Here is a 55,862-nt window from a genome sequence, read left to right on the forward strand (position 1 = left end):
GCGGCTTCAGCGGCTCATGGCTGGACGGCATGCTGAGCAGTGAGACCACGAAACCCGCCAGCAGTGACAGGGTGCCGAACGCCCGTACCGTGTCGGTCCGGCGTGCCTGTGTGTCCATGGCCGAACGGTAGCCAAGGTCGGGCGGCGATGTCGTCCCCGTCGCGGCGATCGACCCTCCACTCCGCAGGGGCAGCGATTTGTGGGTGGACGGGTTGCATCTTTTTCAAAACAGAGACATTGATCTGCCTGGCTGTGTCCAGTATCGTCGGTCCAAGCCGAGGGCATTGAGGCGGGGCACGGGGCTAGCGCCAAATGCCGCGGCATGGGAGGAAATATGCTGCTGCGTCGCGTCCTGACAATCTTTGCGCTGGCGGCCATCGCCGCTACCGCCACCGCTACACCTGTAATGGCTGCTCCGGCAGGTGGAGTGGAGACCATGGCCACCTCGACGTGCAACAGGTGGATCTCTTACAACGGGGCCGACGTGCCTGCGTACGGGAGTAACGTCAATTGCTCGCTGCGTCGGGGCAATGCGAACTCTGCCGTCTTTCAGCTGCAGGTCACAATGAACGTCTGCTACGAATGGGTTCTCCGTAGCCAGGGCGTCTATCCGCTCACCGCCGATAGCAGTTTCGGTCCAGCTACCGAAAAGGCACTACGAGCCGTTCAGTCTGCGGTAGCCACACCCTCCGACGGAGTGTATGGCCCGAATACCCGTAAGGCCATTTATCACCAGGGTTCAAATGGCACGTCCTGCAGGCAGGTGCCGTAAGCCGTAGTCGCTCGGGTCGGAGGGTGGCCGGCGGGCAAGCCGCAGGTCGCCCTCCGGCAGACCGTCGTGAGGTCCACAGCGAAACGAGAGCGAGAACCCGACCCTGGTGGTGTCCCCGGCTAGGGTGGCGATCATGCGGATTGGCATCGTGATCCTGCCGGACCAGCGGTGGGCGGAGTCGCAGCGTCGTTGGCGGCAGGTCGACGAGTGGGGTTTCGACCACGCCTGGACGTACGACCACCTGGGTTGGCGTGACCTGGTCGATGGCCCGTGGTTCGACTCGATGTCCACGTTGACGGCCGCCGCCACGGTGACCTCGCGGATTCGGCTGGGCACCCTCGTGGCGTCGCCGAACTTCCGGCACCCGGCCGCGTTCGCCCGGCAGATCACCACCGTGGACGACGTCTCGGGCGGTCGGCTGCTGCTCGGCCTGGGCGCGGGCGGCATCGGCTTCGACTCGGCGGTGCTGGGTGGTGAGACGTTGCCACCGCGGCAGCGGGTCGACCGGTTTGCCGAGTTCACCGAGCTGTTGGATCTGATCCTGCGGGAGGACGGCACCACCTGGCGTGGCGACTGGTTCGCCGCGGTGGACGCCCGCAACAATCCCGGCTGCGTGCAGCAGCCCCGGGTGCCGTTCGTGGTGGCCGCCAACGGGCCACGGTCGATGCGGTTGGTGGCCCGGTTCGGGCAGGGCTGGGTGACCACCGGCACCGGTGACGACAACGACCTGGCGGGTTGGTGGGCCAGCGTGTCGGCGCTGTCCGCGCGGATGGACCGGACCCTGGCCGAGGCCGGCCGCGATCCGGCCAGCCTGGACCGCTACCTCTCGCTGGACGCGGCGCCGGTCTTCTCGCTCAGCAGCGCCCAGTTCTTCGCCGATCAGGTCGGCCGGGCCGCCGAGCTGGGCTTCACCGACGTGGTGACGCACTGGCCGCGGGCCAGCAGCTGGTACGCCGGTGACGAGGCCGTCCTGGTGGACGTGGCGACCCGGCTGCTGCCACAACTACGCGGCTGAGCCCGCCGCGCCCGAACCCGCCGGGCTGAGTCCGCTGCACCCGAACCCGCCGGGCTGAGTCCGCCGCACCCGAACCCGCCGGGTCAGGTGCCGAGGTCGCCGCCGGTCACCCCACCCTCGCCGCCGGAGACCAGCCGGAAGCGGAGGCAGACGATCGGGGTGTCGTCGTCGACCGGCGTGCCGAGCCGCGCCCAGTAGGCCGAGTGCCCGCCCCGCCACTCCTCGATCGAGCGGTCACCCTCGCCCTCGGCGTGGGCGAAGTCCCAGGGCACGTCGGCGAAACGGACCACCTCGACTCCGGTGATCTCCACGACGCCGGCCAGGGCGTCGTCGTCGTCGACCAGCGCCAGGCGTTCGCCGACGTGCTCCAACTCCTCGCCCTCGTCCGCGTACTCGGCGAGCCGCCCGGCCGTGGCGGTCTTCACCCCGGCCAGCACCAGGGTGTTGAGGGTTGCCCGTAGCTCGCCGGGGGTGCCGAGAGCGAGGGCGCGCAGTTCACCGATCCGAGGCCACATCCTGCCGAGGCTAGGCCAGCACGGGCCGGGACGCTGCCGCAATACCCGTCGCCCCGCTCAGATCAACTGGCCGGCGTAGCCGGGTGCGATGAGGAGCCGGTCGTCGCCGCTGGCCGCGTACGCGTCGAGGATCGCGTCGGCCAGCTTGACCACGTGCTCGTCGCCGTGCCGGGCCGCGCGGGCGAAGACCTCCGCCGGCGTCGCCGGGGCCACCGTCGGTGGCGCGATGCTGTCGGCCGGGGCGTACACCGAGGTCATGGCCGCCGTCGCGGCCCAGGCCGCGGTGAGGCTCGGCGCCCACAGGGCCCGGTCCAGAGCCGGCAGGGTACGCAGCACAGCGGTCGGCGCGGTCACCGCGTGCACCAGCATGACCGGGTTGGTGTGCCCGAAGCGCAGGTAGTCCAGGCCGGCCCGGTGCACCAGCGTGGTGAGCCCGCGCTGCGCCTCGGCCGGGCTCCGCGCCGGTCGCAGCGCCGCGAGCGCCGGCTCCCACCGGGGTACGTCCGGCAGCCGGCCCAGCCGATCCCGGATGCCCCCGGTCTGGTCGTCGATCCGCGGCACCCCGGCCAGCGCGGCCGCCACGTCGACGTCGCTGGTGCCCGACTGCTCCGGATTGCCGGCGAGCAGTTGGTCGGTGCCGGGGATCGGCTGCCAGCGGGCCGCCCAGTAGCCGAGGGCCTGGCCCAACTCGGCGAGCCGCAGTGGGTTCTCGTCGGCCGAGTCGAGCGCGCGTACGGCGTGCCCGACCCGGATCACCCCGTGGGTGGCACCGGCGGCGATGCCCGGCAGCAGCCGGGGCCACCAGGTGCCGAGCACCGCGCGCCACGGGTGTTCGCGCAGTTGGCCGTCGAAGTAGGTCAACCAGTCGCCGGCGCGCTTCGGGTCGCCCAGCGCTGACCGCCAGTCGTCGATCGGGTGCAGCCCCCGGGGCAGTTCGTCGAGGCGGCCGAGGTAGTCGTCGAGCCAGCGGTGCACCCGTTGCTGGTGCCCGTGCCGGACCAACGCCTCGACGGCCATCGGCCCGTGGTTGGACAACCAGCCCTCGAACTCGGGGCCGGTGCGGTGCAGTCGCTCGTACGCCTCGTCGAGAACTCCGTCACTCATCAGTCGATCGTCAATGCTGAACCTCGCTTGAGGTCAAGCGGGCAGATCGGCGGCGGCGATCAGGCCGGTGATCCGGAGGTCGGCCGCGACGTCGGGCGGGCAGTCCACCGCCACCACGGCGGTGCCCAGCACCTCGGCGCCCCGAGCGGCGCAGATGTCGTAGAGGGCGCGTAGCTGCGCGCCGGTGCGCACCCAGTCGTCCACCACCAGCACCCGGTCGTCGGGGCCGAGGTGTCGGTCCCGTACGGCGAGGTCGACGCGTCGGCCCCGGTAGTCCGGTGGGCTCTGGGCCCAGGTGAGCGGTCCGGCCGGCAGCCGTCCGTCACCGGGTTTGTGCGCGGCCACGAAGCCGACCCCGAGGGCGGTGGCGGCCAACGGCCCGAGCAGCAGCCCGGTGACGGCCGGCGCGAGCACCACGGTGGGCCGGGCGGCCCGGTAGGGCGCGACCAGGGCCGGTCCCAGTTCGGCCAGCACCGTCGGGTCCCGCCACCAACCGGAGATGTCGCTGACCAGGTGACTGGTGCCCGGGCCGGAGTCGATCCACCGGAACAGGGCGGCCAGGCGTTCGGTCAGCTCGGAGGGCATCCGCTCATCCTGCGGTACGGACGGTGGGTCCCGCCGCACCCGGGCCGCCCGGCCCACCCCGGATCGGATGATCGGCTACACGTACCTGTGCAAATGCGGGCATAGCACCATGATCACGTTGACTTCGGAAGTGCTTCTCTCGTTACGGTCCGACCCGGTTTGTTCAGACGACGAAAGGACCGGGCCGGTGGCAGGCAGGCACTCCCGTACCCGCATCTTCTCCTCCCCGGCGGGCATCGTGGCCACCGCGGCGGTCGGCGTCGCCCTCGCGGTCGGGGGCACCGTCGGTGCCGTGCAGCTGGCCTCCGGCTCCGACCAGTCGGGGCAGGTTGCTCTCGACCTCACCCCGACCACCGCCGCGAGCAGCCTCACCCCCAGCTCCCCAAGCGTCTCCCCGAGCGCCAGCGCCTCGCCCAGTGCGACCGCAAGCCCGTCGGCGACCCGGTCGCAGCAGGCCGCCTCCCGGAGCAAGGAGCGCACCACGTCGCCGAAGCCGAAGCCGAAGCCGACCGCGAAGAAGACCACGGCCGCGGCGAAGGTGCTGGAGAGCGGTTCGTGCGGTGCCTCGTTCTATTCCGACGGGCAGCTCACCGCCAACGGCGAGTCGTTCAACCCTGACGCGCTGACCGCCGCGCACAAGACACTGCCGTTCAACACCAAGGTCCGGGTGACCAACCCGGCCAACGGCAAGTCGGTGACGGTGCGGATCAACGACCGCGGCCCGTTCATCGACGGCCGCTGCCTGGATCTCTCCCGGGCCGCCTTCGCCACCATCGCCTCGGTCGACGTGGGCGCGCTCACCGTCCGCTACGAGGTTCTCGGCTGAGCGGCGCGGACGACGCCGATTCGGTCAGCCGACTGGGCCGGCCGGACAGAACCTGCTCGGACGACGGGTCAGGTTCATTCACCGGTTCACGTGGATCAGGCAAACTGTCAGTCGTACCCACGCGACTCCTCCAGTCGGGCCGCCGCCCGCTGAGCCCCGGATCCCGCGCCGGCCTCGGCGCGGCCCTCGTTCTGCTCGCGATCGTGTCGGCGGTGGAGGTGGCGGACGGCCGGGAGGTGCACTACGTCGCGCTCCTGGCCGCCGCACCGGTGCTCGCCGCGGCCCTGGCGTCCTGGCTGGTGGTCCTGGGGGTGGGCGTCGCGGCGACTCTGGTCAGCGTCGGCTTCGCGCTGGTCGCGCCGAAGGTTTCGTTGGACACCTCGGTCAACGTTGTCGCGGTCGCGCTCGTCACCGCGTTGGCAGTGGCGGTGGCCTGGGTTCGCCAGCGGCAGGCCGAGCGGATCGTCGAGCTGACCAAACTCGCCTCGGTGGCCCAGCAGGCGGTGTTGCGCCCGCTCGGGCCGCAGGTCGGCACGCTCTCGGTAGCGGGGCGTTACATCTCCTCCACCGCGACGGCCGAGATCGGCGGCGACCTGTACGAGGCGATCGACACCCCCTACGGCGTACGCATGATCATCGGTGACGTGCGAGGCAAGGGCCTGGACGCGGTCCGGCTGGCCAGCATCGTCCTCGGTTCCTACCGGCACGTGGCGTACGAGCGGGCCGACCTGCGGGCCGTCGTCGCCGACCTGGACCGGGCGGTGGCCCGCAGCGTCGGGGACGAGGACTTCGTCACGGCGGCACTGGTCGAGGAGCGGGGCGGCACCCTGACGATCGTCAACTGCGGGCATCCGCCGCCGCTGCTGCTGCGTCGGGGCGCGGTGATCCCGCTGGAACCGCCGGCCCCGGCGCCTCCGCTCGGGTTCATGCCGGTGGTCCGCCCCCGGGTCGAACGCCTGGAGCCCGGGGACAGGCTGCTGTTGTTCACCGACGGTCTCGGCGAGGCGCGGCGGGACGGCGAGTTCTTCCCCACCGCCGACCGGGCCTGGCGGCTGCTCGGCCATGGCACTGTCGCCGACGGGCTGGCGTCGCTGGAGACCGCCCTGGTCGAGTGGGTCCACGGCCGGCTCGACGACGACATCGCGCTGGTCCTGATGGAGTACGTGGGTGCTCGTACCAGCGCGGCCGTGGCCGTCCCGAGCTGGGAGGTCGGCGCCGCCGAGAGCTGAGTCGGCCGGCGGCACCGCAGGTGTGTAATCGCCGTCACTTGGGTGATCCGCTTGTCGCTGCCTACCCGCGAGTAATACAGTCTGGGTTACTGATCGGTAACACCTGTCCGGAAGCGGGGCCAGCGAGCATGACCCACTACAAGAGCAACCTGCGGGATCTCGAGTTCAACCTGTTCGAGGTCTTCGGGGCGGACCGGGCGTTCGGCCAGGCACCGTACTCGGAACTCGACGCCGACACGGCCCGCACCTTCCTCGCCGAGCTGGACCGCCTCGCCCGCGAGGATCTGGCCGCCAGCTACACGGACAGTGACCGCAACCCGCCGGTCTTCGACCCGGCCACGCACACCGCGCCGCTGCCGGAGTCCTTCAAGAAGTCGTACCAGGCGTTCATGGACTCCGAGTTCTGGCGCCTGGACCTGCCGCCGCACCTGGGTGGCACCACTGCGCCGCGCGCCCTCTGGTGGGCCCTCGCCGAGCTGGTGCTCGGCTCGAACGCCCCCATCTGGATGTACGCCTCGGGTCCGTCCTTCGCGCACGTGCTGGAGGTCGAGGGCACCGAGCAGCAGAAGCGGTGGGCCAAGCTCTTCATCGACAAGCAGTGGGGCTCCACAATGGTGCTCACCGAGCCGGACGCCGGCTCGGACGTCGGCGCCGGCCGCGCCCGCGCCATCCAGCAGCCGGACGGCTCGTGGCACATCGAGGGCGTGAAGCGCTTCATCACCTCCGGTGAGCACGACCTCACCGACAACATCGTGCACTACGTGCTGGCCCGCCCGGTGGGCGTGGAGGGGGTCGGTGGCCCCGGCACCAAGGGCCTGTCGCTCTTCGTGGTGCCGAAGTTCCACTTCGACGAGACCACCGGCGAGCTGGGCGAGCGCAACGGCGTCTACGCCACCAACGTCGAGCACAAGATGGGCCTGAAGGTCTCCAACACCTGCGAGCTGACCTTCGGCGAGCACGGCGTACCGGCCAAGGGCTGGCTGCTGGGCGACAAGCACGACGGCATCCGGCAGATGTTCATGATCATCGAGTACGCCCGGATGCTGGTCGGCACCAAGGCCATCGCCACCCTCTCCACCGGCTACCTCAACGCCCTGGAGTACGCGAAGAACCGGGTGCAGGGCGCCGACCTGATCCAGCAGGCGGACAAGACCGCGCCCCGCGTCACCATCACCCACCACCCGGACGTGCGCCGCTCGCTGTTGATGCAGAAGTCGTACGCCGAGGGTCTGCGCGCCCTGGTCCTCTACACCGCCACCTGGCAGGACAAGGTCGCGATCGCCGAGGCGGCCGGCGACGAGAAGGCCACCAAGCTGGCGAAGCGGGTCAACGACCTGCTGCTGCCGCTGGTCAAGGGCGTTGGTTCGGAGCGGGCGTACGAGCTGCTCGGGCACGAGGCCCTGCAGACCTTCGGCGGCTCCGGCTTCCTGCAGGACTACCCGCTGGAGCAGTACGTCCGGGACGCCAAGATCGACACCTTGTACGAGGGCACCACCGCCATCCAGAGCCTGGACCTGATCTTCCGCAAGATCGTGCGGGACAACGGCAAGGCGCTGATGGCGGTGGCCGGCGAGATTCAGGAGTTCATCTCCTCCGAGGCGGGCAACGGTCAGCTCAAGGACGAGCGGCAGGCGCTCGGCAAGGCGCTCGCCGAGGTGCAGAACATCCTCGGTGTGATGACGGGCTGGCTGGGCGAGGCGCAGGGCGGCGACACCCGCGCCCTCTACAAGGTCGGGCTGAGCAGCCGGCGGTTCCTGCTGGCGATCGGCGACCTGGTGGTCGGTTGGCTGCTGCAGCGGCAGGCCGACGTGGCGCTGAAGGCGCTGGCCGGCGAGGTTTCCGCCAGTGACAAGGCGTTCTACACCGGCAAGGTGGCCGCTTCCCGCTTCTTCGCCCGTGAGGTGCTGCCCCGCATCGGTGCCGACCGGCGGATCATCGAGGGCACGGACCTCGACATCATGGACCTCCCGGAGGAGGCCTTCTGAGCGTGCCACGGCACGTCTGACGGTTTCGGGTCGCACCACCCGACGCCGCAACGGCCGGCGGGGCTGTCTGCCTCGCCGGCCGTCGCCGTCCCACCCCGCGTCGGGCACGTATTCGGCGAGCCCGGTCGGGTATGCCGGTGGCGTGGCGGGTAACCGTCGCGTGACCTCGAAAGGGAACGCCCAGAGCCACCGCACGGGGGAGTGCAGCGCACATGGGTGTAGGTAGCGGCATTTTTCTCATCGCGATCGGCGCGATCCTGACCTTCGCGCTGAGAGCCAACGTCTGGTGGATCGACGTACGCGCGGTCGGCTGGGTGTTCATCCTGGCTGGGCTGGCCGTCCTGCTGACCACGCTCTGGTTCTGGCAGGACCGGCGCAAGCGGGCCCGAACCCTCATCGTGGAGGAGAACCGGCTGTCTCATCCGACGGCGATGATGCCGCCACCGCCGGACCCGCCGCCACCGACCGCGCCGCCGTCCTGATCCCCACCCAGGCTGGACGCGTACCGCTGAGCCACCCGTCGACTGCCGGCGGGTGGCTCAGTCGCGTGCGGTGTGGCGGGCCGTGAGCGGCGCTCCCGCCCTGCTCCACTGCGACCAGCCGACCGGGCAGCGGTGTACCGCCAACTCGGCGGTGCGCAACCCCCCGTCGTCGACACCCTCGGGGTCGAAGAGCGCCGAGAGCAGCGAGATGCCTGGATTGTGGGCAATGAGCAGTGCCGTGCGGGCCGCCGGGTCCACCGTGCGGACCAGCGACAACAACTCCTCGGGGTGCGCGTCGTACGCGCCCGGCTCATAACGGACGGTCGGGCGGGGACCGGTCGGGCCACCCTCCGGCGGGGAACCGGTCATCCCCATCGCCACGCCGTGCCAGGTCTGCCGGGTGCGGCGGGCCGTCGAGCAGATCACCACGTCGGGCAGCAGCCCGTGGTGCGCCAACCAGGCCCCCGCCGCGGCCGCGTCGGCGGTCCCGCGGGCGCTCAGTGGCCGTTCGGCGTCGTCCGCCGCGTCGTTGCCCTGCTCGGCCTTCGCGTGCCGCAGCAACACCAGTGTCCGTGTGTCGGGGTCGGCGTCCGTCATGGTCCCAGCTTGCCCGATTGGCGATCTCCGTGCCGGGGTAAGTCGATGGATGCCGCACCCCTACCGACGGCCGCGGCGCGAGGTACGCCAGGTTCGAGCCGAGGAGCGAGACATGGGCATTGGTGGCAGCATCTTCTTGATCGCGATAGGCGCGATCTTCGCGTTCGCAGTGGAGGCCGACCTGGGTTGGCTTGACCTGTCAGTGGTCGGCTGGGTGCTGATGCTGGCCGGCGTCGCCGGTCTGCTCGTCACCCTCTACTTCTGGAGCAGCCGCCGCCGCACGGTGGTCGCCGCGCCGGTGCGCGAGGAGCGCGTGGTGGCCGACCGGGTCGTTCCGGTCCAGAACGACCAGGTCGTGCAGGAGTATCGCGAGGTGCGTAGGCCGGGCCGACCGGTCTGATCCTCGCTCACACACTCCGGGGTCCCGCAGCGTCGCGGGGCCCCGGCTCGCGTTCGGCCCCGGCCCCGGAGCCGCGCCCCGCGCGCCCCCGCGGATCGTGAGGTGGGATGCGGTGCCCGATCCCGGGGAGCCGCCGATCCCGGAGTTCGGGTCAGGCGAAAAGCGCGAAGTAGATGGCGATGTGGTGACAGAGCGCCGCCAGCAGCGTGCAGGCGTGAAAAAACTCGTGGTGGCCGAAGACGGTCGGCCACGGATTGGGCCGGCGCAACGCGTAGAAGACCGCGCCCACGCTGTAGATCGCGCCGCCGACGACCAGCAGCACCAGTGCCGCGACGCCGCCGCCGTGCAGGATCTCCGGCAGCATGGCCACCGCCACCCAGCCCAGCGCCAGGTAGAGCGGCGCGGACACCCAGCGCGGCGCGTGCGGCCAGACCACCTTGACCGCCACGCCGGCCAACGCGCCACCCCAGACCAGGGCCAGCATCACCGTGGCAGGCCGGGGCGCGAGCAGCATCACGCAGAGTGGTGTGTACGTGCCGGCGATGAACACGAAGATCATCGAGTGGTCCATCCGGCGCATCAGCTGGTAGCCGCGCTCCGACCACACCCGACGGTGGTACAACGCGCTCGTGCCGAAGAGCCCGCAGACCGTCAGGCTGTAGATGAGGCAGCTCACCAGTGGCGCCCATCCCGGCCTGGTGGCGGCGATCGAGCAGAGCACGATGCCGCAGACCACGGCGACGAAGAAGGCGTACGTGTGGAGCCAGCCGCGCATCCGAGGCTTACCGATGTCGACCGGCTTCAGGCGAAGCGGGGCGGAGGTGGTCACCCAGTCAGGTTACGACACCGTAGGTTACTTGTAAGTAGTGGCGTTGGTGACACCGGGCACCATCACCGTGAACACCGGATCGGCGGCACATCGGCGAGGATGAGCGGATGCGGATCCGACCCGTCGGGGCGCACGCCCTGCTCCTCGACTGCACCACGCCCACCGACATCCCCGAGGCCGCGCTTGTCGAAGCGTGGCGCAGCGAACTGTGGCGGCGTCGGGAACGGGGCGACCTGATCGCCGTCGAGATCGTGCCGGCGGCCCGGACCGTGCTGCTCGACGGCCTGCCCGACCCGACCGCCACCGCCCGGCAGCTGACCCGATGGGCGTCCGCCGTCGCCGCCGCGGCCACCGGCCCCGAGCACACCAGAGCCGCAGGCCACAACGCCGACGCCGACGCCGACGCCAGCGCCAGCGCCGCCGTCAACGCCGACGCCGACGCGGCGGACGTGGTCGTGCCCGTCTCCTTCGACGGGCCGGACCTGCCGGCGGTGGCCGACCACTGGGGCGTGGACGTGTCAGCGGTGCGGCAGCGGATCACCAGCACCAGGTTCCGGGTCGCGTTCTGCGGCTTCGCCCCCGGCTTTCCCTACCTGACCGGGCTGCCCGCCGAGTTGGCGCTGCCCCGGCTGGCCACGCCCCGTCCCCGGGTCCCGGCCGGCTCGGTCGCGCTGGCCGGCCCGTACGCCGGCATCTATCCGGGCGCGTCGCCCGGCGGCTGGCAGCTGGTCGGCCGGACCGACCTGGTGCTGTTCGACGTCGCCGCCGATCCGCCGGCCCGCCTCAACCCGGGCACCACCGTCCGGATGGTGGCGGCGTGACCCACCCGGGCGCCATCGAGGTGCTCCGCGCCGGCGCGCTCACCACAGTGCAGGACCTCGGCCGGCCCGGCTGGGCGCACCTGGGCGTACCCCGCTCCGGCGCCCTCGACCCGGCCGCCCTGCGGCTGGCCAACCGGCTGGTCGGCAATCCGGAGCACGCGGCCGGCCTGGAGATCACCCTGACTGGCTGCACAGTGCGGCTGACCCGGGCCACCACTGTCGCGGTCACCGGTGCCGAGGTCCCGGTCCAGGCGGGTGCTCGGCCCGGTGACACCGGACGCCCGCTCAGCGTGCCGGCCGGCACGGTGCTGCGGATCGGCCCCGCCCGACGGGGCGTACGGAGCTGGCTGGCGGTCGCGGGCGGCATCGACGTGCCACCGGTGCTCGGCAGCCGGGCCACCGACACCCTCTCCGGGCTCGGCCCATCTGCGCTGCGGGACGGCGACCGGCTGCCACTGGGTAGACCGGTCGCCGCACCCGCGCCGGTCGACTGGACCAGCTGCGCCCACCCCGAGCCGGAGCTGCACCTGACGCTCGGCCCCGGCCCCCGCGAGGACTGGTTCACGCCGACTGCGTTCGACCGGCTCTTCGGCAGCGCGTACACCATCAGCCCGGTGAGCAACCGGGTCGGCGCGCGCCTCGCCGGCGCGCCGCTGCCCCGCGCGGTCGCCGGCGAACTCCCCAGCGAGGGCATCGTGCTCGGCGCGGTACAGGTGCCGGCGGACGGACAACCCCTGATCTTCCTCGCGGACCATCCGACCACCGGCGGATACCCCGTCATCGGGGTGGTCACCGACGTGACAGCGCTCGCGCAGGCACGGCCAGGTACTACCGTCAGATTCCATGGACCTCAACGCTGACCTGGGCGAGGGATTCGGCATCTGGCGACTCGGCGACGACAACGCGCTGCTGGACCTGGTGACCTCCGCCAACGTCGCCTGCGGCTTCCACGGCGGCGACCCGTCCACCATGCGGCGGGTCTGCGAGGGCGCCGCGCACCGTGGGGTGGCGGTGGGCGCGCAGGTCGGCTACCGCGACCTGGCCGGCTTCGGCCGGCGGCACATCGCGTACGACTTCGCCGAGCTCCGCGACGAGGTGACCTACCAGCTCGGGGCGCTCGACGCGTTCTGCCGGCTGTTCCGCACCCGGGTCCGCTACCTCAAGCCGCACGGCGCGCTCTACCACGCGGCCAGCATCGACGAATCCCAGGCGGCGGCGGTGGTCGCGGCGGTCACCGGCTACGACCCCGAGCTGCCGGTGCTCTGCCTGCCCGGGTCGACCCTCGCCCAACTCGCCGTCGGTGCCGGTCTGCCGGTGGTGGCCGAGGCCTTCGCCGACCGCGCCTACCTGCCCAACGGGGCGCTGGTGCCGCGCGGCACCCCGGGCGCGGTGATCACCGACCCCGAGCAGGTCGCCGAACGGGCGGTGCGGATGGCCACGCACCGCAGCGTGGTGGCTGTCGACGGCACCGTCATCCCCTGCTCGGTCGACTCGATCTGCGTGCACGGCGACACCCCGGGCGCGGTCTCCGCAGCCGAACTCGTCCGCGCCACCCTGATCGACGCCGACATCACGCTCGCCCCGTTCGCCTGACCGGAGGGGCCCCGCGCGGGCCCCTCCGACCAGGTCAGGCGTCCAGACCGCGGAGCACCAGTGGCAGCCGCGTCACGGCACCGTCGACCACCCGGACCGGTACGCCCCAGTCCTGCCGGGTCAGGTGGCACGCCGCGTGCTCCACGTCCGCGTCACAGGTCGCCGCCTGAGCCGTCACCTGGAGCACGCCAGCGGTGACCTCGCCGTTGAGCACCAGCCGACGGGACAGCTCGGTGCCCGTCCCGGCACCCTCCACCAGCAGCTCCGGCGGGGACGCCGACACCACCAACCGCGTCGACGGCCCGTACGTCTCGTCCAACTTCTGCCCCGGCGCCGGGGTGAAGACGATGTCCAGGGTGACCTCGCCGGCCGCGAGATCAGTCGGCTTGCGCTCGGTGCGGTGCCGGGGGCCGTCCACCGTGCTGGCCCCCGCCGCCGACAGGGCACCCGGCGCGAGCCGGGTCAACCGGTGCGCGGCCGACTCCACCACCAGCACCTCACCGGACGGGGTGAGCACCAGGTCGCTCGGCTCCGCCAACCCGTCCGCCACGGTGGAGACCTGGTTGCTGGCCGGGTCGAAGCGGCGCACCGCGCCGTTGTACGTGTCAGCGATCAGCACCGAGCCGTCCGGCAGCGCGCACACGCCCAGCGGGTGTTGCAGCAGCGCCGACTCCGCCGGACCGTCCACGTGCCCGAAATCGAACAGGCCCTGCCCGACGGCGGTGCCCAGCACGCCGTTCTCCACGTACCGGATCGCACTGCTCTCGCTGTCAGCCACCCAGAGCCGGGTGCCGTCGACCGAGACGGAGAGCCCCGACGGCTGGGCCATCCACGCCTCGGCCAGCGGGCCGTCGCGCAGCGCCTCCACTGTGGTGCCGGCGTACATGCCGGCGGTCCGCTTGATCGGGTCGAACCACCACAGCTGGTGGATACCGGCCATCGCGATGATCAGCTTGTCGTCGTACCAGGCCAGATCCCACGGTGAGGAGAGGTCGACGGCGAGCGCGTCGTGGGCGTGGTCGTCGACCTCGGCGCGCCACTGCCGGCCGCTGCCGGCCACCGTGACCACCTCGCCGGACTCCAGCCGTACGCCGCGCAGCAGGTGGTTGACGGTGTCGGCCACCACCAGGTCGTAACCGGCCACCTCGGCGACATGCGTGGGCAGCAGGCACACGCCCTGCGGCTCGGAGAACGTCGCGGTGGCCGCCGGCCCGTCCGCCCGACCCCGCTCACCCGAGCCGATCCGCCGCACCGGCGTCTCACCGTCCGGCTCGACCTCGACCACCGAGTGCCGGGCCGAGTCCGAGACCAGCAGGTTGCCGTTCGGCAGCAGCGTCGCCTTACCCGGGAAGCGCAGCGCGGTCTCCGGTGCCGGCGGCGGGACGTACGGGCCGTCTCCCCGGTGCAGGGTGCCCTTGGCCTCGTGGGTGGCGACCAACTCGTCGATCAGCCGGGCGAGCCCTTCGGCGTGCCCCTCGCCGGCCATGGTGGCCACCACGTAACCCTCGGGGTCGATCACCGACAGGGTCGGCCAGGCCCGGGCCGCGTACTGCTGCCACATGTCCAGCTCAGGATCGTCGAGGACGGGGTGGTGCACCCCGTACCGCTCCACGGCGGCGGCGAGCGCGTCGGCGTCCTTCTCGTGCTCGAACTTCGGCGAGTGCACGCCGATCACGACGAGCACGTCGCCGTACTTCTCCTCCAGCGGGCGCAGCTCGTCGAGCACGTGCAGGCAGTTGATACAGCAGAACGTCCAAAAATCCGCGATGACGATCTTGCCGCGAAGGTCGGCGAGCTTGAGGTCGCGTCCACCGGTGTTCAGCCAGCCCCGACCGCGCAGTTCGGGAGCCCGTACTCGTGCGCTCATGCACCCATCGTGCCTGACCATCGGCCCGCACCCGGCCGGAGGGGGCGAGATTTGGTGGTCACCGACACCACCTGCGGGTACGACGACGGCGGGGCCACGGTTGCCCGTGACCCCGCCGTCGGTGCAGCTACTTTGCGGCCGGCTTCAGGCAGAGCACCCGGTTGCTGCCGTCACCCGGCAGCACCACGTGGGGCTGCGTCGTGTCGGTGCACTTCTCCTTGGCGTCCACCTTCGAGACGATCGTGAACGCACCCGCCTCGCCACAGTCCGCCGCCGAGGCGCCGCCCTCGCCGGACTGCTTCACGCAGGTGCCGACCGCCGGGTCGAAGGCCGGCGCGTCGTCCCCGCCGACCTTGCCGAGCAGCAGCAGCAGACCGAGCGGCACCGCCAGGATGAGCACCGCGGCGATCAGCACCGCGGCCAGCACCCGGCCGTTGCGCACCTTCGGCGCCGGTGCTTCCACCTTCGGCTCGTCGGCGTCCGGCTTGAACGCGTCGAACCGGCCCTGGTCCGTCGGGCTGGCCTCCTGGCCCCAGGCCGGCGCGGACTGCGACGGCGGCGGGAACGACGGCGGGAAGCCGCTGCCCGACACCGGTTCGGCCGCCGGCGCGCCGAAGCCGGGCCCGCCGGAACCGGGGCCACCGAAGGTCGGCGCACCGAAGGTCGACGTCCCGTTCACGGTGCCGGCGGACGGCGAGCCGGGGCCGCCGAACTGGTCCGCCGGCTGGTCGGCACCGGCGTGCGGCCGAACGCCGTTCACCGGCCTGTTGTTACCCGGGGCGTCGACGAAGGACGGCACACCGGGCGGGAACGCCGGCGGCGCCGACGGGGCCTCGTTGAACGGGTTCGGTGCGGGCTGCCGGTCGTCGAAGCGCGGCTCGGCCGGGGAGTCGCCACCCCAGCCGGACCCCGCCTGCCGTTGCGCGTCGTGCTGCCAGTCGGGCGCGATCTGCCGCTGGCCCTCGTTCTGCCAGTCGGGCGTGGCCTGCTGCGGCGCGTCGTTCTGCCACTCCGGGGCACCCTGACGGTCGCCGCCCGGGTTGCCCTGGAACGCCTCCGGCTCGGGCTCGGCCTCCGGCTCCGGTCGAGCCGGGCGACCGTACACCCGGGGTTGCGGTGCGGCGGTGCCGGTCGGTCGGATCGCCTGGTCGGTCGGGGGCATCACCCGGCTGGCCAGCGGCACCGAAGCGCTCGCCGTGGCCCGGGCCGCCGCGCCGGCTGCCGACTCGGCGTCCGACACCGGTACCGCCGCACGACCCGCTCCGGACTCCGGTGAGGTACGCGGGGCGGGCACCACCGCGGCGCTCGCGGCGGAGTCCTCGGGGCGGCCACCGTACTGCGCGGCGGCGTCCGGGGTCTCCCGCTCGGCGTAGGCGGGCTGCTCGGGGATCGGCGCGAACTGGGCCTGGGGCGCGTAGTCGGCCGGTGGGGCGGCAGCCAGGCTGGCGCCCGGCACGCGCTGCTCCTGCGGAGGCAGCGGCACCGCGTTCGCCGGTGAGATGCCCGGTGCGGGACCGGGCTGGTAGGCCGGTGCCTCGTCGGCCCGGTCCGCCTCCCAGCCGCCACGGGCCTGGGCGGAAGCCTCGGCCTCCGCGCGGCCCCACACCTCACCGGGCGCCCACGGTTCGACCTCCGCCACAGCGCCGGAGTTGCCCTGCGCGGCATTGTCCGGGCTGGCGGCCCAGTTGGGTGCGCCGCCGCTGGTGGGCACGCTGGCGCTGGCCCGGGCGGGCAGGTTGCTCGGCTCCGGCGGGGTCCACGCTGCCTGCTCCGGCCGCTCGGTCGGCTGCTCGGGCTGGGACAGCACCCAGTCGGGCTGTTGCGGGCGGCTCTCGGCACCGCCCCAGGCGGCTGGCTGCCCGGGGGTCGGCTGCGCGGGCTGGTCCTGCCGCGCGTCGTTGCCGTCGTTCCACGCTGCGGGCTGCGCCTGCTGCTGCGCGGCCCACCCGCCGGAGTTGGCCGGGTCGTCCTGGGCGGGCCAGGTCGTCGTCGGGGCCGGCACCTGGGCGGCGCCACGAGCCGCGTTCGGCTGGGCGGCCTGACCCCAGCCGGGGGCGGGCTGCTCGGTTGCTTCGGCGGGCTGGCCCCAGGCCGGTGGCGACTGCTCGGCCGGCGTCCACACCGGCTGGTCGTCCCGGGCGCCGCCAGCGGGCCAGCCGCCGTTGCCGGTGGCCTGTTCCTGCTGAGCGCCGCCGGGCCAGGCGGCGGACTGCGGTGCGTCGGACTGGGTGGACTCGCCCCCGCGCCAGTCGGCGGCGGGCGGGTTGGTCTGCTGCGCCGCGCCACCCCAGCCGGCGGCCGGGTCGTCCTGGGCGGGCCAGGCGGCGGTGGCCGGCGGAACCTGTGCGGCGCCCCGCGCGGCCGGCTGGACCTGCACCCAGTCCGGTTGCTCGGCGGGGGCGCTCGGGGTCCAGGTCGGCGCGGGCGAGCTCTGCTCGGCGGGCGTCCAACCCTGCTGCTGCGCCGCCCAGGGGTCGGGCTGCGCCGGAGCCGGGGCACCGTCGTTGCCGGGCCACGCACCGGGCTGCTGCTGCGGCGGTTCGCTCCCGCCACCGCCAGCGGCCCAGGCGGGCTGTGCCGGGTCGTTGGACTGTGGAGCAGCGGCGGCACCCCAGGCAGGGGCCGGTGGCTGCTCGGGCTGGGTCGCCCATGCCGGCGCCGACGGGTTGGGCCGTGTCGGGGGCGGGGGTGCCCAGCCCAGGTCGGGGCCGGCGGCGTTCTGGCCGTTGTCCGGCTGCGCCGGGCGGTCGCCGTACGGCGCCGGTCCGCCGGCGCCCGGTGACACCTCGTCCGGCTCTTGGCCGGAACGGTGCGGGCCCTCGGACGTCATGGGTGCGCCTCCTCCATCACATGTCGGCTCGCCGGTGCCGATCGGTCTCCTCGGCGTGGCTGCCGGCGTCACCGGCGTACCGCTGTGCCGGCTCCCCGCACGGTATCGGGTGGTGGCACGACACGTCCAAGGAGCACTGGCCGTCACTCACCGTGGCCGGTTGGTGTCGAGCAGCTTCTGTCGGCTCGGCCTCTGCCGGGTCGGCGGGCGGCGACCGAAGCCCACCGTACCGGGCGCTGCGGCAGGGCGGAATCCCGGTGGTGGGTGGCGGCTGAACGCCGATGGCCCACCCGGTGGGCCGGGTGGGCCATCGATCTGGAGGAGGTGAGGAATGTCGTGGAGCGTCAGCTCATGTGACGCTGGGCGATGACGAGGATCTCCTCGCGGACCGCCGGCGAGTTCGCCGAGCGCAGCGCGTGCTCGATGGCACGGGCGCGGCGGGTGGCGTCGCGGTGGTTGCGGATTCGCTCGATCATGCTCATTGGTGGGTCCCCCTAGCTATTCGGTTGTCAGCCCCTGATGCATCTATTCAACAGCAGAAGCCGGTGAAATTCCATCGATTATTAGGTGAGCTGAGACACCTGCCTAACAATCAAAGGTCAACGGGGCTTCTGGCCGACGGTTCCGTCGCCCAACGGACACGGCCGGTGTGCCGGGCGTTAACCCGTGGCACACCGGCCGTGGCTGGTGACGCGAGCGATCAGGTCCAGGCGAGCAGCGCCGCCTCCGGATCAGTGAGGAAGTCGCCGACGTCCCGCAGGAACTTCGAACCCAGCTCACCGTCGATGATCCGGTGATCGAAGCTCAACCCCAACGTGGTGACCTGGCGAACCTTGACCTTGCCCTTGTGCACCCAGGGCATCTCCCGCACCGCGCCGAACGCCAGGATCGCGGACTCACCCGGCGGCAGGATCGGTGTGCCGGTGTCCACCCCGAACACGCCGACGTTGGTGATGGTCAGGGTGCCGCCGGACATGGCCGCCGGCGAGGTACGGCCGGACTTCGCCGTCTGCACCAGATCGGTCAGCGCGTCCGCCAACTCCCGCAGCGAGAGTCGGCCGGCGTCCTTGACGTTCGGCACGATCAGACCGCGCTCGGTGGCTGCCGCGATGCCGAGGTTGACGTACTCCTTGACCACGATCTCGTCGCCCGCCCAGGTCGAGTTGACCATCGGGTGCCGTTGCACAGCGACCAGCACCGCCTTCGCCACCAGCAGCAGCGGCGAGACCCGTACGTCGCGCCACTCCCGCCGGCCGCGCAGCCGGTCCAGCGCCTTCATCGCCCGGGTCACGTCGACGGTCAGGAACTCCGTCACGTGCGGGGCGGTGAACGCCGAGCGGGACATGTTCTCGGCGGTCAGCTTGCGAACCCCCTTGACCGGGATGCGCTGCTCCCGGTCGGCGCCGAAGCTGGGCGCGGTCGTCGCCGCGATCGGCTCGGCCACGACGGCGGTCGCACCGCTCGCCGCCCGCTGCACGTCCTCCCGGGTGATCGAGCCGAGCGGCCCGGACCCGGTCAACGTGCCGAGGTCGACCCCGAGATCCTTGGCGAGCTTGCGCACCGGCGGCTTGGCGAGCACGCCACCACCGGTCAGCGCGGCCTGCCCGTTGCGGACCGGAGCCACCACCGGTGGTGCAGTCGGCGCAGCCGGTGCGGGAGCGGCCACGGCCTGCGCGGGAACCGCGCCCTTGCGGGGGCGGCGCTTCGCGGCGGTGGTACGCGGGCCGTAGCCGACCAGCACCGCCGTGCGACCACCAGGGGCCGCACCGCCGATCAGACCGGGCTCGACCATGCCCTCGGCCGGTGCCACCTCCACCGCCGCCAGCGAAGCCGCCGACGGCGTGGGCAGGTCACCGCTGGGCGTGGCAGTGGTCGACGGCGTCTCCAGCGGGCCGGCCCCCGGGTCGGTGTCGATCGCGATGATCGGCGTACCGACCTCGACAGTGCTGCCCTCCGGGTGGTGGATCGCCTGCACCTGCCCGGCCCACTTCGCCGGGATCTCCACCGCCGCCTTCGCGGTCTCCACCTCGACGATCGGCTGGTTCAGCTCGATGGTGTCGCCGACCTTGACCAACCAGGCCAGGATCTCGCCCTCGGTCAACCCCTCGCCCAGGTCGGGCAGGTTGAACGTCTTGATCCGGGACATGCCGCTCACCAGCCGAAGGTGCGGTCGACGGCGTCGAGCACCCGGTCGAGGTCGGGCAGGTACTCCTCCTCCACCCGGGCGGCCGGGTAGGGGGTGTCGAAGCCGGTCACCCGCAGCACCGGCGACTCCAGGGAGTAGAAGCACTCCTCGGTGATCCGCGCGGCCAACTCGGCGCCGAGGCCGATGTTGGACGGCGCCTCGTGCACCACTACCGCACGGCCGGTGCGCTTCACCGACTCGTACGCCGCCCGTAGGTCCAGCGGCGAGAGTGAGCGCAGGTCGATGACCTCCAGCTCACGGCCGTCCTCGGCGGCGGCGGTCGCCGCGTCCAGGCAGGTCCGCACCATCGGGCCGTAGGCCAGCACGGTGGCGTCGGTGCCGGGCCGCACCACCCGGGCGGAGTGCAGGGGGTACGCGTCGGACAGCGGCGCGTCCAGGTCGACCTGGCCCTTCTCCCAGTAGCGCCGCTTGGGCTCCAGGAAGACGATCGGGTCGTCCGAGGCGATTGCCTGCTGGATCATCACGTACGCGTCCTGCGGGTTGGCGCAGGTCACCACCTTCAGGCCGGCGGTGTGCGCGAAGTACGCCTCCGGCGACTCGGAGTGGTGCTCGACCGCGCCGATGCCGCCACCGAACGGGATCCGGATGACCATCGGGATGTTGAGCCTGCCGCCCGAGCGGTAGTGCATCTTCGCCACCTGCGACACGATCTGGTCGTACGCGGGGTAGACGAAGCCGTCGAACTGGATCTCGCAGACCGGCCGGTAGCCGCGGATGGCCAGACCGACGGCGGTGCCGATGATGCCGGACTCGGCCAACGGGGTGTCGATGACCCGCTGGTCACCGAAGTCCTTCTGGAGCCCGTCGGTGATCCGGAAGACGCCGCCGAGCTTGCCGACGTCCTCGCCCATGATGATGACCTTGCTGTCGTTCTCCAGGGCGCGGCGCAGACCCGTGTTGAGGGCCTTGCCGATGGTGAGCGTCTCCGTGGCCATCAGTGGGCGCTCCCCTCGAACGACTCCATGTAGCGGCTGAACTGCGCGCGCTGCTCGTCGAGCAGCGGAGACCCGTTGGGGTAGACGTGATCGAACATCGTCACCGGCTCCGGGTTCGGCATCTCGAGCACCCGCTCGCGCAGGTGCACCGACTCGCGGCGGGCCTGCTCGTCGACCTCGGCGAAGAAGCCGGCGTCGGCGATCTGCTGCTTCTCCAGGAAGGCCTTGACCCGGGCGATCGGGTCCTTGGCCTGCCACGCCTCGACCTCGCTGGCGATCCGGTAGCGGGTCGGGTCGTCGGAGGTGGTGTGCGCGCCCATCCGGTAGGTGTACGCCTCGATGAGGCTCGGCCCCTGCCCGAGCCGCGCGTTGTCCAGCGCGGTGCGGGTGACCGCGTACGAGGCCAGCACGTCGTTGCCGTCCACCCGTACGCCGGGGAAGCCGAAGCCGGCGGCCCGCTGGTAGAGCGGGACCCGGGTCTGCCGCTCCAGCGGCTCGGAGATCGCGTACTGGTTGTTCTGGCAGAAGAAGACCAGCGGCGCGTTGAACACGCTGGCCCAGACGAACGCCTCGTTCACGTCGCCCTGGCTGGTGGCGCCGTCGCCGAAGTAGGCGATCGCAGCCTCGCCGTCGTCGGTGCCGGTCTTGCCGTCGATGGTGATGCCCATCGCGTAGCCGGTGGCGTGCAGGGTCTGCGCGCCGATGACGATCGTGTACATGTTGAACTTGAACTCGTTCGGGTCCCAGCCGCCCTGGTCGACGCCGCGGAACAGGCCGAGCGGCATGATCGGGTCGATGCCCCGGCAGTAGAGGACGCCGTGCTCCCGGTAGGTCGGGAAGGCCATGTCCTGGGCACGCAGCGCCCGCCCGGACCCGACCTGGGCGGCCTCCTGGCCGAGCAGGCTGGCCCAGAGGCCCAGCTCGCCCTGGCGCTGGAGAGCGGTCGCCTCGGCGTCCAGCTTCCGGACCAGCACCAGGTCACGGTAGAGCCCGCGGTACTCCTCGTCGGTGAAGTCGACGCGGTACTCGGTGCCGTCCGGCCCGGTGGCGCTGTCGATCCGCTCGCCGTCGGGGGTGAGTAGCTGCACCAGCGCGGGGTCGCCGGCCGTGCCCTTCCTGGAGCGGGGTGCGGCCCGCCTGCTGCGGGTGGTGCCCCCGGGGTCGCCCTTTGCCATCGGTCTCTCCCTGTCGTGTCTGCGTCGGCACCGGGGGGTCACCCGGCCACGCAACTCGTGCGCCTGCCCGGCTGCTGCCGGACCGGTTCCTGGCGGCCGCGCCTAGCCCCGGTGGGGGTTGCCGCACGGCGTGAACCGGGTTCTGGCCGAACCCGGATCGGGGAGCGCCGGCGCCGGGCCGCGCCTGCCGCGAGGGTGCGCGGAGGTCACGGCTGCGTTGCCGTCGTGCTCCATATTCGCAGAGCAGGTGAGCGCGCCCACAGTACGCCTGCCCCCGCATTCCGACCGACCCTGCTTTGACGCCGTTTGTCGCCATCGTGACGGCCCGCGTATCCCAGGCGTTGCGGCATGAATCGTCACCGTTCGGCCAGCACCGCGTGTCGACACGCGGTGGAGGTTGGCTGACGGAGGGTGACTGCGCGAGGCTGATTCCCGCAGGATCGCGCCGATCGGGTGAATTGTCGGGTTTGACAAGGACCCGACGACCCGACGACCCGACGACCCGACGACAAGGAGTGTGCGGTGTACGAGCCAGGTGACGGTCCCGGCGCACCAGCACTTGGTCGGCACCGGTCGGCCGGCGGCTATCGCGGGGTGGTCGGCGTTCACCGTGCCCCCAGCGCCGGTGGCCCCACCCGCGGTTACCTGCTCACCGTCGCGCTGCTGGCCGGCACCGCGTCGATGCCCATCCTCGCCGCGATCAGCGCGGGCTCGGCCACCCCGGGCAGCACCGCCCTGCCGGACAGCAGCACCCCGTTCATCCCGACCCCTTCCGTCGGGCCGGTGGTGATCCCGCTGCCGATGGCCAGCCAACCGCCGCCTCCGCCGCTCGGCACGCCCAGCGTCGGCCCGACCAGCGGCTGGCTGACCGCCGCCCCACGACCTCCAGCGCACGGACCCGCCGCCGCCGATCCCGGGCCGGACCTGCGCACCAGCGCTCCGCCCGTCGCGCCGAAACCCACGCGAGGCACCTCGCCGCCCGTACCCCCGCCCGTCGCTCCGCCGCCCCACGACCCCGACCCGACCGACCCGCCGGACCCGGACCCGACCGACTCCACCGATCCGCCGGACCCGGACCCGGACCCGACCGAGCCCACCACCGACCCAACCGATCCCACCGATCCGCCCGACCCGGACCCCACCGACCCTGGCCCGACCGGCTCGGCCGACCCCGATCCGACCCCGACACTGACGGTGGACCCGACGCCGGACCCGACACCCACGCCGACCGACGACGCGACCGCGACCGCCGTGCCGACCAGCACCCGGTCCGTGCCGGCCCCCACCCCCACGCCACCCGCGGTACCGACCCGCCGGCCGGGCCCGGCGAACCCGTCGCCGTCGGCCCTCGCCCCGACCCCCCACGTCAGTCCGGCTCCGCTGCCCGGACCGACACACCCCCTGGCTTCGCCGACGGTACGGTGACGATCAGGCTCGGCCCGTCCGGCGTCGGTGCTGATCGGCAACAGGCGCGTACCGGAGGGGGTGGCGTGGGCGGCGGTGCGGAACTCCGCCCGGTCACCACCCGACCCGGGCCGGGGCTGTGGATCGCCCGGCTGGTCACCGAGGTGACCGCACCGGCGGTGCTCGTGTCGCTGCTGATGCTCACGGTGAGCTGGCACAGCGCGAACCGCCCCGGTCAGGGTCTCGTCTGGGGGCTGCTCGCCACGCTCTTCGTCACCGGCATTCCGTTCGCCTACATCGTCGGCGGGGTACGCCGTGGCCGGCTCACCGACCACCACGTCGGCCGCCGGGAGCAGCGCCGCGCGCCGCTGCTCGTCGGCCTCGGCTCGGTCGCCGCAGGGCTCGCCCTGCTCGCCGTGCTCGGCGCGCCCCGCCCGGTGCTGGCGCTGGCGGTGGCCGGGCTGGTCGGCCTCGTCGTCGCCGTGTCGGTCAGCCACTGGTGGAAGATGTCGATCCACTCGGCGGTGGCCGCCGGCACGCTGGTCATCCTGATGTTGACCTTCGGGACGCGGCTGGTCGCGGCCGCACCGCTGCTGGCGGTGGTCGGCTGGTCCCGGGTACGGCTGCGCGACCACACGGTGCCGCAGGTGCTGGCCGGTGGTGTGCTCGGCGCGCTGATCGCCGCTGTGGTCTTCGGCCCGTTGCGCTGACCCGCCACCCAGCGACCGAGGCGGGTCGCGGGCCGCTCAGGGACCGGAGCGGGGTCGCGGGCCGCCGCGAGGGCGGGCGGCGCGGAGCCACCCACCCCCGGGACACGGTCAGGCGCCGTCGTCGGCGAGCCGGTGCCGGTTCGCCTCGATCCAGGCGTCCAACGCGGCCGGATCGTCCGGGTCCACCCCGTCGGCCATCAGCTGCGCCACCGCCGCGGTGGCCGGGCTGCGCCGCTCACCTGTCGAGTAGAGCCGGGCGAACTCCGGCACCATCTCCTCGATCGCCTCGTCGGTGCGCGTCACCGCCGCCTCGGGCAGCCCGCGCTGGCGCGACGCGTACCGCGCCCAGGCCCGCAGCACCCGGGGCAGCATCGCCGCGTCGTCCATGTCCAGCACGGCCCGACGGTGCACCCAGTCGAGCAGGAAGAGCCCGGACACCGCCGGGCTCCAGCGCATCGGATCGGCGTCCGGGAAGCTCGCCGAGTGGTCCAGCAGCAGGCTCAGGCAGAAGTGCAGGGAGGCCAACTCGGGGCCGTCGACGGCGTCCAGCCCGAACCGGACGGCTTCCGGCGCGGCGAGGAACCGCCGGACCAGGTCCGTGCGCTCGGCGGCGGAGAGCGGCTCGACCTCCGCCGGGCCGGTCGGACCGGCCGCGGTGGGCAGCATCGCCAGCCGGGCACCGACCAACGCCCGGTCGGTGGCGAGCGAGCCCTCACCGGGCAACTCGCCCAGGTCGTCGGTGACCGCCAGATGGCGCGCCACCTCGCCCCGGAGCCGGGCCGGATCTTCGGTACGGAACCAGGTCAACTCGTCGTCGGCGCACATCTGCCGGACCTGGTCCAGGATCCGTTCGGCCGGCCCGCCCACGAAGATGTCCTTGGTGATGCCGATGTTGTGGTCCACCAGGGCCACCAGCGCGTGCTCCGAGCCGCCGGACTCGTCGTCGTAGGCGAAGGTCGCCAGGTAGGAGGTCTGATCGCCGTACACGTCGCCGTACGCCCAGCTGCCGGTGAGGTGCACCCGGCCCAGTTGCGCTGTCCAGTTGGGCGCCTGGCTGCCCGGACGGACCCGCTCGGTGCCCTCGGCGGTGGGGACGAGCGTGGCGAACACCTGCCGGATGGTGGTCGCCGCCGCGACCCGGCGGCGGCTGGTGGCGGCGAGGAAGCCGGTGACGAACTCCCGTACGGCGGCGTCGCGGTCGGTCTCCGCGATCGCGTAGACACTGCCGAGCAGGGCGCTGCCCAGCATCTCGGCGTCGAGGGCGGACTCCAGCTTGGTCACGTCGCGTGCGGCGTGCAGCACCGCGTCGTAGGGGGTCTGAGGCGTGGCCATGCTCCGACCCTACGCCGCTGTGGGCGTACGGAGAGCGGTAGCGGGCCGTGCGGAGCGTCAGCCGCGTGCGGCGTCCCGCAGCGCGTCGCGGGCCTGCGCGTACGAGCCGAGCACGATCCGTACCGGGGTCAGCACGTACTCGTCGCCCACCTGGGCCACCCGTGCCGTCAGCCGCTGTTCGGCGCGGGCCCGGGCGCGTCGGGCGGCCCACCGCACCACCGGTCGGGTCAGCACCGCCACCAGCAGCCCGGCCAGCAGGCCACCGAGCAGCAGCGCTGTGGGCAGCGGCACCGCGCCGACCATCGGGTTGTCCAGCGCGGGCAGGCCGAGAACCCGCAGCGCGTAGCCGAGCACCAACCAGCCCAACCCGACCACGGCGGCCAGGGTGACCAACCACTGCACACCGCCGACGGCACGCCACCACACCGGTCGACGGTCGAGGCCGAGGTCGGTGCCGGCGATCGTGCGGTCCAGGGCGTCCGGCAGGTCGCCGAGGCGGGACCGGGCGGCGGACGTCACCGCGCCGGGCCAGGCGGCGGGCAGGTCGGCGGCGGCCCGGTCAGCCACCGCGCGGATGGCGAGGCCGAGCGCCGAGCGTTGGGCGGCCGTTGGGTCCGGTACCGAGGTGGCCGCGACCAGGCTCTCCGCCGGGTCGCTCTGGTCGCCGGGCGGGCCCGGCAGGTGCAGCCGGCGCAGCGGGTCAGGTCGCAGCCGCCGCCAGCCCCGGACCACGGGCCAGCCGGTGGCCGCGCCGGCCCGGTGCCGGTACGCCCGCTCCACGGCCTCGGTCACCGCGGGCACCCCGGCCGCCCCGGCCAACGCCCGGTTCAGCCCGTTGACGGCGGTGTCGTCCGGCCCACCCGCCGGCCGGGCCGAACCGACAAGTTGGTCCAGGCCGGCGACGACCGTGTCCACATCACCGGCGAGGCGGCGCAACGCGGCCTGCCGTTCGGCCACCGTGCGCTCCATGGTGGCGCGCAGCCCGACCATCCCGGCCGGATCGACGGCGGTGGTGGCCAGCAGGGGAACCCCGGTCAGCCCGTCCGTGTCGAGCAGCCGGCGCAGGTCGTCCAGGACCCGCGGCACCTCGGCCGGGGACAGCCGGTCGGCCTGGTTCAGCACGACCACCGTGACGTCGCGGTGCCGGTGGAACTCGCGCAGGTAGCTGTCGTGGATGACCCGGTCGGCGTACTTCTGCGGGTCGACCACCCAGACCACCTGGTCGACGAGGCCGAGGAGCCGGTCCACCTCAAGTCGGTGCGATCGCTGCACCGAGTCGAAGTCGGGCAGGTCGAGCAGGATCAGCCCGTGCAGGGCCGTCTCGTCGTCGGCGTCCAGGGCGCTCTCCCGGACGAAGCGGTGCCGGGGCAGTACGCCGATCCAGTCGAGCAGATGGTTGGCGCCCTCCAACGGCCCCCACACGCAGGCGTGGGTGACGCCGGTGGTCGGCCGGCGGACCCCGACCGGCGAGAGTTCCAGCCGCGCCAACGCGTTGAAGAGGCTGGACTTGCCGCTGCCAGTGGCACCGGCGAGGGCGACAACGGTGTGGTCCCGGGACAGCGCGAGCCGGGTGCCGGCCCGCTCGACCAGTGTGTGCGCGGGCACCAGGTCGCCGTCCGGCAGCAGACCGTCCACGGCGGTCAGGAACCGGCGTACCGCGTCCAGTCGGGCGATCAGCGCGTCGGCGTCGACCCGCTGGTCCCCGCGGAACACCTCGCGTACCCGGCCGGCGATGTTGCTCACCGGGAACCCTCCTCGTCGCCGGCCGACAGGCCACTGCGGTGCCGGGCCAGCTCGACCCGGCCGGCGGCCCGGCGCAGCCCGTCGCCGGCGTCCGCGGCCGGGCGGGCCTCGGCGGTGCGGCTCAGGAAGCGGTCGGCCTCCGCGTCCAGCAGCGTCCGCACCCGGGCCAGCAGGTCGGTGCGGGCCTTGGCGGCGAGGGTACGCACCGCCTGGTCGCCGAAGATCGCCTGGAGGACGGCCTGCGCGGCGACAGTGGTGCCGGCCCCGGTGGCCAACTCCAGCCCGGTCGGGATGAACGCGGTGGAGGCGAAGACGGCGATCATCACGGCCAGCCCGGTGGCGTTCACCGCGTACGCGGCGGTGCGGGCCACGAACCGCTTGTCACCGCCCTCGACCCGGACCAGCTCCAGCACCCCGCGCTGCCAGTCCCGGACCATGCGCTCGGCGCGTTCGGGCAGGTCGTCGCTCGGGTGGGCGAGCGAAGGGTCGAGCAGCCCGGCGCCGGCCGGGTGGGCCTTCCACCCGGTGTGCGCGGACTCGGCGGCCTCGGAGGCCACTCCGCGCAGCAGCGTCACCAGCTGGGACTCGATGGCGTTGCGCAGCTCGGCGGCGGGTGCCGGGCGACCGGTGACGGCGGCCACGACGCGGTCCCGGAGGCGGCCGATCCGGGCCTCCAGCGTGCGGAACAGCTCGCCGGTGCCGACGAACTCCTGCCAGCGGGCGAGCACCTCGCCGCGCAGCAGCCGGCCGTCCTGGAGCCCCTGCTCGACGGTGCGCTCGGCACCCCGGTACGCGGCCCGGACCCGTTCGTCCAGCCCATCGGCGGCGGCGAGCTGCTCGTCGGCGGCGTCGGCCAGGTCCTCCACTGTGGGATGCAGCGCGGCCAGCGCCCCGTCGAGGGTCTGGCGGACCACCGCGGCCCGCGCGTCAGCGTCGGCGGCCAGCCGGGCGAACCAGTCGGCCAGCGGCGCTGTCACCCCTTCGGGCAGCAGCCCCTGACCGTCGACCCAGGTCTCCGGCAACACGAACAGCGGCGCCCGGTCGAGGTCCTGCTCGGCGAGCATCTCGGTCAGGTGTGCGGCGATCTCGTCGGTGGCCTCAGCGGGCACCCGGTCCAGCACCATGGCGATCACCGCGCCGCGCGCCCGGGCGCTGCGCAGCAGCTCCCACGGCACCGCGTCGGCGTACCGGGCGGCGGTGGTGACGAAGAGCCACAGGTCGGCGGCGGCCAGCAGTTGGGTGGCGAGCGCCCGGTTGGCGTCGACGACCGAGTCGATGTCGGGCGCGTCGAGGAAGGCCAGCCCGGCGGGCAGGGCCGGGGCGGTGACGAGGTGCAGGGCGCGCGGATCGTCGCTCGGCTCGGTGGTGCGGGTCAGCCCGGGCAGGAGGTCACCCTGCCGGAACCACGCCGCGTCGGACGGGTTGCAGACCAGCACCGGGGAGCGGGTGGTCGGCCGGAGCACGCCGGCCGCGCTGACCCGGGCCTTGACCAGGCTGTTGACCAGCGTCGACTTGCCCGCGCCGGTGGAGCCGCCGACCACCACGAGAAGGGGGGCGTCCAACCGGGCGAGCCGGGGCAGCAGGTAGTCGTCGAGCTGGTCGGTGAGGGCGGTCGCGGTGTGCCGGGCGGAGCTGGCAGAGGGCAGCGCGAGGGGATACCGGGTCGCGCCGATCGCCTCCCGGAGGCCCGACAGTGCGCCGGGGAGGCTGTCGTCCCCGGTGGTGGCGGGCGGCTCCTCCGCGGCGTCCGGCGGGTCGGTGCGGGCTGCGACGGCGGGCGCACCGGAACGGGTGGCGGGATCGCCGTGCGTCGTCACCGCTAAAGCGTGCCCGACCGATGCAAGGGAAGACAACCGGACGGTAATAACGGCTGGGTTGCGTCGGGTTGACTCAAGTCGACTTGACGATTGGCCGACGCGTGGCACTATTGAGTCAAGTTCACTCAACTTGTGGTGGGGCCCGCTGCGGGCGGTGCTCGCCAGCAGCCCACGGGCGACGCCCGTCACCTGCACAACCTTACGAAGCGAGGAAGCGAACATGGCACGTGCGGTCGGTATCGACCTCGGCACGACGAACTCCTGCGTCAGCGTTCTCGAGGGCGGTGAACCCACCGTCATCGCCAACGCTGAGGGGTCGCGGACGACTCCGTCGATCGTCGCGTTCGCCCGCAACGGCGAGGTGCTCGTCGGTGAGGTCGCCAAGCGCCAGGCGGTGACCAACCCGGACCGGACGATCCGGTCGGTCAAGCGCGAGGTCGGCACGAACTGGTCCGTCGACATCGACGGCAAGAAGTACACCCCGCAGGAGATCTCCGCCCGGACGCTGATGAAGCTCAAGCGGGACGCCGAGGCGTACCTGGGTGAGCAGATCACCGACGCGGTGATCACCGTTCCGGCCTACTTCAACGACAGCCAGCGGCAGGCCACCAAGGAGGCCGGTGAGATCGCCGGCTTCAACGTGCTGCGGATCGTCAACGAGCCGACCGCGGCCGCCCTGGCGTACGGGCTGGACAAGGGCTCCAAGGAGCAGACCGTCCTGGTCTTCGACCTCGGCGGCGGCACCTTCGACGTGTCGCTGCTGGAGCTGGCCGAGGGCGTCATCGAGGTCAAGTCGACCAGCGGTGACAACCACCTCGGCGGCGACGACTGGGACCAGCGGATCATCGACCACCTGGTCAAGACGTTCCGTGGTGAGCACGGCATCGACCTCGGCCAGGACAAGATGGCCCTCCAGCGGCTCCGTGAGGCCGCTGAGAAGGCCAAGATCGAGCTGTCCGCCGCCACCACCACCAACATCAACCTGCCGTACATCACCGCTGGCGCGGCCGGCCCGCTGCACCTGGACGTGACGCTCAGCCGCGCCGAGTTCCAGCGGATGACGCAGGACCTGCTGGACCGTTGCAAGGGCCCGTTCGAGCAGGCCGTGAAGGACGCCGGGATCAAGATCTCCGACGTCGAGCACGTCATCCTGGTCGGCGGTTCGACCCGGATGCCCGCCGTGACCGACCTGGTCAAGCAGCTCACCGGCCGCGACCCCAACAAGGGCGTCAACCCGGACGAGGTCGTCGCCGTCGGCGCCGCCCTCCAGGCCGGTGTGCTCAAGGGTGAGGTCAAGGACGTCCTGCTGCTCGACGTGACCCCGCTGAGCCTGGGCATCGAGACCAAGGGCGGCATCTTCACCAAGCTGATCGAGCGCAACACCACCATCCCGACCAAGCGCTCCGAGGTCTTCACCACGGCTGACGACAACCAGCCGTCGGTGCTGATCCAGGTGTTCCAGGGCGAGCGGGAGATCGCGGCCTACAACAAGAAGCTCGGCACCTTCGAGCTGACCGGCCTCCCGCCGGCGCCGCGCGGCGTGCCGCAGATCGAGGTCGCCTTCGACATCGACGCCAACGGCATCGTCAACGTGCACGCCAAGGACCTGGGCACCGGCAAGGAACAGAAGATGACGATCACCGGCGGCTCGTCGCTGCCGAAGGACGACATCGAGCGGATGCGCCGGGACGCCGAGGAGCACGCGGAGGAGGACAAGCGCCGCCGCGACGACGCCGAGACCCGCAACGTGGCCGAGGCACTGCAGTGGCAGACCGAGAAGTTCCTCGCCGAGAGCGGCGACAAGCTGCCCAGCGAGAACCGTGAGCAGCTCAACGAGGCGCTCGGCGAGCTGCGCGGCGCCCTCGGCGGGCAGGATGTCGAGAAGATCAAGTCCGCGCACGAGAAGCTGGCGCAGGTCTCCCAGCAGGCCGGCTCGCTGCTCTACTCGCAGCAGGCCGAGCAGGGTCAGCAGCCGGGTGGCGAGCCCGGCCCGGGTGCGACCGGCGCGACCGGCGCACAGGCCGGCGGCGCCGACGACGTGGTCGACGCGGAAATCGTGGACGAGGACGGCAAGAAGTGACCGTCGGCCTCCGACACGTGTCCACCGCGAAGGGGATGAGGTAGCCGCATGACGCAGAAGCCACGAGCCGCCGACCCGGGCGAGACCGGGTCGACGCCGGGTGGCTCCGCGCCCACGGAGCAGACCACCGGCGACGGGGAGCGGGTCGTCATCCGTAACAACCGCAAGCTCGTCGACACCGCCGAGCCGGAGGGCACCGCCGCCGACGCCGAGGCCGGCGTGCCGGCCGAGGGCCTGGTCGAGGACGCCGAGGTCGTGGTCGACGAGATCGAGGTCGAGGTCAACGCCACCGACGGGCCGGAACCGTCCGGCCCGCCGGTGGTGGACGCCCCGGCTCAGCCGGTGGACGGCGGCGGCACGGGCACCTCGCTCGGTGCCGAGCTGGAGGCGCTCCGGGCCGAGCTCGACGAGCGGACCAGGGACCTGCAGCGGGTGTCGGCGGAGTACGCCAACTACCGCAAGCGGGTCGACCGTGACCGCAGCCTCGTGCAGGAGCAGGCGACCGGCTCGGTGCTGGCCGCGCTGCTGCCGATCCTGGACGACCTGGACCGGGCCCGGGAACACGGCGACCTGGTCGGGCCGTTCGGCACGGTGGCGGAACAGCTCACCACCGCGCTGGGCAAGTTCGGCCTGAACGCCTTCGGCGAGCAGGGCGACCCGTTCGACCCGACCCGGCACGAGGCGGTCGCGCACCAGACCTCGGCCGACGTCAGCGAGCCGACCTGCGTGCAGGTCATGCGACGCGGCTACCAGCTCGGTGAGCGGCTGCTGCGCCCCGCGCTGGTAGCGGTCGCGGATCCGGAATAGTGCCAGCCAGTGACCAGGCCGTCCCGCCCACCGCGCAGCGGTGGGCGGGACGGCCGGGCCACCAGGGTCGGAAGGAGGTGGACCGGTGAGTTCGAAGGACTGGATCGAGAAGGACTTCTACGCCGTGCTCGGCGTGGACAAGGCCGCCTCCGCGGATGACATCAAGAAGGCGTACCGCAAGGTGGCCCGGGAGTCGCACCCGGACCACAACCCGGGCGACCCGAAGGCCGAGGAGCGGTTCAAGGCCGCGTCCGAGGCGTACAACGTGCTGTCGGACAGCGGCCGCCGCCGCGAGTACGACGAGATGCGCTCGCTCTTCGGCTCGGGCGCGTTCCGGCGCAACGCCCGGGGTGGTGGCCAGCCGGGTGGCATGCCATTCGACGTCTCCGACATGTTCGGTGGCGGCGGAGGCGGCGATCGCCGCTTCGGAGGCGCCGGCTTCCAGGACCTGTTCAGCTCGATCTTCAGCGGCGGTCAGGCCGGTGGGCAGGCCGCGCCCCGCGGTCCGGCCCGTGGCCGGGACGTGGAGACCGAGGTGGCGCTGGACTTCGGCGACGCGGTGCGCGGGGTGACGCTGCCCCTGACGCTGCGCGCGCCCGGGGTCTGCGACACCTGCCACGGCAACGGGGCCAAGCCCGGCACCCAGCCGCAGACCTGCCCGGTCTGCCACGGTGCCGGGGTGACCACCCGCAACCAGGGGTCGTTCAGCTTTTCCGAGCCGTGCCGCAACTGCCAGGGCGTCGGCACCGTGGTCGAGGAGAAGTGCCCGGAGTGCCACGGCAGCGGCGGTGTCACCAAGACCCGCACCATGAACGTGCGCTTCCCGGCCGGTGTGGCCGACGGTCAACGCATCCGTCTGGCCGGGCGCGGCGAGCCGGGCGAGCGCGGCGGTCCGGCCGGTGACCTCTTCGTGCACGTCAAGGTTCGGCCGGACGAGTTGTTCGGGCGTACCGGAGACGACCTGACGCTGACCGTTCCGGTGACCTTCGCGGAGGCCGTGCTCGGCACGGACCTGCGGGTGCCCACGCTCGACGGCGCGGTGACCCTGCGGGTTCCGCCGGGGACGCCGAGCGGGCGGGTGCTGCGGGCCCGGGGCAAGGGTGTGGTCCGCCGTGATGGGCAGGCTGGTGACCTGCTGGTGACGTTGGACGTGGTGGTGCCTGCCCGGTTGTCCGACGAGGCGCGCACGGCGCTGGAGTCGTTCGCCGAGCAGACTCCGCCGGCGGCCCGGGAACATCTCGACGCACGGGTGCGTCGAGTCAGTTAGTCCGGTGGAGGGGACGCGGAGGTGAGCGGGATGTCGGGCGAGTTCCTCGGTTCGGGCGACCCTGCCTACGAGGCCAAGGTGCTGATGATCTCGGTGGCGGCGCGGATGGCGGGGATGCACCCGCAGACGCTGCGCCAGTACGACCGACTCGGGCTGGTGCAGCCCGGTCGAGCGGCCGGTGGCGGGCGTCGTTACAGCGTCCGCGACGTGGTGCTGCTGCGCGAGGTGCAGCGGCTCAGCCAGGACGACGGGATCAACCTGGCCGGCGTCAAGCGGATCATCGGGCTGGAGCGGCTGCTGGAGCAGGCGCAGCAGCGGGTGGCCCGGCTGGAGGCGGAGCTGGACGCCGCGTATCGCCGGGTGGCCGAACTGGAGTCGCTGGCCCGCTTCCCGGGCCGGGATCTGGTGCCGACCAACCGCACCTCCACCGCCCTGGTGGTGTGGCGCCCTCGCCGCACGCCCGATCGCTGACCTGCCGCTCACCCGGAGCTGTCTGCCCGGCCCGGACCGCGCTGGATTTCCCGGCGCGGTCCGGGCCGCTTCGGTTAGCCTGTCGATAAGGGTTCAATCGGCTTAAATCGGACCCACCGGCATGGCGAGGGGGAGCGATGGCGGAGCCGGCGAAGAAGATGGCCCAGCAGACGGAGGACCGGTTGGAGAAACTGGCCGAGACCGTCCGCGAGAAGTTCGACAAGGTCACCGAGGGGACCTACCGGGACCGGATCATCGCGGGCCGGTTCGCCGAAGACGGCGAGCGCGGCGGCGAACCGGGCCGAGCCGAGACGGAACGCAAGCAGGACTGACCGGTGACCGACGTGCGGGCCGGGACCCACGGGGGGTCCCGGCCCGTTCGCCGTCGCCGGGTGCGGGCCGGGACGCGGGGCTTCCGCGCGGGGGTCGCGGCCCGTTCGCCGTGGTTGGGTGCGGGCCGGGACGCGGGGGCGCGGCGGCGGGGGTCCTATACCGAGCCTTTGGAGCTGAATCGTTTACGACATCACGCTGTGGTCCGCACCTGTCACGTCAGGGACCCCAACCGGTGAATCGTTTGCGACATCAGCTCCACAGCGGCGCAGGAACCAACACCCCGCTGCGCAGACCGCTGGCGATCAGCCCGCTCTCAACCGAGGCGGCGGTTTTCGCGGACCAGGCCGCCCTCGCACCAGTCCCGGTAGACGAAGAGATCCGGTCGGGCCAACAGCACCCGGCCGTTGTGCGCCCAGATCTTCATCAGCTCGTCGCCGTCCCGCTCGGCCTGTTCGACGAGCTTGCGGAAGCGGCGCTTCGGGTGGGCGCGGAAATTCGTCCGGATGCCGTCGGCCGCGTAGATGTACAGGCAGTGCAGCGCGAAACGCCGGGCCGGGCAGGTCGGATCCATCGCTAACTCGAAGAGCGTCAACACCAGTCGGTCGCCGGAGACCAGCAGGTCCCAGTCGGGTGGCATCGAGGCCAACGGCACCGAATCGGGCTTGTACGCCCAAGCTCGCAACTCCGCCGGAGTCGGATCGACGGGGTTGGCGAAGCCGTGGAACGTCGATTCCTGCACGCTCACCGGCCAACCTTCCGCTCTCGCCCGCGTTTTGGCAACGCTGCCTGCGGACCCTGGCTGCTGCGGCGAAACGGTAACCCGCCCACGCTTTGCTGCGGTAGCCCCCATGAGGAGCAATTCCGCAACCGTTGGCGGGAGGGGCATTACGCCCCTCCCGGTGGCCGTCCCGCGGGTTCAGGTGGTGCTCAATGCAGTGGGTCGGGGACCGGTGTCGACTCCCGCCGCTGGGCCGCCGCCCGAGTGCGCAACCACCGCTTGAACCACGGGAAGTCAGGCAGTCGGGCCAGAATCGGTCCGGTCACCACGGTGATCAGGACGTACGTCGCGGCCAGCGCCGCCAACCGTGGCTCGACGCTCCCGGCAGCCACCGCGAGCCCGGCGATGACGATGGAGAACTCGCCTCGGGGTACGAGTGCCAGGCCGGTCCGCCATCGACCGGGTTCCGCGATGCCGACACGGCGGGCGGCGAGGTAACCGGTGAGCGTCTTCGTCCCCATGGTGACCACGGCCAGGGCGAGTGCCGGCAGCAGGACCGGCGGGATGTCCTGCGGGTCGGTGGTCAGGCCGAAGAAGACGAAGAACACCGCGGCGAACAGGTCCCGCAGGGGTGAGAGCAGCTCGGTGGCGTGGTGCGCCACCGGGCCGGAGAGGGCGATGCCGACCAGGAACGCACCGACCGCCGCCGACACCTGGAGCGACGCGGCGATGCCGGCGATCAGCAGGGTCAGACCGAGTACGCCCAGAAGCAGCGCCTCCGGGTCCTTCGCCGACAGGGCGGCGGAGATGAGGTGGCCGTAGCGGATGGCGAGGACCAGCACGAGCAGTACGGTGCCCACCGCGACGGTGAGCGCGATCCCGCCGCCGAGCAGGCCGGTGCCGGCCAGGACGGCGGTGACGAGCGGCAGGTAGAGAGCCATCGCCAGGTCCTCGATGACGAGGACCGAGAGGATCACCGGGGTTTCCCGGTTACCGAGCCGGCCCAGGTCGGCGAGGACCTTCGCGATCACGCCGGAGGAGGAGACCCAGGTGATGCCGCCGAGTACCAGGGCGGCGACCCAGTCCCAGCCGAGCAGCAGGGCGAACCCCGCGCCGGGCAGCGCGTTGAGGACGCCGTCGATCAGCCCTGCCGGCGCTGCCGAGCGCAGGTTGCCGACGAGTTCGTTGGCCGAGTATTCCAGGCCGAGCATCACCAGCAGCAGGATGACGCCGATCTCGGCGCCGACGGCGAAGAACTCCTCGCTGGCGTCCAGCGGCAGCAGCCCGCCGTGCCCGAACGCCAGCCCGGCGAGCAGGTAGAGGGGGATGGGAGAGAGGCCGAAGCGCCGGCTGAGCCGGCTGAGGAGCCCAAGCAGCAGCAGCAGCGCACCGACTTCGATGAGCAGCGTGGTGAAATCGTGCATCCGCCTCAGCCGTCCGGGTCACTGTCGGCGAGGATGGCGGACACGCCGTCGAGACCCCTGCGGGTCCCGACAACGACCACCACGTCGCCGGCCGCGAAGCGGAAGGAGGGGAGTGGCGAAACGATCACTTCGCCTTCGCGCAGCACTGCCACGATGGAGGCGCTGGTGCGGGTACGCGCCTTGGTGTCGCCGAGCTTCCGGTTGACGTACGGCGACCCGGCCGTGATGGCGATCTGCTCGGTGAGCAGACCGGCGGCCTGCTCGCGGAGCCCGGAGAGCTGACCGAGCATCAGCGACGCACCGAGAATGTCGGCCAGTGCCTCGGCCTCGTCGTCGGTCAGCGGAATGTCCGACTGACAGGCGTCGGGGTCGTCGGGGTCGTAGAGGACGAGATCACGGCGGCCATTGCGGTGGGAGACAACGCCCAGGCGGCGTCCGGACTCCGTCACCAGATCGTGACGTACCCCGATCCCGGGTAAGGCGGTCTGCTCGACACGTACTCGCACTCACCCAGGCTACCGCTTCGTGAACAGAAGACAGATCTTGGAGGGAGCAGGCCCAACCGTGGGTGATCGACTCGGCCTTCACGATGTCGGGGTGTCCGGACAGCCCGGACACCCCGACCCTCAGCGAACCGAGTCGATCAATTCGGTCGGCGGAGGCTGGCGAAGAACTCGCTGATGTCGGTGACCAGCACCTCGGTGGCCTGGTGGGCTGCGTAGTGGCCGCCGACGTCGCCCCGACCGGCGACGTCGGTCGCGTACGCCGTCCACCGGACGATGTTCGCGTGGTCCCGTTCGGCGAAGCGGCGGATGGACTGGAAGTCGCCGGGGAACATGGCCAGCGCGGTCGGAGCGGTGGTCGGCCCGGCCGGCGGCTCGCCGGCGTGCGCGTCCTCCCAGTAGAGCCGGATCGCCGAGGCGGCGGTCCCGGTGAACCAGTAGAGCGCGACGTTGGCCAGGATGAAGTCGGCGTCCAGGCTCTCGTCGAAGAGTTGGGCGTTCCAGGCGAGCAGCCCCACCGGTGAGTCGGCCAGCCCGAACGCCAGGGTCTGCGGCTGCTGACTGTGCACCTGGTTGAAGGAGAACTTGTTCTCGTAGAACCACTGGAGGTGCCCGAGCGCCGCCTGGTCCGCCTCGGAGAGCCCGGCGAACTCGGCCGGGTCGCCGGAGGGGAACGAGAAGAGCTGGGTGACGTGGACGCCGAGCACCCGCTCCGGATCGATCCGGCCCAGCTCCGGCGCGATCATCGAGCCGGCGTCGTTGCCGACCGCGCCGTAGCTGTCGTACCCCAGGCGGTTCATCAGCTCGGCCCAGGCGCGGGCGATGCGGAACCGGTTCCAGCCGGCGTTGCGGGTCGGGCCGGAGAAGCCGAAGCCGGGCAGCGACGGGATGACCACGTGGAAGGCCGGCGCGTCCGGGTCGGTGGGCTCGGTGAGCGGGGCGATCACGTCGAGGTATTCCAGCACCGATCCGGGCCAGCCGTGGGTGAGCACCAGCGCGGTGGCGTCCGGCCGGGACGAGCGGACGTGCAGGAAGTGGATCTGCTCGCCGTCGATCTCGGTGACGAACTGGGGGTGGGCGTTCAGGCGGGCCTCGACGGCGCGCCAGTCGAACTCACCCCGCCACCTGTCGACGAGGGCGCGGACCCGCTCGGTGCCCATCCCGTAGGAGTCGCCCGCGCCGGGCAGGTCGGCGGGCCAGGTGGTGCGGCCCAGCCGGGCGGCCAGGTCGTCGAGGGCGGTCTGCGGGATCTCGACGCGGAACGGGCGGATCGCGGTGTCGCTCATGCCGGAACTCCTTCGGAACGGAATGTTTCGTTCTGCAATCACAGTAGCAGAGCGGAACGATCCGTTCCACTGTTAGGCTGACGACATGTCATCGACTTCCGGCAAGACGCTGGGCGGTCGCCGCGCCCAGGCCGCCCGCAATGACGAGGTCATCCTCGAAGCCGCCCGCGCCGTCTTCCTCGACGACCCGAAGGCCCCGATCGCCGCCGTCGCCGACCGCGCGGGCGTCGGCATCAGCGCGCTCTACCGGCGGTACGCGGGCAAGGAGGACCTGCTGCGTCAGCTCTGCCACGACGGGCTGCGCCGGTACGTCGCAGAGGCCGAGACCGCCCTCGCCGAGCCGGACGACTGGGCCGCGTTCACCGGCTTCCTGGGCCGGATCGTCGACGCTGACGTGCACTCGCTCACCGTCCACCTGGCCGGCACCTTCACCCCGACCGAGGAGATGGGGCGGGACGCGGTGCGCGCCGGTGAGCTGGCCAGCGCCCTGGTCGACCGGGCACGCGCCAGTGGACGGCTGCGCCCCGACGCCGTCGTCCAGGATCTGGGGTTGCTGTTGGAGGCGTGCGCCGCGGTGCGCGTACCCGATCCGGAGCGGACCCGCCAACTGCGCCGCCGGCAGCTCGCGGTCCTGCTGGCCGGCCTGTCGACGGTGCCGGACGCGGACCCGCTGCCCGGCCCGCCGCCGGCGGCCGGCGAGTTCGACTGGCGGTGGCGGCGCCGGGAGTGATGGGCGTCACGCGCTAAGGTTGAGCGGAATACGCTCAACTCTGGTTGTGTCCAATCCAGTGGACAACGCCGATCCGGGGGAGCCCATGAACACCGAAAGACTCACCACCAAGAGCCGGGAAACCATCACGGGCGCCGTCGCGTTGGCCAACCAGCGTGGTCACGCAACAGTGGAGCCCTGGCACCTGCTCCTGTCACTCCTGGACACCGACGGTTCGACAGCCACCGGTCTGCTGCGCGCCGTCGGGGCCGACCCGACCGAGCTGCGCCAGGCCGCCCAGCGTGCTGTCGACAACCTGCCTGCCGCCCGCGGCTCCAGCATCGCCGAGCCGACGTTGGCTCGGGAGTTCGTCAACGCCATCGGCGCCGCCGAGCAGATCGCCCGGCCGCTGGGCGACGAGTACACCTCCACCGAGCACCTGCTCGCCGGCCTGGCCCGGGTGGGCGGGGCGGTGTCCGGCGCGCTGAAGACCGTCGGCGCCACCGAGGAGGCTCTGGTCGCCGCCTTCCCGACCGTTCGCGGTGGGGACCGTCGGGTCACCACAGCCGACCCCGAGCAGACCTACCAGGCCCTGACCAAGTACGGCGTCGACCTCACCGCCAGCGCCCGGGACGGCAAGATCGACCCGGTCATCGGGCGGGACTCCGAGATCCGTCGGGTCATCCAGGTGCTCTCCCGGCGTACCAAGAACAACCCGGTGCTGATCGGCGAGCCCGGCGTCGGCAAGACCGCGATCGTCGAGGGTCTGGCCCAGCGGATCGTCACCGGCGACGTGCCCGAGTCGCTGCGCGACAAGAAGCTGATCTCGCTGGATCTCGGCGCGATGGTCGCCGGCGCGCAGTACCGCGGGCAGTTCGAGGAGCGGCTGAAGTCCGTCCTGGAGGAGATCAAGAACTCCAACGGGCAGGTCATCACGTTCCTCGACGAGCTGCACACAGTCGTCGGCGCCGGCAAGGGCGAGGGCTCGATGGACGCCGGCAACATGCTCAAGCCGATGCTGGCCCGTGGTGAGCTGCGGATGGTCGGCGCCACCACGCTTGACGAGTACCGCGAGCACATCGAGAAGGACCCGGCGCTGGAGCGCCGCTTCCAGCCGGTGCTCGTCGGTGAGCCGACCATCGAGGACACCATCGGCATCCTGCGCGGGCTCAAGGAGCGCTACGAGGTGCACCACGGCGTACGGATCACCGACGCCGCGCTGGTCGCCGCCGCGACCCTGTCCGACCGCTACATCACCGACCGGTTCCTGCCCGACAAGGCGATCGACCTGGTCGACGAGTCCGCGTCTCGGCTCCGGATGGAGATCGACTCCCGGCCGGTCGAGGTGGACGAGATCGAGCGGGCGGTCCGCCGGTTGGAGATCGAGGAGATGGCCCTGGCCAAGGAGCCGGACGCCGCCTCCGCCGAGCGACTGGAGCGACTGCGCAAGGAGCTGGCCGACAAGCGCGAGCAGCTCACCGTGCTCTCCGAGCGCTGGCAGACGGAGAAGAGCCACATCACCAAGCTCTCCACCGCCAAGGAGGAGTTGGAGCGCCTCGGTGGTGAGGCCGAGCGGGCCGAGCGGGACGGCGAGTTGGAACGTGCGGCCGAGCTGCGCTACGGCCGGATCCCCGCCCTGAAGGTCGAGCTGAAGCAGGCCGAGGAGGAGCTGGCCCAGCTCCAGGCCGACGGCGCGATGCTCAAGGAGGAGGTCGGCGCGGACGACATCGCCGCTGTGGTCGCCTCCTGGACCGGCATCCCCGCCGGCCGCCTGCTGGAGGGTGAGACGGCCAAGCTGCTGCGGATGGAGGAGTCGCTGGGCGGCCGGGTGGTCGGCCAGGGCGAAGCGGTCGGCGCGGTCTCCGACGCGGTACGCCGCGCCCGCGCCGGCATCGCCGACCCCGATCGGCCGACCGGCAGCTTCCTCTTCCTCGGCCCCACCGGCGTCGGCAAGACGGAGCTGGCCAAGGCCCTCGCCGAGTTCCTCTTCGACGACGAGCGGGCGATGGTCCGCATCGACATGAGCGAGTACGGCGAGAAGCACTCGGTCGCGCGCCTGGTGGGTGCGCCGCCCGGCTACGTCGGCTACAACGAGGGTGGTCAGCTCACCGAGGCGGTACGCCGACGGCCGTACTCGGTGGTGCTGCTGGACGAGGTGGAGAAGGCCCACCCGGACGTCTTCGACGTGCTGCTCCAGGTGCTCGACGACGGGCGGCTCACCGACGGCCAGGGCCGCACTGTCGACTTCCGCAACGCGATCCTGATCCTCACGTCCAACCTCGGGTCGTCGGTGATCAGCGATCTGACCCTCGCCGACGAGCAACGCCGGGAGGGTGTGCTGGCCGTGGTCCGGTCGCACTTCAAGCCGGAGTTCCTCAACCGGCTGGACGACATCGTGGTCTTCGCCTCGCTGCGCGGGGACGACCTGCGCTCCATCGTCGACATCCAGTTGGACCGGATGCGGCGGCGGTTGGCCGACCGCAGGTTGGGCCTGGAGGTCACCGATGCGGCCCGGGACTGGCTCGCCGAGCACGGCTACGACCCGATCTACGGCGCCCGTCCGCTGCGCCGCCTGGTGCAGACCGCGATCGGCGACCAGCTGGCGAAGGCGCTCCTGTCCGGCCAGATCCGCGACGGCGAAACGGTAAAGGTCGACCGCACCCCGGAAACCGGAACCCTCTCCATAACCCCCGCCTAATCCCCACCCCTCAACGCCGTGATCAAGAGGTTTGCGTCAGGTTCGCGTCTTCGCATGACGCAAACCTCTTGATCAACAGGGTGGGGCGGGGGTGGACGGGGAAAGGGGTGGGGCATGTTTGGGATTGGTAGGAAGTGGGAGCGGGACCTTGGTGCGGCCGCCGACGAGTTGGCGGCGGCTGACACGCTCGCCTTCGGGGGAGTTGGCCTCGCCGGCACGTTGTTGCCGGTGACGGAGGCGTACGAGCGGGTGTCGGCGGCCCTCGACGACCACCCCGAGGAGGTCCGCCGCCAACTCGACCGGGTGCTTGCCGACGGCACACCCGCTGGCCGGGCGTACGCGGCCACGCTGCTGGAGCGTGTCGACCCGGCGGCGGCCCGAGCGGCGTGGACGTCGCTGCGGGACGACCCGAGCGAGTTCACCACCTTCGTCGGCTGCGTCATGGACCGCGAAACCCTGGGCACCTACGCCAGCCGGCGGCTCGCCGCCGCCTGAGCCATGCGCAGCAGGCGGCGGCACCGGTGCCGTCGGTAGCTGAGCTGTCGGTCACGGTACGGGTCCCGCTGGTGCCGAAGGTTGTTACCGTCTGCGCCGACGAACCTGGGGAGGTAGTCGGGTGAACGCGCTGGTGACGTACCTGGCGGCGGCGCTTGCCGTGCTCGTGGTGACCGTGCTCCTGTTCGTCGCGCGGGCCCGCCGGACAACCCGGCCCGGCGGCCTGCCGCCGTCCGTCCGGTCAGCGGGCGGCCCGGCGCAGTCGCCGCGCGGTGGCCCGCTCCGCCTGACCCCCGGGGACCGCGTGCGGATCCGCGAGCGGGAGTACGCGGTGAGCGCCACCATCCGCCTGGTCGAGGGTGACTGGAGCTGGGTGCAGCACCTGCTCGACGACGGATCCGGCACCCGCCACCGGCTCTCCGTGGAGGACGGCCCCGAACTCGAGCTGGTGTTCTGGACCGCCGAACCGAGTGCCACCGTCACGCCGGGCGCCCCGACCATCGAACTCGGCGGGCGGCGCTTCACCTGGGCCGAGACCGGGCAGGCGCGATACACCGCCACGGGCGAGACCGAGCTGCCGTCGACCGGCACTATGCGCTACCACGACTACCAGTCCGGTGGCGCCGCGCGGCTCTCCTTCGAGGCGTACGGCGAAGAGGGCTGGCGGGTTTCCCGCGGTGACCTGCTCGGGCCCGCCGACCTGACGATCCACCCCACACCCGAGCTCCGCTGAGCTGGACCGGTGGGCGCGCCGGGCTCGTCGCGACATGCCGAACTGGCCGGTTGTCGATACGGTGTGGGCGCGATCTTAGGGAAGGAGAATCGTGGTCGATTCCCAGCGCACACCGGCCCGTCAGCGGCCATCCATTGTGTCGATTTCCAGTTACCTGCTCTTCCTGTTCCTGGCACTCCAGGTGATCAGCCTGATCATCACGCTCAGCACCTTCGGCAAGACGCGGGACGCGATTCGTGACGCGTATGCGGACAGCACCGCCGAGGGCGCCGACCAGGTGGCCGACGTCTTCGCCGTGATCGGCATCGGCGGCAGCGTCGTGCTGCTGCTGCTCGCGGTCGTGTTGGGCGTGCTGGCCCTCTTCAACAACCAGGGCCGCAACGGCGCCCGGATCACCACCTGGATCGTCGGCGGCATCATGGTCTGCTGCGTCGGCGGTGGCCTGCTCAGCAACGCGGCCGGCGGTCTCAACGCCGGTGGCGGGACCGGCGGCGACGGGCCCAGCCCCGAGGAGCTCCAGCGCCGCCTGGAGGAGGCCCTGCCCTCCTGGGCCACCCCGGTCAGCCTCCTGCTCAGCGTGCTCAGCCTGATCGCGCTGCTCACCGCGCTGATCCTGCTGGCGCTGCCGAAGGCGAACGAGTTCTTCCGCAAGCCCACCGCGGCCTGGGAGCCGCCGACCCCGGGTGCCAGCTACCCGGGCTACCCGCAGGCGCCGGGTCAGCCCGGCTACCCGCAGGCCTCCGGCGAGCCGGGCTATCCGTCGAGTGGGGAGCCGAGCTACCCGCCGCCGGCAGCGGACCGGCCGGACGCGACGCCGCCCACGGACCGGCCGGACGACACGCCGCCCACGGACCGGCCCGGGTCAACCCCGCCGTCGACGAGCTGACGGCTCGATAAGCACGACGCCGACGATCCCTCCGAGTAGGTTGCAACCCGACGCCTACCGGAGGGATTCGTCGTGTCGTACCCGGATTCGCCACCGGCCCGCCGGCCCGCCGCCGTCCTGTCGGCCGCGTCCGTGCTGTTGGTGATGGCGGTCGCCGCGCTCGCGTACGCCGTGGTCGATCTGGTGGTGCTGGGCGCGACGGTCGACGCGTTCCGTTCCGCCGCCGGCAACACGTCGGCGAGCCCGGAGCAGATCGACGACGTGGTGACCCTGCTCCGCGCCTCCATGGTGCTGTCGGCGGTGGTGGCGGTGCTCTCCGCGCCGCTGCTCGCCGGCCTGGCCCTCGGGCTGCTGGCCGGTCGCAACGGCGTGCGGGTGGCGACGTGGGTGGTCAGCGGGCTCGGCCTGCTCGCCGGCTGTTGCAGCGTGGCGGTGGTCGTCGGCGAACGGGCCGCGCCACTGCGGCTGGGCTCGGGCGAGCAGGCTCTCGCCGAGTTGCTGGGCCTGATCGGCGACGCGTACCCGTCCTGGTGGATTCCGCTCAACGCCGGGCTTTCCGTCGCACAGGGGCTCGGTTACCTTGTAGTAGCTACGCTGCTGGCGCTGCCCGCAACGAACAGCTGGTTCGGCCGCCACCGCTCGGCCACGCCAACCGCACCGCCCACGTTCACGCCCGCCCCGCACCAGCCCGCGCCCCCGTTCCCGCCCAGGTGAGGACCGCCACGTGACGCTCGACCCCACCACCGCCGAGCGGCGAGCCCTGATCACCGGGGCCACCGCCGGCATCGGCGCGGCGTTCACCCGGCGACTGGCCGCCGACGGCTGGCACCTGGTGCTGGTTGCCCGAGACGAGGCGCGGTTGAGTGAGCTGGCCACCGAGTTGGGTTCCGCGTACGGCCGCGAGGTGGAGACGATCCCGGCCGATCTGTCCACCGACGACGGATGTGCGACGGTGGAGCGGCGGCTCGCCGAGGGCAGCCCGGTGCACCTGCTGGTCAACAATGCGGGCATCAGCCTGAACAAACCGTTCCTGCGTTCCACGGCCGAGGACGAGGCACGACTGTTGCGCCTCAACGTGCACGCGGTCATGCGGTTGACCCTCGCGGCGGTTCGACCGATGACCGAACGGCGAAATGGGGCAGTGATAAATGTCTCTTCGGTCGCCGGTTTCGGTACGGCCATGCCCGGCTCGACCTACTCGGCCAGCAAGGCGTGGGTGACCAACTTCAGCGAGTCCGTCGGCCAGTCGACGCGGCCGTTCGGCGTTCAGGTGATGGCTCTCTGCCCCGGCTACACCCGCACGGAATTCCACCAGCGGGCCGGCATCAACATGTCCAAGACGCCGGAGTGGCTGTGGCTGCGAGCCGAGGATGTGGTCGACGAAGCCTTGCGTGACCTGCGCAAAGGCAAGATGGTCAGCATCCCGGCGTGGAAGTACAAGGTGGTCGTCGCCGGTATGCGACACGCGCCGCGCCGACTGCTCCAGGCGGTCGCCCGGGACACCCGCGGCCGGATCGGTCGCGACGAGCGCTGAGCTTCGACAGGCCCGTCGGCCCCGAGCCGGCGGCGGGACGGCGTTGGCGCGCCGCTGTCAGACCAGTCGCTGAGCGTAGTCGAACATCGCCAGTCATCGGTTCCCCCCGGGGCTGATCAGGGTGGACCCCGCACACGGCGTTCAGAGTTGCGCAGTAACCTCTATCGCCATGGGGGACCACGACGACCTGCGTAAATTCATTACCGACCTGGCTGTGGTCCATGGCCGGGTCGTGCTCTCGTCGGGGCGCGAGGCAGACTGGTACGTGGATCTGCGGCGCGTCACGCTCCATCACCGGGCCGCTCCTCTGGTCGGCCGGGTGTTGCTGGACCTCACCGCCGACTGGGAGTTCGACGCGGTCGGGGGCCTCACCCTTGGTGCGGACCCGGTCGCCCTCTCGATGCTGCACGCCGCCGCTCCGACCGGCCGGGCCCTGGACGCCTTTGTGGTGCGCAAGGCGGGCAAGGCCCACGGTCTTCAGCGGCGGATCGAGGGGCCCGAGGTGGCCGGCCGCCGCGTGTTGGCGGTGGAGGACACCTCCACGACGGGCGGAAGTGTTTTGACCGCTGTCGAGGCGCTTCGCGAGGCCGGGGCGGAAGTCGTGGGTGTGGTGGTTATTGTTGATCGAGGCGCCGGCGACGCGGTGCGAGCCGCCGGATTGCCGTACCGGGCGGCCTATACGTTGGCTGACCTCGGCCTTGTGGCGTAAAAGTCTGCCGATTCGGATCTGCTGATATGCAGGCGGATCGATGCTGCTGGTGGAAGGATGGAATACGTGGGAACTGCGTTGGCCGAAATGACTATGCCTCAGATCTCGCCGCTAAACGGCGAGCCGATCGAACGTGCCGATGCCGAGCGTCTGGCCGGGGTCCTCAAGGCCCTTGCTGACCCTGCTCGGTTGCGGCTGCTCAGCCTGATCCAGTCGGCCCCCGAGGGCGAGGCGTGCGTCTGTGACCTGACCGCACCGCTCGGCCTCTCTCAGCCGACGGTCAGTCATCACCTGCGTATCCTCACCGAGGCCGGCTTGTTGCAGCGGGAGAAGCGCGGTGTCTGGGCGTACTACAGCCTGGTCCCGAGTGCGATCGCGACGATCGCCGACCTGCTGACCCCGCCGCGTAAGCGAGCCACCAAGAAGGCTCGCTGACGTAGGCATCACACGCCGCCCCGAGCCGGGGCGGCGTCCGGTGGCGAGCCAGGGGTGGCGCCACCGGTGGTTGACACCTGCTCGTCCCCGGTCGCACCGCCGGAGGCCGGGTTCGACACGCTGACGGCCGACCCCCTCGCCAGGGGGCCGGCCGTCGTCGTACCCCTCAGCGGTCCTGACCGTGCTCCGGGCGCTGCTGGCCGTGCGGGTGCCGGTCGTGGTCGAACGCCTCGCGGGCCGCCTCCACCGCTCCGGCGGCACTGGCCGCCGCGACCATCGCGACCGCCTCGCCGCGCTTGCGAGCCCGCCGGTCGCGAAGGAACTCGAAGAAGATCGGCAGCACCGAGATCAGGATGATCAGGGCGACCACCGGCAGGATGTAGTGGTCGATCTTGTCGCCGATGGCCTGGTAGATCTGCTCGGCCAGCAGGTAGCCGATCAGCAGGATGCCGTCCACCCAGAGCACCGCGCCGACGATGTTCCACAGCAGGAACTTCTTGGCCGGCATGCCGAGCGCGCCCGCGACCGGGTTGAGGAACGTCCGGACGATCGGAATGAAGCGCGCCAGCACCACCGCCTTAGCCGGGCCGAACTTCTGGAAGTAGTACTCGGCCTTCTCCACGTACTCCTTCTTGAAGAGCCGCGAGTTCGGCCGTTCGAACATCGGCCGGCCGTACCGCGCGCCGAGCCAGTGCCCCAGCTGGGCGCCGACGATCGCGCAGATCGGGCCACCGATCAGCAGGCCGGCAAGGGAGAGGCGGGTGCCGTCGCCGAAGATCGCGTCCGCGACCGGTGACGAGGCGACCCCGGCGAGGAACAGCAGCGAGTCACCCGGGAAGAAGAAGCCCACCAGCAGGCCGGTCTCGGCGAAGAGGATCACCCACACGCCGATCAGTCCGAAGGTCTGCAACAGATCCTTGGGATCGAGCGGGTTCAGGGCGACGCTCTCCACGAGAGCGCGGGTCTTCTCAGCTGTGTCCACGGCCACAAAGGGTACCGAAGCCCGGGGCCCCGGCCGCGCCGGACCGGCCCCTCACCACCCGCCCGCGCCGTACGGCGCGGGCGGCAGCGTCCCGGCGTCGTGGGGTGCAACGACGGTGCCCCGCCGAACGTGGTGGTCGACGGGGCACCGGTGCCGCGGGGTGGATCAGGCGACGAAGCGGGTCCGGCGGCGCTTGGCCACCAGGTAGCCGCCGACGCCCGCGGCGAGCAGCAGCGCGCCGAGGCCGGCGATCAGGCCGGTGGACTGGCCGGTGATCGGCAGCGAACCACCGTCGCCGTCGCCGTCGCCGTCGCCGTCACCGTCGCCACCGCCCGTGCCGCCGGCCGCGTTCACCAGGATCTTGGCGACGTCGTTGGCCGGCTTCAGATCGTCGTAGAAGCCGCCCTCGCACTCGCACGGCACGTTGACCTTGACGGTGCCGGTGGCGTTGGCGATCACCTTGTCGATCCGGAACGTGAACTCACCGGTCAGCGTCTCGCCCGCAGGTGCGAACGGGCCCGGGTAGCAGCGGTACTCGCCGGCGCCGGGGCTGCCCGCCTCCGGCCACTCAACGTCGTTACCGGTCCGCGGCGCGCACTCCATCGGCACCGCGATGGCGGTGGTGCCGGTCGGCACCGTCACGTCGACGTACGTCACGTTGGCCTCGCTGCGGAGGTAGTCCAGCGTTGCCGGACCGTTGTTGCGGAAACCGAGGGCAGCGGTCAGCTCGGCGCCCTTCTTGCCGTTGAGCGTGGCACCGACGGCTTCCAGGTCGGCCCCGTTCTTGCCGGTGACGTCGACAGCCAGCCCGCTGAAGTTGTTGTTGGGTTCGGTGTCGGTCTGCACGGCACGGGCCGCGCGAGCGGCGGAGACCGCCTTCAGCGACAGCGTCTTGCCGTTGCCGCGGCGGGCCTTCTCCGCGCCGGCCTCGTCGCGGATCGCGAGGAGGTCCTCGAAGTCGGCCGGGGTCATGAACCAGGCGTAGCTGTTTTCGCGACCCGGCGCATAGGTGTCGGTGGCCAGCTCGTAGTTGAAGGTGGCCGTCGCGCCAGCGGAGGCCGGGATCTTCTCATCGAAGATGCAGGCGAAGAGGAAGTCCTCGGCGTAGAGGCAGTTGTCGAACCGCTCCTTGGTCCGGATGCCGTAGTCGGTGTCGAACATGGCCACGACACCATCGACCTCGGTCGTGCCGACATTGAACACCGTCACCGGGGCCTGGAACTTGCCGCCGGGTGCCGCCGTCACCGTGGTGTCCGGCCCGCCCTGCAGGTCGACGCCCTCGCCGACCCGGACCCGGGAGGTGTAGCTGGCGATGTCCTTACCGGCGGCCTTGAGGCTGATCTTCAGCTCGCCGGTGTCGCCGTTCGTCGCCTTGTCGGTCGGCGCGATGACGACCTCGCCGAAGAAGCCGCCGAACAGCTCGTCAATGGTCACCGGGACCTGTTCGCGGCAGAGAAGTACGCCATCGCCGTCGGCGGCGCAGTCGTTGCCGCTCTCGCCCGCCAGCGTGATCTTGCCGGCGAGGCTGCTGTAGTCGTAACGCACCGAGACCTCGTTGAGCACCGTGGACTCGCTGCTGTACAGGGACGGAGACCGGACGACGCCAGCAGAGTCGGCGGCGACGGTGACGTCCTGGAAGTACAGGTCGAACTCGGCCGCAGGGGCGGCGAAGGCGGGGGTGGCGGAGGCGGCGACGAACGCGCCTGCGACGCCCAGCCCGGCGAGCCAACGCCGGGTGGAGTGGGTGAGCATGAGGGGGTTCCTCCAGTTGGGGGATCAGGTGGAGCCTGCGGATCTTAAGGAATCGCTCAGGCTCACTGCACCCCGTGGAGCCGCCCATTGCCTAAGACGAGCCAAAAGGTTGATCAGAGTCACCGCAATGTTCGGTCGGTCCGCTCCCGTCATCTGTGACAGGAGCCCCCGGGAGGTGCAGTGACGTACGAGGAGTTCGCGGACACGCGGCTGGCCCCGCTGCTGCGGTATGCGGTGATGCTGACCGGTGACCCGCACCAGGCCCAGGACCTGGTTCAGGAAACCATGGTCCGGGTCCAGCTCAACTGGCGTCGGGTCGCCCGCGCGGACTCGCCGGAGCGGTACGTACGCCGGATGCTCACCAACCAGTACGTCGACTGGCGGCGCGGCTCGTGGGTTCGCCGGGTGCTGCTGCGCGGGGAACCCGACGCGTCGGTGCCGGCGCTCACCGACCATGCCCAGTCCGCCGTGGACCGGGATCAGATCTGGTCCTGGCTGTCTCGGCTGCCACGCCGGCAGCGGGCCGCTCTGGTGCTGCGTTACTACGAGGACCTGCCCGACATGGAGATCGCCGACATCCTCGGCTGTGCCGTCGGGACCGTTCGTTCGTCCATCTCCCGGGCCCTGGCGACGCTCCGGGCCGAGTACGTGGAGGCGTGACCATGATCGAGGATGACCTGCGTGCCGCGTTCGTTCGGCACGAACCGTTGACCCCGTCGACCGGCCCACTGCGGGCGTCGATCGACCGGCTCGCCGCTACCCGCCGTCGCCGCCGGCAGCGGTTCCAGGCCGCCGGTGTCACGCTCGCCCTGCTCGCCGCGCTCGGAGTCGGGGTGCCGCAACTGCGCCCCGACCGGCCGGTCGACGGCCCGTCGCTGTCCGGTCAACCGGCTGGCACGCCGTCCGAGGCGCTGAACGTCCTGCTGCTCGGGGTCGACGGCTTCGGTGAGCAACCGTCGTACCGGTTGGCGGACTCCGTCCTGCTGGTGCACATCCCGGCCGACCGGAGCCGGCCGTACCTCATCTCGTTGCCGCGCGACCTGGGGGTGTCGATCCCCGGCCGGGGGGTCGACAAGCTCAACAGCGCGTTCTTCACCGGTGCCGGCGAGCCCCGGCCCGACCTGGACGCCGGCTACGACCTGACCCGCCGGGTGGTCGCCGACCTGACCGGGGTACGCGTCGACGCCGGCGCGGTGCTGACCTTCGCGGGGCTGCGCCGGATCACCGACGCGGTCGACGGGGTGCAGGTCTGCCTGCCGAAGGAGGTCGAGTCCTGGCACACCCGTCGGACCTTCCCGGCCGGCTGTCAGCGGCTCGACGGCGCTGCCTCGGTCGACCTGCTGCGGCAACGGCGGGACCTTCCCGACGGCGCGTTCGACCGGGACCGTAACGCCCAGCGCTATGTCGCCGGTCTGATCCGAGCGGTGTCCGCTAAGGACGTGCTGAGCAACCCGGTGCGGCTCGCCGGGCTGCTGTCGGCCCCCGGTAAGGGTCTGGCGGTCGACGACGACGGCCTGCCGCTGACCAGGCTGGTGGCGGTGCTACCCGAGCTGGACAGCGTCGAACCGGTGGGGCTCAGTCTCCCGGTCGGCGAGCCGGTGGACGACCGTACGCTGCTGCCGCTGGACCCGAAGCTGGGCAAGGCGTTTCTCGCCGCGCTGGCCGAGGACCGGTTGGCGCAGTGGGTGGCCCAGCACCCGGAGCGGGTCAACCCCGTTCGGTGACGGGGGACGGGGCGTTCGCGACGGTGCCCCGCCGGCCGGGTACGGGACGGCGGGGCACCGGTCGTGCGGGGTGGGTCAGGCGACGAAGCGGCTGTTCCGGCGGCGGGCGATCAGGTAGCTGCCCGCACCGGTGACGAGCAGCAGGACGCCGAGGCCGGCGATCAGGTTGGTGGGGGCGCCGGTGATGGGCAGCGAACCGCCGCCGCCACCGCCGCCATCGCCATCGTCCTGACCGCCGCCGCTCTGGGCCGCGTTGACCACGATGGTGGCCTTGTCGTTGGCCGGTTTGATGTCGGCCTTGAAGCCGCCACCGGCGGGGCATTCGCACGGCGCGTTGACCCGTACCGTGCCCCGGGCGTTGGGGATGACCTTGTCGATGCGCAGCCGGAACGCCATGGTGTAGGTCTTCCCGGCCACCAGGAGCATCTCCGACGCGCACAGGTACGTGCGGGTGCTGTCCTGCCGCAACCAGCAGTTCTTGGGAACCTCGACGGCGGAGGTGCCCGGCGGCAGCTCGACGTCGGTGTGGGTGGCGGCCTCGTACTCCTCGCTGACATTGTCGAGCGTCGCCGGGCCGTTGTTCCGGAAGCCGACGGTGGCCGTGACGACGGTGCCGGCCGTGCCCTTGAGCGCGGCCCCGATCGCCGCGAGGTCGGTGCCGTTCGTGCCGGTGGCCTTGATGGTCCACCCGGTGTAGTCGTTGCCCGGGTTGACGTCGGTCTGGTCGGCCTGCCGGGTGGCGCCGGACGTCTTGGCCAGGGTCAGCTTCGGGCCGCTGCCGGGGGTGGCCGCCCGGGCGCCGACTGCTTTCCGCACCTTGGTCAGGTCCTCGAAGTCGGCCACCGTCATGAACTGGGCGTAGCCGGACTGGTTGGTGGGGGCATAGGTGTCCCTGGCGAGTTCGAGGTTCAGCGTGGCGGCCAGCCCGGTGCCCACCGGGATCTCGTCGTCGAACTGACAGGAGACCAGGTGGTCGTCGGCGTAGCGGCAGTTGCTGAACCGGTCAGTGGTCCGGATCGAGTAGGCGAGGTCGAAGACCGCGACGAACCCCTCGACCGTCCGGTCGCCGGCGTTGGCCACGACCAGCGGCACCGAGAACTTCCCACCCGGCTTGGCCGAGGCGGTGGTGAACGGCCCGCCGGCCAGGTCGACGCCCTCGCCGACCCGGACGCGCGAGGTGTAGCTGCCGCTGCGCCCGCCGGCCGCCTGGAAACTGACCACGACGTCCCCGGAGTCACCGGGCTGCGCATCCTCGGTGAGGCCGATGCGCACCCGCTTGAGCCCGTTGCGGTAGATCCCGCTGCCGAGCGGCGGCTCCTCGTAGAGGACGACGTCGAAGGGCTCCTCGCAGACGAGAACGCCCGGCTCCGGGGCGGTGCACCGCTGGCCGTCCTCCTCGGAGACGACGGTGATCTTGTTGGCCAGGGAGCGATAGTCGTACCGGACGGAGACCTTGGACAGGGTCGTCGGCTCGTTGGCGTACAGGAGCAGGGCGCGGGTGGCCGGCTCCGAACCGACGGCCAGTGTGGTGTCCTGGAAGTAGGGCGCGATCGGGGCCGCGGCGACGGCGGGCGTGGCGGAGGCAGCGACCAACGCGCCGGCGGCGCCGAGCCCGGTCAGCCAGCGGAGCCAGTGCTTGAGCATGGGGGTCCTCCCGTGGGGATGCCTATGGCGCTCGTCCAACCTAGGGAGCCGTCAGCTCCTCCGGTAACCCTTTGGGATCGATATTTGTCGAACGGCCCGAACGGTTGAGCACCCTCTGGCGCAACGGGCAGCCGTCCCGGTGGCGGGATCAGCGGTAGTCGTCCTCGTCCCCGGTGACCACCCGGGCCTGCTCCATCGCGTCCCAGTCGTCGACCTCCAGGCCGCGGTGCGGCTCACCGTCGGTGTCGGCGGGGCCGGCGACGGTGGCCTGCTCGACCGCGTCCGCCGGATCGGCCTCCGGGTCGCGTTCGTCGGCTGCGAGGTGGTCGCCGGGGGTGAAGTCCTCATCGGGCTGACCCATCGTCCCTCCCGGGGGTCTCGGGGCACGGTTCCCACCCACCGTACGGGCTGGGCGGGCGTACCGCCCGGAAGCGGAGTAGGCCGAATCAGCCCTCGGCGACGTGACCCGATGCCAGGATGGTGCCGTGGGCTTCCTCATCAGACTGGCGATCACCGCTGTCGCGTTGTGGATAACCACGCTGATCGTGCCCGGGGTGGACGTGCACGCCCGATCGGGTGGCAACACCGCCCTCACCCTGATCGTGGTGGCGCTGATCTTCGGTGTGATCAACGCAGTGCTCAAACCGGTGATCCGGGTTGTCGGCTGCGTGTTCTACCTACTGACCCTGGGCCTGTTCGCGCTGGTGGTCAACGCGTTGCTGTTCCTGCTCACCGACCGGATCGCCCGCGGGCTGGACCTGCCGTTCCAGGTGGACGGATTCTGGGCGGCGTTCTGGGGAGCCATCGTGATGACAGTGGTGACCTGGTTGATCAGCGTCATCGTGCCGGACAACCCGGGCCGCCGGTGAACGGCTAGCACCCGGGTCGGTTGTTCCGGCGCACCTCACCTACGGGATACTTCCGGCGGAGGACAGCGCGGTCCGGCGCACAAATGAAGAACAGCGGCCAGCACGGCCGAGAGTGGTAAGTAAGGAGCGCATCACATGCCCATCGCTTCCCCCGAGGCTTACGCGGAGATGCTGGACCGCGCCAAGGCTGGCCGGTACGCGTACCCCGCGATCAACGTGACCTCCTCCCAGACGCTGAACGCGGCGCTCAAGGGCTTCGCCGACGCGGAGAGCGACGGCATCATCCAGGTCTCCACCGGTGGCGCCGAGTACCTCTCCGGCCCCTCGATCAAGGACATGGTCACCGGTGCCGTCGCGTTCGCCGCGTACGCGCACGAGGTGGCCAAGAAGTACTCGGTCAACATCGCCCTGCACACCGACCACTGCCCGAAGGACAAGCTGGACGGGTTCGTCCGTCCGCTGATGGGCATCTCGCAGGAGCGGGTGAAGCGCGGCGAGCAGCCGCTCTACCAGTCGCACATGTGGGACGGCTCGGCCGTGCCGGTCGCGGAGAACCTGGAGATCGCCGCCCAGCTGCTCGACGAGGCTGCCAAGGCCAAGATCGTCCTTGAGATCGAGGTCGGCGTCGTCGGTGGCGAGGAGGACGGCGTCGAGAACGCCATCAACGACAAGCTCTACACCACCACCGAGGACGGCTTGGCCATGGTCGAGGCGCTCGGCCTCGGCGAGAAGGGCCGCTACATGGCGGCGCTGACCTTCGGCAACGTGCACGGCGTCTACAAGCCGGGCAACGTCAAGCTCCGTCCGGAGATCCTCAAGCAGATCCAGGACGCCGTCGGCGCCAAGTACGGCAAGGACAAGCCGCTCAGCCTGGTCTTCCACGGCGGCTCGGGCTCCCTGCTGAGCGAGATCCGCGAGGCGCTGGACTACGGCGTGGTGAAGATGAACATCGACACCGACACCCAGTACGCCTTCACCCGCCCCGTCGCGGACCACATGCTCCGCAACTACGACGGCGTGCTGAAGATCGACGGCGAGGTCGGCAACAAGAAGCAGTACGACCCGCGCGCCTGGGGCAAGGCCGCCGAGGCCGGCCTGGCCGCCCGGGTCGTCGAGGCGTGCGAGCACCTGCGTTCCACCGGCACCACGATGACCAAGTAACGACGTCCCACCCACGGCCGGCTCCCCGCACGGGGGCCGGCCGTCGTCGTCAGGTCGTCAGGTCGTCAGCAGGCGTACGGCCTCGCGAACGTCATCGGTCAGGTGGATCGTCGACGACAGGTCACCGAACGGGGACGCGGCCAGCAGCGGGCGCAGCAGCGCCTCCACCGGCAACTCCCGGGTCCAGTAGTCGCGGTCCAGGAAGATGTACGCCCCGCTGGCCCCGTCGGTGCCGTAGTAGGTCTTGGTGGCCGCCTGGAACACCTCCTGCACGGTGCCCGCCCGCCCCGGCGCGAAGACGATGCCACCCCGGGCGAGGCGCAGGATGGTGTCCTCCCGGATCGCGTTCGAGAAGTACTTGGCGATCCGCCCCGCGAACAGGTTCGCCGGCTCGTGCCCGTACAGCCAGGTCGGAATGGCCAGCCCGCCCGCCCGCGCCCAGCCCAGCTCGGCGCCACGCTGCCGGGGCACCCCCGCGTACCGTTGCCGGACCGTCAACGCCGTGGCCGTGTACCGGTGGTGGTCGGTGAAGTCCGGGGCGGTGGCCAACAGGTCGATCGCCGCCGTGACCTCGGCCGCCGGCTGGTCCGCCAGGTAGGCGCCGAGGTTCGCGGCCTCCATCACCCCGGGGCCGCCACCGGTCACCACCAGCCGGTCGGCCCGCGCCAGCTCCCAACCCAGCACGGCCGCCATCCGGTACGCGGGACTGCCGCGCCGCACCGCGTGGCCACCCATGATGCCCACCACCGACTGCGGCCCGTACGCGGCCAACCAGACCCGGGTGGCGTCGGCCAGCGCGTTGTCCACGCCGTGGTCGTGCAGCCGCTGACCCAGCGCCTCCCTGACGTCCGGCAGCGCGCCGCCGTGCGCCCGGTAGTGGTCGTACACCCGGGTGTCGTACATCCCGGTGAACCCGCCCTCGGCGAACCCGGCGGCCAGCTCCTCCGGGGTGTAGAGGTGGGTCGGCTGGGTCGGGTACGGCAACCCGGAGAACGGCGGCACCACGTTCGCGCCGCGCCGGACCAGGTCGGCGCCCACGTCCCGGGCCGCGAACCGGCAACCGACGAAGAGGGTGCCGGTGACGTCGACACCGGTCAGGTCGGGCACCGGCGCGAGGTCGAGCCGCAGACCCTGCACGGTCAGCCCGGTCAGCCGACCGGTGGTCAGCTGCTGGTCGAACTCGGCCCGGGTCTGGATCTCGCCGGCGTGCAGGTGTGGCTCGATGACGTCTGCGGGAGGTGGGGTCGGCACCGGGCCATCCTGCCCCTCCGCCGGGGCAGGTCAAACCTCGGGCCGGGGGCGGAACCGACAGGAGCCCGGCGGTCGTGGCCACCGGGCTCCTGCATAACCGGTTCCTGGGGAGGCTCCGGACCATTAGTTGTAATGGAAAACACCAGGCGGCGGCATAGGCCGCAGGCGTGACCAACTCCTCAGCCGTTCAGCGGAACACGTCGGCCGACCCGCTCGCGTGTCGCCCTGTCCAGCGGGTTGAATGGGGCGATGCAGAACCTTTTGCCAGAGCCACCGGCCACCCGCCTGCCCGTGAACGACGAGGCCGACGCCGCCCTGGCCGCCGCCAACGAGGCCGGCACCGATGAGGCGTACGCCGACGTGGCGGCCGGCTTCCCGACCTACAGCGCCGCCTGGGCGGAGCTGGCGGCGCGGGCCTTCACGCAGGGCCAGGTGGTGACGGCGTACGCGTACGCCCGCACCGGCTACCACCGGGGCCTCGACCAGCTGCGCCGCAGTGGGTGGAAGGGGCACGGCCCGGTGCCGTGGTCGCACGAGCCCAACCAGGGTTTCCTCCGCTGCCTGTACGTGCTGTCCCGGGCGGCCGACGAGATCGGCGAGGCCGACGAGGCGGCCCGCT

At 71.8% G+C, this 55,862-nt stretch carries 55 protein-coding genes (2 of these 55 only partly in view); 31 read left to right on the plus strand and 24 right to left on the minus strand.

Features of this window, described 5'->3' with window-relative positions; all coding sequences use genetic code 11:
• Positions 1-118 carry the 5' portion of a hypothetical protein gene (locus KBX26_RS22525; RefSeq protein ID WP_210866391.1) on the minus strand. The gene continues 77 nt to the left of window position 1, outside the view, so 118 of the gene's 195 nt are visible here — the first part of the coding sequence; it begins with the start codon at positions 116-118; its stop codon lies off the left edge, out of view.
• 447 nt (positions 119-565) lie between these two features.
• Here KBX26_RS22525 and KBX26_RS33255 point away from each other — a divergent pair, with 447 nt between their 5' ends.
• Both KBX26_RS33255 and KBX26_RS22535 read left to right on the plus strand, forming a co-directional pair.
• Complete coding sequence (locus KBX26_RS33255) at positions 566-772, plus strand: peptidoglycan-binding protein (protein ID WP_369009997.1); 207 nt, start codon at positions 566-568, stop codon at positions 770-772.
• A gap of 133 nt (positions 773-905) precedes the next feature.
• Entirely contained in the window at positions 906-1,787 is an 882-nt protein-coding gene (locus tag KBX26_RS22535; RefSeq protein ID WP_210866368.1) for an LLM class flavin-dependent oxidoreductase, read from the plus strand.
• A gap of 83 nt (positions 1,788-1,870) precedes the next feature.
• On the opposite strand, the gene KBX26_RS22540 is transcribed toward KBX26_RS22535, so the two are convergent.
• The 3 genes from KBX26_RS22540 to KBX26_RS22550 are packed head-to-tail and all read right to left on the minus strand — an operon-like array spanning position 1,871 to position 3,991.
• Positions 1,871-2,302, minus strand: coding sequence for an ASCH domain-containing protein (locus KBX26_RS22540; RefSeq protein WP_210866369.1), 432 nt, complete (start codon positions 2,300-2,302; stop codon positions 1,871-1,873).
• Positions 2,303-2,359: 57 nt separating this feature from the next.
• Positions 2,360-3,406, minus strand: a complete 1,047-nt coding sequence (locus tag KBX26_RS22545; protein ID WP_210866370.1) for a questin oxidase family protein — start codon at positions 3,404-3,406, stop codon at positions 2,360-2,362.
• 33 nt (positions 3,407-3,439) lie between these two features.
• Positions 3,440-3,991: a phosphoribosyltransferase family protein gene (locus KBX26_RS22550; protein WP_210866371.1), complete on the minus strand. Its 552-nt coding sequence runs from the start codon at positions 3,989-3,991 to the stop codon at positions 3,440-3,442.
• A gap of 187 nt (positions 3,992-4,178) precedes the next feature.
• Here KBX26_RS22550 and KBX26_RS22555 point away from each other — a divergent pair, with 187 nt between their 5' ends.
• The 4 genes from KBX26_RS22555 to KBX26_RS22570 all read left to right on the plus strand — a co-directional run bounded on the left by KBX26_RS22555 (position 4,179) and on the right by KBX26_RS22570 (position 8,513).
• Positions 4,179-4,817, plus strand: coding sequence for a septal ring lytic transglycosylase RlpA family protein (locus tag KBX26_RS22555; RefSeq protein WP_030332045.1), 639 nt, complete (start codon positions 4,179-4,181; stop codon positions 4,815-4,817).
• A gap of 104 nt (positions 4,818-4,921) precedes the next feature.
• Positions 4,922-6,046 (plus strand): PP2C family protein-serine/threonine phosphatase, encoded by a 1,125-nt coding sequence (locus tag KBX26_RS22560; protein WP_210866389.1) that lies wholly within the window; start codon positions 4,922-4,924, stop codon positions 6,044-6,046.
• A gap of 128 nt (positions 6,047-6,174) precedes the next feature.
• On the plus strand, positions 6,175-8,031 hold the full coding sequence (locus KBX26_RS22565) for an acyl-CoA dehydrogenase (protein WP_030332050.1): 1,857 nt from the start codon (positions 6,175-6,177) through the stop codon (positions 8,029-8,031).
• A gap of 212 nt (positions 8,032-8,243) precedes the next feature.
• Positions 8,244-8,513 carry a DUF6458 family protein gene (locus KBX26_RS22570; protein WP_030332052.1) on the plus strand — a complete coding sequence of 90 codons (270 nt, stop codon included), beginning with the start codon at positions 8,244-8,246 and terminating at the stop codon, positions 8,511-8,513.
• Between the two features lie 57 nt (positions 8,514-8,570).
• Here KBX26_RS22570 and KBX26_RS22575 read toward each other — a convergent pair whose 3' ends face one another.
• The gene (locus KBX26_RS22575; protein WP_030332054.1) at positions 8,571-9,110 is read right to left on the minus strand and encodes a histidine phosphatase family protein; all 540 of its coding nucleotides are present in this window, start codon (positions 9,108-9,110) and stop codon (positions 8,571-8,573) included.
• A 112-nt stretch (positions 9,111-9,222) separates the two neighbouring features.
• On the opposite strand from KBX26_RS22575, the gene KBX26_RS22580 reads away from it, so the two are divergent.
• Positions 9,223-9,510: a DUF6458 family protein gene (locus KBX26_RS22580; protein WP_210861318.1), complete on the plus strand. Its 288-nt coding sequence runs from the start codon at positions 9,223-9,225 to the stop codon at positions 9,508-9,510.
• Between the two features lie 151 nt (positions 9,511-9,661).
• Here KBX26_RS22580 and KBX26_RS22585 read toward each other — a convergent pair whose 3' ends face one another.
• The gene (locus KBX26_RS22585) at positions 9,662-10,339 is read right to left on the minus strand and encodes a hemolysin III family protein (RefSeq protein WP_030332057.1); all 678 of its coding nucleotides are present in this window, start codon (positions 10,337-10,339) and stop codon (positions 9,662-9,664) included.
• A 107-nt stretch (positions 10,340-10,446) separates the two neighbouring features.
• On the opposite strand from KBX26_RS22585, the gene KBX26_RS22590 reads away from it, so the two are divergent.
• The 3 genes from KBX26_RS22590 to KBX26_RS22600 are packed head-to-tail and all read left to right on the plus strand — an operon-like array spanning position 10,447 to position 12,753.
• Positions 10,447-11,160: an allophanate hydrolase subunit 1 gene (locus KBX26_RS22590; protein WP_210866372.1), complete on the plus strand. Its 714-nt coding sequence runs from the start codon at positions 10,447-10,449 to the stop codon at positions 11,158-11,160.
• Positions 11,058-12,020, plus strand: a complete 963-nt coding sequence (locus tag KBX26_RS22595; protein WP_374224320.1) for a biotin-dependent carboxyltransferase family protein — start codon at positions 11,058-11,060, stop codon at positions 12,018-12,020. Before KBX26_RS22590 ends, KBX26_RS22595 begins: the two co-directional genes overlap by 103 nt.
• Entirely contained in the window at positions 12,004-12,753 is a 750-nt protein-coding gene (locus KBX26_RS22600; protein WP_030332063.1) for a LamB/YcsF family protein, read from the plus strand. The genes KBX26_RS22595 and KBX26_RS22600 overlap by 17 nt, the downstream gene beginning before the upstream one ends.
• Positions 12,754-12,787: 34 nt before the next feature.
• On the opposite strand, the gene KBX26_RS22605 is transcribed toward KBX26_RS22600, so the two are convergent.
• The 6 genes from KBX26_RS22605 to pdhA form a co-directional block, all read right to left on the minus strand.
• The gene (locus KBX26_RS22605) at positions 12,788-14,620 is read right to left on the minus strand and encodes an NHL domain-containing thioredoxin family protein (RefSeq protein WP_210866374.1); all 1,833 of its coding nucleotides are present in this window, start codon (positions 14,618-14,620) and stop codon (positions 12,788-12,790) included.
• 127 nt (positions 14,621-14,747) lie between these two features.
• Positions 14,748-17,450 carry a hypothetical protein gene (locus tag KBX26_RS22610; RefSeq protein WP_210866375.1) on the minus strand — a complete coding sequence of 901 codons (2,703 nt, stop codon included), beginning with the start codon at positions 17,448-17,450 and terminating at the stop codon, positions 14,748-14,750.
• Between the two features lie 344 nt (positions 17,451-17,794).
• Complete coding sequence (locus tag KBX26_RS22615; RefSeq protein ID WP_165435866.1) at positions 17,795-17,932, minus strand: hypothetical protein; 138 nt, start codon at positions 17,930-17,932, stop codon at positions 17,795-17,797.
• A 218-nt stretch (positions 17,933-18,150) separates the two neighbouring features.
• Positions 18,151-19,596, minus strand: a complete 1,446-nt coding sequence (locus KBX26_RS22620; RefSeq protein WP_210866390.1) for a dihydrolipoamide acetyltransferase family protein — start codon at positions 19,594-19,596, stop codon at positions 18,151-18,153.
• Between the two features lie 5 nt (positions 19,597-19,601).
• Positions 19,602-20,591: an alpha-ketoacid dehydrogenase subunit beta gene (locus tag KBX26_RS22625; protein ID WP_210866376.1), complete on the minus strand. Its 990-nt coding sequence runs from the start codon at positions 20,589-20,591 to the stop codon at positions 19,602-19,604.
• Complete coding sequence (gene pdhA / locus KBX26_RS22630; protein ID WP_030332072.1) at positions 20,591-21,766, minus strand: pyruvate dehydrogenase (acetyl-transferring) E1 component subunit alpha; 1,176 nt, start codon at positions 21,764-21,766, stop codon at positions 20,591-20,593. The genes KBX26_RS22625 and pdhA overlap by 1 nt, the downstream gene beginning before the upstream one ends.
• 522 nt (positions 21,767-22,288) lie before the next feature.
• Between pdhA and KBX26_RS22635 the strand changes: the two genes are divergently transcribed.
• Positions 22,289-23,191, plus strand: a complete 903-nt coding sequence (locus tag KBX26_RS22635) for a hypothetical protein (RefSeq protein ID WP_210866377.1) — start codon at positions 22,289-22,291, stop codon at positions 23,189-23,191.
• A 65-nt stretch (positions 23,192-23,256) separates the two neighbouring features.
• A complete protein-coding gene (locus KBX26_RS22640; RefSeq protein ID WP_051708464.1) occupies positions 23,257-23,880 on the plus strand; it encodes a phosphatase PAP2 family protein in 624 nt (207 codons plus the stop codon).
• A gap of 108 nt (positions 23,881-23,988) precedes the next feature.
• On the opposite strand, the gene KBX26_RS22645 is transcribed toward KBX26_RS22640, so the two are convergent.
• From KBX26_RS22645 to KBX26_RS22655, 3 genes are read right to left on the minus strand one after another with little or no spacing between them, the layout of a single operon-like run.
• On the minus strand, positions 23,989-25,212 hold the full coding sequence (locus KBX26_RS22645; protein ID WP_210866378.1) for a hypothetical protein: 1,224 nt from the start codon (positions 25,210-25,212) through the stop codon (positions 23,989-23,991).
• A 57-nt stretch (positions 25,213-25,269) separates the two neighbouring features.
• Positions 25,270-26,955, minus strand: a complete 1,686-nt coding sequence (locus tag KBX26_RS22650) for a GTPase (protein ID WP_030332078.1) — start codon at positions 26,953-26,955, stop codon at positions 25,270-25,272.
• Entirely contained in the window at positions 26,952-28,772 is a 1,821-nt protein-coding gene (locus KBX26_RS22655) for a GTPase domain-containing protein (protein WP_210866379.1), read from the minus strand. The genes KBX26_RS22650 and KBX26_RS22655 overlap by 4 nt, the downstream gene beginning before the upstream one ends.
• 220 nt (positions 28,773-28,992) lie before the next feature.
• Here KBX26_RS22655 and dnaK point away from each other — a divergent pair, with 220 nt between their 5' ends.
• The 5 genes from dnaK (at position 28,993) to KBX26_RS22680 (ending at position 33,729) form a co-directional block, all read left to right on the plus strand.
• Positions 28,993-30,852, plus strand: a complete 1,860-nt coding sequence (dnaK, locus tag KBX26_RS22660) for a molecular chaperone DnaK (protein ID WP_030332082.1) — start codon at positions 28,993-28,995, stop codon at positions 30,850-30,852.
• A gap of 48 nt (positions 30,853-30,900) precedes the next feature.
• Positions 30,901-31,659, plus strand: coding sequence for a nucleotide exchange factor GrpE (gene grpE, locus KBX26_RS22665; protein ID WP_210866380.1), 759 nt, complete (start codon positions 30,901-30,903; stop codon positions 31,657-31,659).
• Between the two features lie 85 nt (positions 31,660-31,744).
• On the plus strand, positions 31,745-32,926 hold the full coding sequence (dnaJ, locus tag KBX26_RS22670; protein WP_030332085.1) for a molecular chaperone DnaJ: 1,182 nt from the start codon (positions 31,745-31,747) through the stop codon (positions 32,924-32,926).
• 30 nt (positions 32,927-32,956) lie between these two features.
• Positions 32,957-33,397 (plus strand): heat shock protein transcriptional repressor HspR, encoded by a 441-nt coding sequence (locus tag KBX26_RS22675; RefSeq protein ID WP_030332087.1) that lies wholly within the window; start codon positions 32,957-32,959, stop codon positions 33,395-33,397.
• Positions 33,398-33,534: 137 nt separating this feature from the next.
• Positions 33,535-33,729 carry a hypothetical protein gene (locus tag KBX26_RS22680; protein ID WP_030332091.1) on the plus strand — a complete coding sequence of 65 codons (195 nt, stop codon included), beginning with the start codon at positions 33,535-33,537 and terminating at the stop codon, positions 33,727-33,729.
• 314 nt (positions 33,730-34,043) lie between these two features.
• Here KBX26_RS22680 and KBX26_RS22685 read toward each other — a convergent pair whose 3' ends face one another.
• The 4 genes from KBX26_RS22685 to KBX26_RS22700 form a co-directional block, all read right to left on the minus strand.
• Entirely contained in the window at positions 34,044-34,475 is a 432-nt protein-coding gene (locus KBX26_RS22685) for a hypothetical protein (protein ID WP_030332093.1), read from the minus strand.
• Positions 34,476-34,657: 182 nt separating this feature from the next.
• Positions 34,658-35,872: a cation:proton antiporter gene (locus tag KBX26_RS22690; protein ID WP_030332095.1), complete on the minus strand. Its 1,215-nt coding sequence runs from the start codon at positions 35,870-35,872 to the stop codon at positions 34,658-34,660.
• 5 nt (positions 35,873-35,877) lie between these two features.
• On the minus strand, positions 35,878-36,378 hold the full coding sequence (locus KBX26_RS22695) for a cation:proton antiporter regulatory subunit (protein ID WP_030332098.1): 501 nt from the start codon (positions 36,376-36,378) through the stop codon (positions 35,878-35,880).
• A gap of 137 nt (positions 36,379-36,515) precedes the next feature.
• On the minus strand, positions 36,516-37,661 hold the full coding sequence (locus KBX26_RS22700) for an epoxide hydrolase family protein (protein ID WP_030332100.1): 1,146 nt from the start codon (positions 37,659-37,661) through the stop codon (positions 36,516-36,518).
• An 85-nt stretch (positions 37,662-37,746) separates the two neighbouring features.
• On the opposite strand from KBX26_RS22700, the gene KBX26_RS22705 reads away from it, so the two are divergent.
• The 9 genes from KBX26_RS22705 (at position 37,747) to KBX26_RS22745 (ending at position 45,860) form a co-directional block, all read left to right on the plus strand.
• Entirely contained in the window at positions 37,747-38,391 is a 645-nt protein-coding gene (locus KBX26_RS22705; RefSeq protein ID WP_210866381.1) for a TetR/AcrR family transcriptional regulator, read from the plus strand.
• Positions 38,392-38,476: 85 nt separating this feature from the next.
• Entirely contained in the window at positions 38,477-41,068 is a 2,592-nt protein-coding gene (gene clpB, locus KBX26_RS22710; protein ID WP_210866382.1) for an ATP-dependent chaperone ClpB, read from the plus strand.
• A 114-nt stretch (positions 41,069-41,182) separates the two neighbouring features.
• Positions 41,183-41,563 (plus strand): hypothetical protein, encoded by a 381-nt coding sequence (locus tag KBX26_RS22715; protein WP_030332106.1) that lies wholly within the window; start codon positions 41,183-41,185, stop codon positions 41,561-41,563.
• Positions 41,564-41,684: 121 nt separating this feature from the next.
• Positions 41,685-42,296 carry a DUF4178 domain-containing protein gene (locus KBX26_RS22720; protein ID WP_210866383.1) on the plus strand — a complete coding sequence of 204 codons (612 nt, stop codon included), beginning with the start codon at positions 41,685-41,687 and terminating at the stop codon, positions 42,294-42,296.
• A 91-nt stretch (positions 42,297-42,387) separates the two neighbouring features.
• Positions 42,388-43,182: a hypothetical protein gene (locus KBX26_RS22725; RefSeq protein ID WP_210859999.1), complete on the plus strand. Its 795-nt coding sequence runs from the start codon at positions 42,388-42,390 to the stop codon at positions 43,180-43,182.
• A 72-nt stretch (positions 43,183-43,254) separates the two neighbouring features.
• Complete coding sequence (locus tag KBX26_RS22730) at positions 43,255-43,896, plus strand: hypothetical protein (protein WP_030332119.1); 642 nt, start codon at positions 43,255-43,257, stop codon at positions 43,894-43,896.
• 10 nt (positions 43,897-43,906) lie between these two features.
• Positions 43,907-44,716, plus strand: coding sequence for an SDR family oxidoreductase (locus KBX26_RS22735; protein ID WP_210860001.1), 810 nt, complete (start codon positions 43,907-43,909; stop codon positions 44,714-44,716).
• A 169-nt stretch (positions 44,717-44,885) separates the two neighbouring features.
• Positions 44,886-45,425 (plus strand): orotate phosphoribosyltransferase, encoded by a 540-nt coding sequence (gene pyrE, locus KBX26_RS22740; RefSeq protein ID WP_112586136.1) that lies wholly within the window; start codon positions 44,886-44,888, stop codon positions 45,423-45,425.
• 57 nt (positions 45,426-45,482) lie between these two features.
• Positions 45,483-45,860, plus strand: a complete 378-nt coding sequence (locus tag KBX26_RS22745) for a helix-turn-helix transcriptional regulator (protein ID WP_030332125.1) — start codon at positions 45,483-45,485, stop codon at positions 45,858-45,860.
• A 166-nt stretch (positions 45,861-46,026) separates the two neighbouring features.
• On the opposite strand, the gene KBX26_RS22750 is transcribed toward KBX26_RS22745, so the two are convergent.
• Entirely contained in the window at positions 46,027-46,848 is an 822-nt protein-coding gene (locus KBX26_RS22750) for a DedA family protein (protein WP_030332126.1), read from the minus strand.
• A gap of 159 nt (positions 46,849-47,007) precedes the next feature.
• Positions 47,008-48,594 (minus strand): LPXTG cell wall anchor domain-containing protein, encoded by a 1,587-nt coding sequence (locus KBX26_RS22755; protein ID WP_210866384.1) that lies wholly within the window; start codon positions 48,592-48,594, stop codon positions 47,008-47,010.
• 180 nt (positions 48,595-48,774) lie between these two features.
• Between KBX26_RS22755 and KBX26_RS22760 the strand changes: the two genes are divergently transcribed.
• Both KBX26_RS22760 and KBX26_RS22765 read left to right on the plus strand, forming a co-directional pair.
• Positions 48,775-49,254 carry a SigE family RNA polymerase sigma factor gene (locus KBX26_RS22760; protein ID WP_030332130.1) on the plus strand — a complete coding sequence of 160 codons (480 nt, stop codon included), beginning with the start codon at positions 48,775-48,777 and terminating at the stop codon, positions 49,252-49,254.
• A gap of 2 nt (positions 49,255-49,256) precedes the next feature.
• Complete coding sequence (locus tag KBX26_RS22765; protein ID WP_210866385.1) at positions 49,257-50,318, plus strand: LCP family protein; 1,062 nt, start codon at positions 49,257-49,259, stop codon at positions 50,316-50,318.
• Positions 50,319-50,393: 75 nt separating this feature from the next.
• Here KBX26_RS22765 and KBX26_RS22770 read toward each other — a convergent pair whose 3' ends face one another.
• Both KBX26_RS22770 and KBX26_RS22775 read right to left on the minus strand, forming a co-directional pair.
• A complete protein-coding gene (locus KBX26_RS22770; RefSeq protein ID WP_210866386.1) occupies positions 50,394-51,962 on the minus strand; it encodes an LPXTG cell wall anchor domain-containing protein in 1,569 nt (522 codons plus the stop codon).
• A gap of 148 nt (positions 51,963-52,110) precedes the next feature.
• Complete coding sequence (locus KBX26_RS22775) at positions 52,111-52,323, minus strand: hypothetical protein (protein ID WP_030332135.1); 213 nt, start codon at positions 52,321-52,323, stop codon at positions 52,111-52,113.
• A 124-nt stretch (positions 52,324-52,447) separates the two neighbouring features.
• Here KBX26_RS22775 and KBX26_RS22780 point away from each other — a divergent pair, with 124 nt between their 5' ends.
• Complete coding sequence (locus KBX26_RS22780) at positions 52,448-52,831, plus strand: phage holin family protein (RefSeq protein ID WP_210860147.1); 384 nt, start codon at positions 52,448-52,450, stop codon at positions 52,829-52,831.
• Positions 52,832-52,966: 135 nt separating this feature from the next.
• Entirely contained in the window at positions 52,967-53,992 is a 1,026-nt protein-coding gene (gene fbaA / locus KBX26_RS22785) for a class II fructose-bisphosphate aldolase (protein ID WP_030332138.1), read from the plus strand.
• 57 nt (positions 53,993-54,049) lie between these two features.
• Here the strand turns inward: fbaA and KBX26_RS22790 are convergent, their stop codons facing one another.
• Entirely contained in the window at positions 54,050-55,243 is a 1,194-nt protein-coding gene (locus tag KBX26_RS22790) for an LOG family protein (protein WP_210866387.1), read from the minus strand.
• A gap of 249 nt (positions 55,244-55,492) precedes the next feature.
• On the opposite strand from KBX26_RS22790, the gene KBX26_RS22795 reads away from it, so the two are divergent.
• Positions 55,493-55,862, plus strand: the 5' portion of a protein-coding gene (locus KBX26_RS22795; protein WP_030332142.1) for a DUF3151 domain-containing protein. Its footprint extends 59 nt past the window's final position; 370 of the gene's 429 nt are visible here — the first part of the coding sequence; the start codon lies at positions 55,493-55,495; its stop codon lies beyond the right edge, outside the window.

This window comes from Micromonospora sp. C97 (assembly GCF_018070385.1).
Classification (GTDB): Bacteria; Actinomycetota; Actinomycetes; order Mycobacteriales; family Micromonosporaceae; genus Micromonospora; species Micromonospora parva.

What these genes read in the sequence shown, in the direction of transcription:
- KBX26_RS22700 (WP_030332100.1), bottom strand. Translation starts at nt 37,661, where the DNA reads ATGAGCGACACCGCGATCCGCCCGTTCCGCGTCGAGATCCCGCAGACC.
- KBX26_RS22550 (WP_210866371.1), bottom strand. Translation starts at nt 3,991, where the DNA reads ATGCCCTCCGAGCTGACCGAACGCCTGGCCGCCCTGTTCCGGTGGATC.
- KBX26_RS22600 (WP_030332063.1), top strand. Translation starts at nt 12,004, where the DNA reads ATGGACCTCAACGCTGACCTGGGCGAGGGATTCGGCATCTGGCGACTC.
- KBX26_RS22645 (WP_210866378.1), bottom strand. Translation starts at nt 25,212, where the DNA reads ATGGCCACGCCTCAGACCCCCTACGACGCGGTGCTGCACGCCGCACGC.
- KBX26_RS22680 (WP_030332091.1), top strand. Translation starts at nt 33,535, where the DNA reads ATGGCGGAGCCGGCGAAGAAGATGGCCCAGCAGACGGAGGACCGGTTG.
- KBX26_RS22590 (WP_210866372.1), top strand. Translation starts at nt 10,447, where the DNA reads ATGCGGATCCGACCCGTCGGGGCGCACGCCCTGCTCCTCGACTGCACC.
- KBX26_RS22770 (WP_210866386.1), bottom strand. Translation starts at nt 51,962, where the DNA reads ATGCTCAAGCACTGGCTCCGCTGGCTGACCGGGCTCGGCGCCGCCGGC.
- pyrE (WP_112586136.1), top strand. Translation starts at nt 44,886, where the DNA reads ATGGGGGACCACGACGACCTGCGTAAATTCATTACCGACCTGGCTGTG.
- KBX26_RS22545 (WP_210866370.1), bottom strand. Translation starts at nt 3,406, where the DNA reads ATGAGTGACGGAGTTCTCGACGAGGCGTACGAGCGACTGCACCGCACC.
- KBX26_RS22745 (WP_030332125.1), top strand. Translation starts at nt 45,483, where the DNA reads ATGGAATACGTGGGAACTGCGTTGGCCGAAATGACTATGCCTCAGATC.
- KBX26_RS22570 (WP_030332052.1), top strand. Translation starts at nt 8,244, where the DNA reads ATGGGTGTAGGTAGCGGCATTTTTCTCATCGCGATCGGCGCGATCCTG.
- KBX26_RS22765 (WP_210866385.1), top strand. Translation starts at nt 49,257, where the DNA reads ATGATCGAGGATGACCTGCGTGCCGCGTTCGTTCGGCACGAACCGTTG.
- KBX26_RS22690 (WP_030332095.1), bottom strand. Translation starts at nt 35,872, where the DNA reads ATGCACGATTTCACCACGCTGCTCATCGAAGTCGGTGCGCTGCTGCTG.
- KBX26_RS22540 (WP_210866369.1), bottom strand. Translation starts at nt 2,302, where the DNA reads ATGTGGCCTCGGATCGGTGAACTGCGCGCCCTCGCTCTCGGCACCCCC.
- KBX26_RS33255 (WP_369009997.1), top strand. Translation starts at nt 566, where the DNA reads ATGAACGTCTGCTACGAATGGGTTCTCCGTAGCCAGGGCGTCTATCCG.
- KBX26_RS22615 (WP_165435866.1), bottom strand. Translation starts at nt 17,932, where the DNA reads ATGAGCATGATCGAGCGAATCCGCAACCACCGCGACGCCACCCGCCGC.
- KBX26_RS22575 (WP_030332054.1), bottom strand. Translation starts at nt 9,110, where the DNA reads ATGACGGACGCCGACCCCGACACACGGACACTGGTGTTGCTGCGGCAC.
- clpB (WP_210866382.1), top strand. Translation starts at nt 38,477, where the DNA reads ATGAACACCGAAAGACTCACCACCAAGAGCCGGGAAACCATCACGGGC.
- dnaK (WP_030332082.1), top strand. Translation starts at nt 28,993, where the DNA reads ATGGCACGTGCGGTCGGTATCGACCTCGGCACGACGAACTCCTGCGTC.
- KBX26_RS22715 (WP_030332106.1), top strand. Translation starts at nt 41,183, where the DNA reads ATGTTTGGGATTGGTAGGAAGTGGGAGCGGGACCTTGGTGCGGCCGCC.
- KBX26_RS22535 (WP_210866368.1), top strand. Translation starts at nt 906, where the DNA reads ATGCGGATTGGCATCGTGATCCTGCCGGACCAGCGGTGGGCGGAGTCG.
- KBX26_RS22605 (WP_210866374.1), bottom strand. Translation starts at nt 14,620, where the DNA reads ATGAGCGCACGAGTACGGGCTCCCGAACTGCGCGGTCGGGGCTGGCTG.
- KBX26_RS22565 (WP_030332050.1), top strand. Translation starts at nt 6,175, where the DNA reads ATGACCCACTACAAGAGCAACCTGCGGGATCTCGAGTTCAACCTGTTC.
- KBX26_RS22610 (WP_210866375.1), bottom strand. Translation starts at nt 17,450, where the DNA reads ATGACGTCCGAGGGCCCGCACCGTTCCGGCCAAGAGCCGGACGAGGTG.
- KBX26_RS22675 (WP_030332087.1), top strand. Translation starts at nt 32,957, where the DNA reads ATGTCGGGCGAGTTCCTCGGTTCGGGCGACCCTGCCTACGAGGCCAAG.
- pdhA (WP_030332072.1), bottom strand. Translation starts at nt 21,766, where the DNA reads ATGGCAAAGGGCGACCCCGGGGGCACCACCCGCAGCAGGCGGGCCGCA.
- KBX26_RS22775 (WP_030332135.1), bottom strand. Translation starts at nt 52,323, where the DNA reads ATGGGTCAGCCCGATGAGGACTTCACCCCCGGCGACCACCTCGCAGCC.
- KBX26_RS22580 (WP_210861318.1), top strand. Translation starts at nt 9,223, where the DNA reads ATGGGCATTGGTGGCAGCATCTTCTTGATCGCGATAGGCGCGATCTTC.
- grpE (WP_210866380.1), top strand. Translation starts at nt 30,901, where the DNA reads ATGACGCAGAAGCCACGAGCCGCCGACCCGGGCGAGACCGGGTCGACG.
- fbaA (WP_030332138.1), top strand. Translation starts at nt 52,967, where the DNA reads ATGCCCATCGCTTCCCCCGAGGCTTACGCGGAGATGCTGGACCGCGCC.
- KBX26_RS22620 (WP_210866390.1), bottom strand. Translation starts at nt 19,596, where the DNA reads ATGTCCCGGATCAAGACGTTCAACCTGCCCGACCTGGGCGAGGGGTTG.
- KBX26_RS22755 (WP_210866384.1), bottom strand. Translation starts at nt 48,594, where the DNA reads ATGCTCACCCACTCCACCCGGCGTTGGCTCGCCGGGCTGGGCGTCGCA.
- KBX26_RS22705 (WP_210866381.1), top strand. Translation starts at nt 37,747, where the DNA reads ATGTCATCGACTTCCGGCAAGACGCTGGGCGGTCGCCGCGCCCAGGCC.
- KBX26_RS22625 (WP_210866376.1), bottom strand. Translation starts at nt 20,591, where the DNA reads ATGGCCACGGAGACGCTCACCATCGGCAAGGCCCTCAACACGGGTCTG.